56 protein-coding genes and 1 pseudogene (2 of these 57 running past the window's edge) are annotated in these 55,250 nt (G+C 67.6%); 30 read left to right on the forward strand and 27 right to left on the reverse strand.

Going from position 1 to position 55,250, the window contains the following annotated elements; translation table 11 throughout:
• Positions 1–24: the 5' end (the start) of a hypothetical protein gene (locus tag ACFVVI_RS26435; RefSeq protein ID WP_387447325.1), read on the reverse strand. The gene continues 372 nt to the left of window position 1, outside the view; 24 of the gene's 396 nt are visible here — the first part of the coding sequence; its start codon is at positions 22–24; its stop codon lies off the left edge, out of view.
• A gap of 375 nt (positions 25–399) precedes the next feature.
• Between ACFVVI_RS26435 and ACFVVI_RS26440 the strand changes: the two genes are divergently transcribed.
• Entirely contained in the window at positions 400–795 is a 396-nt protein-coding gene (locus ACFVVI_RS26440) for a hypothetical protein (protein WP_387447326.1), read from the forward strand.
• 34 nt (positions 796–829) lie between these two features.
• On the opposite strand, the gene ACFVVI_RS26445 is transcribed toward ACFVVI_RS26440, so the two are convergent.
• A complete protein-coding gene (locus ACFVVI_RS26445) occupies positions 830–1,513 on the reverse strand; it encodes an AAA family ATPase (protein ID WP_387447327.1) in 684 nt (227 codons plus the stop codon).
• A gap of 220 nt (positions 1,514–1,733) precedes the next feature.
• On the opposite strand from ACFVVI_RS26445, the pseudogene ACFVVI_RS26450 reads away from it, so the two are divergent.
• Both ACFVVI_RS26450 and ACFVVI_RS26455 read left to right on the forward strand, forming a co-directional pair.
• Positions 1,734–1,895, forward strand: a pseudogene (locus tag ACFVVI_RS26450) (VOC family protein); the annotation flags it as partial.
• A gap of 615 nt (positions 1,896–2,510) precedes the next feature.
• Positions 2,511–3,128 carry an alpha/beta hydrolase gene (locus tag ACFVVI_RS26455; RefSeq protein WP_387447328.1) on the forward strand — a complete coding sequence of 206 codons (618 nt, stop codon included), beginning with the start codon at positions 2,511–2,513 and terminating at the stop codon, positions 3,126–3,128.
• 331 nt (positions 3,129–3,459) lie between these two features.
• Here the strand turns inward: ACFVVI_RS26455 and ACFVVI_RS26460 are convergent, their stop codons facing one another.
• Complete coding sequence (locus ACFVVI_RS26460; protein ID WP_387447329.1) at positions 3,460–4,458, reverse strand: helix-turn-helix transcriptional regulator; 999 nt, start codon at positions 4,456–4,458, stop codon at positions 3,460–3,462.
• Between the two features lie 103 nt (positions 4,459–4,561).
• Between ACFVVI_RS26460 and ACFVVI_RS26465 the strand changes: the two genes are divergently transcribed.
• The 4 genes from ACFVVI_RS26465 to ACFVVI_RS26480 all read left to right on the forward strand — a co-directional run bounded on the left by ACFVVI_RS26465 (position 4,562) and on the right by ACFVVI_RS26480 (position 7,128).
• Positions 4,562–4,948 carry a VOC family protein gene (locus tag ACFVVI_RS26465; protein WP_387447330.1) on the forward strand — a complete coding sequence of 129 codons (387 nt, stop codon included), beginning with the start codon at positions 4,562–4,564 and terminating at the stop codon, positions 4,946–4,948.
• Between the two features lie 61 nt (positions 4,949–5,009).
• Entirely contained in the window at positions 5,010–5,615 is a 606-nt protein-coding gene (locus ACFVVI_RS26470; RefSeq protein ID WP_379313924.1) for a TetR/AcrR family transcriptional regulator, read from the forward strand.
• Positions 5,612–6,379, forward strand: a complete 768-nt coding sequence (locus ACFVVI_RS26475; protein WP_387447331.1) for a maleylpyruvate isomerase family mycothiol-dependent enzyme — start codon at positions 5,612–5,614, stop codon at positions 6,377–6,379. Before ACFVVI_RS26470 ends, ACFVVI_RS26475 begins: the two co-directional genes overlap by 4 nt.
• A 23-nt stretch (positions 6,380–6,402) precedes the next feature.
• Positions 6,403–7,128 carry an MBL fold metallo-hydrolase gene (locus ACFVVI_RS26480; protein WP_387447332.1) on the forward strand — a complete coding sequence of 242 codons (726 nt, stop codon included), beginning with the start codon at positions 6,403–6,405 and terminating at the stop codon, positions 7,126–7,128.
• A gap of 70 nt (positions 7,129–7,198) precedes the next feature.
• Here the strand turns inward: ACFVVI_RS26480 and ACFVVI_RS26485 are convergent, their stop codons facing one another.
• Together ACFVVI_RS26485 and ACFVVI_RS26490 are read right to left on the reverse strand one after the other, a co-directional pair.
• Entirely contained in the window at positions 7,199–8,350 is a 1,152-nt protein-coding gene (locus ACFVVI_RS26485; protein ID WP_387447333.1) for a hypothetical protein, read from the reverse strand.
• 11 nt (positions 8,351–8,361) lie between these two features.
• Complete coding sequence (locus ACFVVI_RS26490; RefSeq protein ID WP_378630996.1) at positions 8,362–9,288, reverse strand: metal-dependent hydrolase; 927 nt, start codon at positions 9,286–9,288, stop codon at positions 8,362–8,364.
• A gap of 118 nt (positions 9,289–9,406) precedes the next feature.
• Here ACFVVI_RS26490 and ACFVVI_RS26495 point away from each other — a divergent pair, with 118 nt between their 5' ends.
• Entirely contained in the window at positions 9,407–10,015 is a 609-nt protein-coding gene (locus ACFVVI_RS26495) for a TetR/AcrR family transcriptional regulator (protein ID WP_378989891.1), read from the forward strand.
• A gap of 48 nt (positions 10,016–10,063) precedes the next feature.
• Here ACFVVI_RS26495 and ACFVVI_RS26500 read toward each other — a convergent pair whose 3' ends face one another.
• The 5 genes from ACFVVI_RS26500 to ACFVVI_RS26520 all read right to left on the reverse strand — a co-directional run bounded on the left by ACFVVI_RS26500 (position 10,064) and on the right by ACFVVI_RS26520 (position 13,978).
• On the reverse strand, positions 10,064–10,633 hold the full coding sequence (locus ACFVVI_RS26500; RefSeq protein ID WP_378989892.1) for an ABC transporter permease: 570 nt from the start codon (positions 10,631–10,633) through the stop codon (positions 10,064–10,066).
• A gap of 25 nt (positions 10,634–10,658) precedes the next feature.
• Entirely contained in the window at positions 10,659–11,678 is a 1,020-nt protein-coding gene (locus tag ACFVVI_RS26505) for a medium chain dehydrogenase/reductase family protein (RefSeq protein ID WP_387447334.1), read from the reverse strand.
• Between the two features lie 87 nt (positions 11,679–11,765).
• The gene (locus tag ACFVVI_RS26510) at positions 11,766–12,335 is read right to left on the reverse strand and encodes a TetR/AcrR family transcriptional regulator (protein ID WP_378631002.1); all 570 of its coding nucleotides are present in this window, start codon (positions 12,333–12,335) and stop codon (positions 11,766–11,768) included.
• Between the two features lie 52 nt (positions 12,336–12,387).
• A complete protein-coding gene (locus ACFVVI_RS26515) occupies positions 12,388–13,194 on the reverse strand; it encodes an SDR family oxidoreductase (RefSeq protein WP_387447335.1) in 807 nt (268 codons plus the stop codon).
• Between the two features lie 4 nt (positions 13,195–13,198).
• On the reverse strand, positions 13,199–13,978 hold the full coding sequence (locus ACFVVI_RS26520) for a crotonase/enoyl-CoA hydratase family protein (protein ID WP_387447336.1): 780 nt from the start codon (positions 13,976–13,978) through the stop codon (positions 13,199–13,201).
• A 252-nt stretch (positions 13,979–14,230) separates the two neighbouring features.
• Between ACFVVI_RS26520 and ACFVVI_RS26525 the strand changes: the two genes are divergently transcribed.
• From ACFVVI_RS26525 to ACFVVI_RS26535, 3 genes are all read left to right on the forward strand, one after another.
• The gene (locus tag ACFVVI_RS26525) at positions 14,231–14,650 is read left to right on the forward strand and encodes a YciI family protein (RefSeq protein ID WP_378989897.1); all 420 of its coding nucleotides are present in this window, start codon (positions 14,231–14,233) and stop codon (positions 14,648–14,650) included.
• A 6-nt stretch (positions 14,651–14,656) separates the two neighbouring features.
• Positions 14,657–15,934 (forward strand): RNA polymerase sigma factor, encoded by a 1,278-nt coding sequence (locus ACFVVI_RS26530; RefSeq protein WP_387447337.1) that lies wholly within the window; start codon positions 14,657–14,659, stop codon positions 15,932–15,934.
• A gap of 207 nt (positions 15,935–16,141) precedes the next feature.
• Complete coding sequence (locus ACFVVI_RS26535) at positions 16,142–17,500, forward strand: MFS transporter (protein ID WP_378989900.1); 1,359 nt, start codon at positions 16,142–16,144, stop codon at positions 17,498–17,500.
• A gap of 55 nt (positions 17,501–17,555) precedes the next feature.
• Here ACFVVI_RS26535 and ACFVVI_RS26540 read toward each other — a convergent pair whose 3' ends face one another.
• The 6 genes from ACFVVI_RS26540 to ACFVVI_RS26565 all read right to left on the reverse strand — a co-directional run bounded on the left by ACFVVI_RS26540 (position 17,556) and on the right by ACFVVI_RS26565 (position 23,799).
• Complete coding sequence (locus tag ACFVVI_RS26540; protein WP_378989901.1) at positions 17,556–18,032, reverse strand: nucleoside deaminase; 477 nt, start codon at positions 18,030–18,032, stop codon at positions 17,556–17,558.
• A complete protein-coding gene (locus tag ACFVVI_RS26545) occupies positions 18,029–19,009 on the reverse strand; it encodes an ornithine cyclodeaminase family protein (RefSeq protein ID WP_387447338.1) in 981 nt (326 codons plus the stop codon). The genes ACFVVI_RS26540 and ACFVVI_RS26545 overlap by 4 nt, the downstream gene beginning before the upstream one ends.
• Before the next feature lie 28 nt (positions 19,010–19,037).
• Positions 19,038–19,964, reverse strand: coding sequence for an ABC transporter permease (locus tag ACFVVI_RS26550; protein WP_387447339.1), 927 nt, complete (start codon positions 19,962–19,964; stop codon positions 19,038–19,040).
• Positions 19,961–21,019 carry an ABC transporter permease gene (locus tag ACFVVI_RS26555; RefSeq protein WP_387447461.1) on the reverse strand — a complete coding sequence of 353 codons (1,059 nt, stop codon included), beginning with the start codon at positions 21,017–21,019 and terminating at the stop codon, positions 19,961–19,963. The genes ACFVVI_RS26550 and ACFVVI_RS26555 overlap by 4 nt, the downstream gene beginning before the upstream one ends.
• Before the next feature lie 155 nt (positions 21,020–21,174).
• On the reverse strand, positions 21,175–22,800 hold the full coding sequence (locus ACFVVI_RS26560) for an ABC transporter ATP-binding protein (RefSeq protein ID WP_387447340.1): 1,626 nt from the start codon (positions 22,798–22,800) through the stop codon (positions 21,175–21,177).
• Between the two features lie 6 nt (positions 22,801–22,806).
• A complete protein-coding gene (locus ACFVVI_RS26565) occupies positions 22,807–23,799 on the reverse strand; it encodes a BMP family protein (protein ID WP_387447341.1) in 993 nt (330 codons plus the stop codon).
• 134 nt (positions 23,800–23,933) lie between these two features.
• Here ACFVVI_RS26565 and ACFVVI_RS26570 point away from each other — a divergent pair, with 134 nt between their 5' ends.
• Complete coding sequence (locus ACFVVI_RS26570) at positions 23,934–24,680, forward strand: GntR family transcriptional regulator (RefSeq protein ID WP_387447342.1); 747 nt, start codon at positions 23,934–23,936, stop codon at positions 24,678–24,680.
• 17 nt (positions 24,681–24,697) lie between these two features.
• Here the strand turns inward: ACFVVI_RS26570 and ACFVVI_RS26575 are convergent, their stop codons facing one another.
• Entirely contained in the window at positions 24,698–25,528 is an 831-nt protein-coding gene (locus ACFVVI_RS26575) for a TetR/AcrR family transcriptional regulator (protein WP_387447343.1), read from the reverse strand.
• Between the two features lie 74 nt (positions 25,529–25,602).
• Here ACFVVI_RS26575 and ACFVVI_RS26580 point away from each other — a divergent pair, with 74 nt between their 5' ends.
• The gene (locus ACFVVI_RS26580; RefSeq protein WP_387447344.1) at positions 25,603–26,847 is read left to right on the forward strand and encodes an MFS transporter; all 1,245 of its coding nucleotides are present in this window, start codon (positions 25,603–25,605) and stop codon (positions 26,845–26,847) included.
• An 85-nt stretch (positions 26,848–26,932) separates the two neighbouring features.
• On the opposite strand, the gene ACFVVI_RS26585 is transcribed toward ACFVVI_RS26580, so the two are convergent.
• Positions 26,933–28,078 (reverse strand): LLM class flavin-dependent oxidoreductase, encoded by a 1,146-nt coding sequence (locus tag ACFVVI_RS26585; protein WP_387447345.1) that lies wholly within the window; start codon positions 28,076–28,078, stop codon positions 26,933–26,935.
• An 89-nt stretch (positions 28,079–28,167) separates the two neighbouring features.
• Positions 28,168–29,040, reverse strand: coding sequence for a LysR family transcriptional regulator (locus tag ACFVVI_RS26590; protein ID WP_378989911.1), 873 nt, complete (start codon positions 29,038–29,040; stop codon positions 28,168–28,170).
• Positions 29,041–29,111: 71 nt separating this feature from the next.
• Between ACFVVI_RS26590 and dapA the strand changes: the two genes are divergently transcribed.
• A complete protein-coding gene (gene dapA / locus ACFVVI_RS26595; RefSeq protein WP_378989913.1) occupies positions 29,112–30,002 on the forward strand; it encodes a 4-hydroxy-tetrahydrodipicolinate synthase in 891 nt (296 codons plus the stop codon).
• Between the two features lie 66 nt (positions 30,003–30,068).
• Positions 30,069–31,601: a DHA2 family efflux MFS transporter permease subunit gene (locus ACFVVI_RS26600; RefSeq protein ID WP_378989914.1), complete on the forward strand. Its 1,533-nt coding sequence runs from the start codon at positions 30,069–30,071 to the stop codon at positions 31,599–31,601.
• A gap of 62 nt (positions 31,602–31,663) precedes the next feature.
• Here ACFVVI_RS26600 and ACFVVI_RS26605 read toward each other — a convergent pair whose 3' ends face one another.
• The gene (locus ACFVVI_RS26605; RefSeq protein WP_378989917.1) at positions 31,664–32,095 is read right to left on the reverse strand and encodes an SRPBCC family protein; all 432 of its coding nucleotides are present in this window, start codon (positions 32,093–32,095) and stop codon (positions 31,664–31,666) included.
• 295 nt (positions 32,096–32,390) lie between these two features.
• Between ACFVVI_RS26605 and ACFVVI_RS26610 the strand changes: the two genes are divergently transcribed.
• The 5 genes from ACFVVI_RS26610 to ACFVVI_RS26630 are packed head-to-tail and all read left to right on the forward strand — an operon-like array spanning position 32,391 to position 36,287.
• Entirely contained in the window at positions 32,391–33,770 is a 1,380-nt protein-coding gene (locus ACFVVI_RS26610) for a sensor histidine kinase (RefSeq protein ID WP_378989919.1), read from the forward strand.
• Entirely contained in the window at positions 33,748–34,161 is a 414-nt protein-coding gene (locus tag ACFVVI_RS26615) for a roadblock/LC7 domain-containing protein (protein WP_378989920.1), read from the forward strand. The genes ACFVVI_RS26610 and ACFVVI_RS26615 overlap by 23 nt, the downstream gene beginning before the upstream one ends.
• Entirely contained in the window at positions 34,158–34,508 is a 351-nt protein-coding gene (locus tag ACFVVI_RS26620; RefSeq protein WP_056817094.1) for a DUF742 domain-containing protein, read from the forward strand. The genes ACFVVI_RS26615 and ACFVVI_RS26620 overlap by 4 nt, the downstream gene beginning before the upstream one ends.
• Positions 34,483–35,085: an ATP/GTP-binding protein gene (locus ACFVVI_RS26625; protein ID WP_266289261.1), complete on the forward strand. Its 603-nt coding sequence runs from the start codon at positions 34,483–34,485 to the stop codon at positions 35,083–35,085. Before ACFVVI_RS26620 ends, ACFVVI_RS26625 begins: the two co-directional genes overlap by 26 nt.
• Positions 35,082–36,287: a cytochrome P450 gene (locus ACFVVI_RS26630; RefSeq protein ID WP_387447346.1), complete on the forward strand. Its 1,206-nt coding sequence runs from the start codon at positions 35,082–35,084 to the stop codon at positions 36,285–36,287. Before ACFVVI_RS26625 ends, ACFVVI_RS26630 begins: the two co-directional genes overlap by 4 nt.
• Positions 36,288–36,333: 46 nt before the next feature.
• Here ACFVVI_RS26630 and ACFVVI_RS26635 read toward each other — a convergent pair whose 3' ends face one another.
• Positions 36,334–36,729 (reverse strand): nuclear transport factor 2 family protein, encoded by a 396-nt coding sequence (locus ACFVVI_RS26635; protein ID WP_378990020.1) that lies wholly within the window; start codon positions 36,727–36,729, stop codon positions 36,334–36,336.
• Positions 36,730–36,855: 126 nt separating this feature from the next.
• Between ACFVVI_RS26635 and ACFVVI_RS26640 the strand changes: the two genes are divergently transcribed.
• From ACFVVI_RS26640 to ACFVVI_RS26655, 4 genes are all read left to right on the forward strand, one after another.
• Complete coding sequence (locus ACFVVI_RS26640) at positions 36,856–37,467, forward strand: TetR/AcrR family transcriptional regulator (protein WP_378989922.1); 612 nt, start codon at positions 36,856–36,858, stop codon at positions 37,465–37,467.
• A gap of 30 nt (positions 37,468–37,497) precedes the next feature.
• Positions 37,498–38,376: a siderophore-interacting protein gene (locus ACFVVI_RS26645; RefSeq protein WP_378989923.1), complete on the forward strand. Its 879-nt coding sequence runs from the start codon at positions 37,498–37,500 to the stop codon at positions 38,374–38,376.
• A 97-nt stretch (positions 38,377–38,473) separates the two neighbouring features.
• The gene (locus tag ACFVVI_RS26650; protein ID WP_379219523.1) at positions 38,474–38,935 is read left to right on the forward strand and encodes a MarR family winged helix-turn-helix transcriptional regulator; all 462 of its coding nucleotides are present in this window, start codon (positions 38,474–38,476) and stop codon (positions 38,933–38,935) included.
• Complete coding sequence (locus ACFVVI_RS26655; RefSeq protein ID WP_378631042.1) at positions 38,932–39,309, forward strand: DUF5313 family protein; 378 nt, start codon at positions 38,932–38,934, stop codon at positions 39,307–39,309. Before ACFVVI_RS26650 ends, ACFVVI_RS26655 begins: the two co-directional genes overlap by 4 nt.
• Before the next feature lie 44 nt (positions 39,310–39,353).
• Here ACFVVI_RS26655 and ACFVVI_RS26660 read toward each other — a convergent pair whose 3' ends face one another.
• Positions 39,354–39,908 carry a TetR/AcrR family transcriptional regulator gene (locus ACFVVI_RS26660; RefSeq protein ID WP_387447347.1) on the reverse strand — a complete coding sequence of 185 codons (555 nt, stop codon included), beginning with the start codon at positions 39,906–39,908 and terminating at the stop codon, positions 39,354–39,356.
• 216 nt (positions 39,909–40,124) lie between these two features.
• On the opposite strand from ACFVVI_RS26660, the gene ACFVVI_RS26665 reads away from it, so the two are divergent.
• The 4 genes from ACFVVI_RS26665 (at position 40,125) to ACFVVI_RS26680 (ending at position 43,996) form a co-directional block, all read left to right on the forward strand.
• Positions 40,125–41,363, forward strand: a complete 1,239-nt coding sequence (locus tag ACFVVI_RS26665) for a cytochrome P450 (protein ID WP_387447348.1) — start codon at positions 40,125–40,127, stop codon at positions 41,361–41,363.
• A gap of 57 nt (positions 41,364–41,420) precedes the next feature.
• Positions 41,421–42,218, forward strand: coding sequence for an N-acetylmuramoyl-L-alanine amidase (locus tag ACFVVI_RS26670; protein ID WP_387447349.1), 798 nt, complete (start codon positions 41,421–41,423; stop codon positions 42,216–42,218).
• Between the two features lie 288 nt (positions 42,219–42,506).
• The gene (locus tag ACFVVI_RS26675; protein ID WP_387447350.1) at positions 42,507–43,475 is read left to right on the forward strand and encodes a carbohydrate-binding protein; all 969 of its coding nucleotides are present in this window, start codon (positions 42,507–42,509) and stop codon (positions 43,473–43,475) included.
• Between the two features lie 128 nt (positions 43,476–43,603).
• Positions 43,604–43,996, forward strand: coding sequence for a hypothetical protein (locus tag ACFVVI_RS26680; protein WP_378989929.1), 393 nt, complete (start codon positions 43,604–43,606; stop codon positions 43,994–43,996).
• A 56-nt stretch (positions 43,997–44,052) separates the two neighbouring features.
• Here ACFVVI_RS26680 and ACFVVI_RS26685 read toward each other — a convergent pair whose 3' ends face one another.
• Positions 44,053–46,650 (reverse strand): ATP-dependent Clp protease ATP-binding subunit, encoded by a 2,598-nt coding sequence (locus tag ACFVVI_RS26685; protein WP_387447351.1) that lies wholly within the window; start codon positions 46,648–46,650, stop codon positions 44,053–44,055.
• Between the two features lie 317 nt (positions 46,651–46,967).
• On the opposite strand from ACFVVI_RS26685, the gene ACFVVI_RS26690 reads away from it, so the two are divergent.
• Positions 46,968–49,031: an AMP-binding protein gene (locus ACFVVI_RS26690; protein WP_387447352.1), complete on the forward strand. Its 2,064-nt coding sequence runs from the start codon at positions 46,968–46,970 to the stop codon at positions 49,029–49,031.
• Here the strand turns inward: ACFVVI_RS26690 and ACFVVI_RS26695 are convergent.
• The 4 genes from ACFVVI_RS26695 to pruA form a co-directional block, all read right to left on the reverse strand.
• Complete coding sequence (locus ACFVVI_RS26695; RefSeq protein ID WP_387447353.1) at positions 49,014–49,637, reverse strand: TetR/AcrR family transcriptional regulator; 624 nt, start codon at positions 49,635–49,637, stop codon at positions 49,014–49,016. The genes ACFVVI_RS26690 and ACFVVI_RS26695 overlap by 18 nt on opposite strands.
• A 30-nt stretch (positions 49,638–49,667) precedes the next feature.
• Complete coding sequence (locus ACFVVI_RS26700) at positions 49,668–51,095, reverse strand: amino acid permease (RefSeq protein WP_387447354.1); 1,428 nt, start codon at positions 51,093–51,095, stop codon at positions 49,668–49,670.
• Positions 51,096–51,221: 126 nt separating this feature from the next.
• A complete protein-coding gene (locus ACFVVI_RS26705; RefSeq protein WP_387447355.1) occupies positions 51,222–52,187 on the reverse strand; it encodes a proline dehydrogenase family protein in 966 nt (321 codons plus the stop codon).
• Positions 52,187–53,833: an L-glutamate gamma-semialdehyde dehydrogenase gene (pruA, locus tag ACFVVI_RS26710; RefSeq protein WP_387447356.1), complete on the reverse strand. Its 1,647-nt coding sequence runs from the start codon at positions 53,831–53,833 to the stop codon at positions 52,187–52,189. Before pruA ends, ACFVVI_RS26705 begins: the two co-directional genes overlap by 1 nt.
• Before the next feature lie 133 nt (positions 53,834–53,966).
• Here pruA and ACFVVI_RS26715 point away from each other — a divergent pair, with 133 nt between their 5' ends.
• On the forward strand, positions 53,967–55,250 hold the 5' portion of the coding sequence (locus ACFVVI_RS26715; protein WP_379314786.1) for a PucR family transcriptional regulator. The gene runs 357 nt beyond the window's last position; 1,284 of the gene's 1,641 nt are visible here — the first part of the coding sequence; the start codon lies at positions 53,967–53,969; its stop codon lies off the right edge, out of view.

A 55,250-nucleotide genomic window follows, 5' to 3' on the forward strand; every position in this document is an offset into this window, starting at 1 on the left:
AGGGATGGTATCGATGCGGGGCATGATCTGGGGGACGTCGGTGGGTCCGGGTGGTCCTGGCCGATAGTCGAACCCGATCTCACTGATAGCTGTCAATCGGTTGCGCTGCAAGCGCTTCCGATCTCGGGTGATCGACCCAGCACCCGCACCGCGGCGCGCGTCGGGGGCCTGGGCCCTGCGGGGGATCACCGACTGAGGCGCACGACGCCCTTCCCAGTTGAAAGAATCACGGCGTCAATGTATCCAGCGCTCGCCCATCCTGCAAAGGTGGAGGCCCTCTGCGGCGCCGCCCAGTCGGACGCTCATCGGTAGGTGAGTGCGTTCATCGGCTGGGATCGCGGACGTCGGGGTCGCGCGGGTCGCGGCATGAGCGTGCTTCTGGCCGCTAGCATCACGAGCGTGGGCGACCAGGACCGGCCGAGCGAGCGGGTTGTCGAGCAGCGACTGCGAAACCGCGCGATAGAGACACTCGTCGAGGGGGACGAGGGTGTTCGTAGATGGGGGTACGGGGACTACGTCAACGAGTTCTTCGACACGATCGACGACGACGGAGCCTGGCGATGGCGCGAATGGTCGACGTTCACGCCAGCAGAGGTGACCGCGCTCGACAAGGTGCAGCGAGCACTCCTTGATGCCTGTGCTGCGACACCTCGGATTTCGTCCGATGAGGAGTTCATCGCTTCGGGGTGGCCTAGGCGTATCAAACCGCTCGCGGCTGCGGCACTCGAACTGATGCAGTCGAGAGGTCGTTTTCGAGAGGATCGCGAGGAAGATGCGCCTTCGCGTACGAGCTGAAACTCACACCACCGATCGCACGGGAATCGGCAGATCAGTATGTCAGTGCGTTCAGAACCGCACGGCCGCGCTGGTCAAGTGGGCAGGCCAGCTCGAGGATGGACACGTCTTCGAGTAACTGCATGTCGTCGACGTAAACCAGTTCCAGCAGAGCATCATTCACGCTGCGCCGGAGCCCGGTCAGTTCCGGTGTGGGTAGTACACGTTCGGTCTCAGCAGTGATGGGAACGATCACCAGCAGATCGAGGGAGGCCAGTGCGGTGCGTAGGGCGGTTTCGTCGATCCCGGCTTCCGCGTCGACGCCGATGGCTGCCAGATATGCGAGGAAGTCGAGGGGTGTCCTGTCGTATACCGCAGCGGGTGCGGGATCACCGAGTAGGCGCATCGCGTAGCGCAACTGTGCCCAATAGTCCGCGGCCACGGGCGGATACGCGAATTCGTATCCTTCCTCTTCGAGTAGTACGTACGGTTCCTGGATTGCTGTGTGCCCGCGCTCCAGTCGCGCACAGAGCTCTTCGACCAAGGTTGTCTTGCCGGTTCCATGCGGTCCGGAAACCCCGATGCGCAACTCTGCCCCTTCCAATGTCTGGTCACTAGTCTGCGTCCTGCAAGGAATCGTGCGGAAATCAGGTGTGGAGTCCAGGGTGTCAGGATGCCCAGGCTGGAGACCACCGCCCCCTCCTTCGAGGCGATCGCGCCGAAATTCGCCTGTCTGCAACCAGTTCCTGATGAGGACTGTTGCCCGACGGCACCTTGCCGACGGTGTTGATCAGTGCGTCCAGCCGGGCCGTCAGGTGTGGGGGTAGGACGCGGCGGAGTTTGGCCGTCGCGCTGTCGGCTGCGCGGGCGGCCGGTCGGCGCCGCGGCTGGGGAAGAGCCCGAGTAACACGGCCACCGCCTCGTCGTCGGTCAGTGGCATCCGTCAGCAGGAGCACACAGTGAAGCTCGTCTCGATCCGTGTGATCACTGACGACATCCAACGACTGGTCAGTTTCTATCAGCACGTGACCGGCGTCGAAGCCAACTGGGCTACACCGGATTTCGCCGAAATCGTGCTGTTTCGAGATCCCGACGGCAACCTGATCAACCTCTTCACCCCGGCGGCCCGGACACAGCAGGTCCGCCACCGAAACATCACGTCACGCCGCGGAGGAGTACGGACTTCAGCAGGTCGCCACCCATCGAGTTTCACGGATCGGTGCGCACAAGGTCGTAGACATAGGACCGTTCGCCCTTGCGGCTCACCCACACGCCCTCAGGAGGAACCTCGCCTTGCCCAGGTTCGTCGAACGGGCGACTCGATACCTCATCGGCCGCGTTGCACACCACCCAACCGAAGTCGGGGAGTCGGCGACACCAGATATCGAGGTCGGTCCGCTTATACGACGGGAACCCATGCGCGTCCCCCTCGCGGACGAACTCATATGTCAACCCATCCACGCGCCGCACGAACCTCACACCCGACATCGGACCATTCTCACCAAAGACCTCGACACGAACAACCAGGTCCCCGCTCAGGTTGACGAGAACCCAGGGACCGCATACGTGGTCAGCTCTGCTGATTGCTGAGCAATCCTCGAGCAGGTGAGCCTCTGTGTGTGAACGGCTGCCGGCCCCTGTGTGCGCACGCCACCCCGGAACAGGACATATGCCGGTCACACTGAGGGTGCGAGCGCGTGTTCCGCGGTGGCTTGAGCCCCGTAGGGTCTGTGTCGATGACGGCATCGACACACGCTCACTGCTTCCACACTGGCGCTGACGGCGAATCACCGCTCGTTCTGCTCCATGGCTCACACGGCAGCGAATCCGACCTCATTCCGGTAGCCGACGAAATTGCCCCAGAGGCATCAAAACTGAGTGTCCGTGGCACAGTCAGCATGGATGAGGGCTATGCCTTCTTCCATCGCTTGCCGGACCGTCGCGTAGACTCGCGCGACATCGTCACCAGGACGCGGATACTGGCAGGTTTCATCGCAACCGCCTGCGCTGACTACAATCTCACCAGACGCCCCGTCGCAATCGGTTTCTCCAACGGCGCCATCATGGGCGCGGCTCTACTCATGACCTATCCGGGATTGCTGGCGGGAGCGATCCTCTTCCGTCCCCTGGCCCCGTTCGCCCATGATCTAGCCGACCGCGTCGACAACACTCCAGTTCTGATAGTCGACGGCGCTCACGACAACCGCCGGTCACCCGGGGACGGCCTTCAGCTGGCTGAACAGCTGCGTCGTGCGGGAGCCCGGGTAACCCATCAGGTGCTATCGGTCGGCCATGCGATCACCGCCGAGGACAAAATCGTTGCGCGCGAGTGGCTTCTGGCGCAGAGGTATTGAGCGATGGTGCCCAACCGAGGTGCCACACATTGCCCGGGCGATCTCTGCGCGCCTACGGTCATGCTCCGAGCACGACTGGTCTGCGCACAAACTTCGAGTTTCTCGAGACAACCAGTTTCATGCTTGCAGAATTCAAGGGCGATTCTCTGGCGCGAAGTTCGACTGGGTGATAACCCAGCATGCCGAGTTCTCCGGTGCTGTCGACGACAGCGGGGCGGACTTCAATCCGATCGGCCTCCCTCACATCAAGTCTCAGAGGTGAGCGCTGCTGATCCTGCTCCGAGTTAGGGTTCGGCTTGGCGGTGCGATTGCCTACTGATCTCGGCGTTGCTCAGTCATCGGCATTACCGGACGGTGGGATTGCGCCGGATGTCGTGGCGGCGGTGAGGCGCTGGCCCAGGGCGCGCACGGCGTCGTTGAGGGCGTCGGGGTGCTCGATGACGAAAGGGCGGTTCAGGGCGGCGAGGACGGGGGGAATCCAGTCGAGGTGTTCGGCGCGGATGAGGACTCGGACCCAGGGGGTGGGATCGGTGGGTGGGGAGTCTATTTCGTGCAGCGTTGCGATGGTCGCGGGGAGTAGTGGGCGGATCTGGGTGGGTGTGCCTTGGACGCGGATCGATACCTCGTGCCGGTAGGGGGCAGTGGCGAGGGCAGACACGAGGTGGGTGGTCGGGTCGAATTCGGTCGGTGGAGTGAAGGTTTCGGGGAGGGTGGTTGTCTCAGTGATGCGGTCCAGTCGGAACTGGCGTAGGTCGTCGCTGTTGTTGTCCATCGCCGTCAGGTACCAGCGGCCGGAGTGGGCGACGAGGCCGTAGGGGTGCACGGTCCGCTGAGAGTGTTGTCCGTTCCGGTCGGTGTAACCGATGGCGACCAGTCGGTGTTCGCGGGTGGCCGCGGCGATGTCGAGGAGGACGGCGGTTTCGACCGGGACTTCGGGGCGGGCGTCGGCGGTGAATTCGGCGGTGTTCACCAGTGCGTCGAGACGAGCGCCCAGGCGTGCGGGCAGGACGCGGCGGAGTTTGGCGGTCGCGCTGTCGGCGGCGTGGACCGATGTCGTCGAATGGCTGGTGAGGAGTCCGAGCAGGACGGCTACCGCCTCGTCATCGGTCAGCATGAGTGGAGGCATCCGGTAGCCGGGAGCGAGTCGGTACCCGCCGTAGCGGCCGCGGACCGAGCGGACGGGGATATCCAGGTCGGTGAGATGGGTGACGTAACGCCTGACGGTGCGTTCGTCCACGCCCAGGCGCCCAGCGAGTTCGCCGACGGTATGGGTGCCGCCCGTCTGCAACAGCTCGAGCAGGGCCAGTACTCGGGCCGTGGGGCGCGTCATCCGGCAATTCTCCCATCAATACCGGGCGGAAACTGTCCGGTATCGCCTCTACCTTGGGATTCAGCGGTGGAACTTCCGCCCTTCCCGACAGCAGGAGTACGCAATGAACCTCGTCTCGATCCGCCTGATCACCGCCGACATCGAACAGCTGGTCGGCTTCTATCAGCGGGTGACCGGTGTCGAAGCCCGGTGGGCTACACCGGATTTCGCCGAGATCGTGACTCCGGCCGGCACACTCGCGATCGGAAGCGTGCGTACGGTCGCGTTGTTCGGGGCCGGCAGCGCGCGCCCTGCCGACAATCGCACCGCGATCATCGAGTTCATGGTCTCCGACGTCGACGCCGACTACCGCAGGTTGCGCGACTCCGTCGAGGACTTCGTCAACGAGCCGACGACGATGCCGTGGGGCAACCGGTCGCTCCTGCTCCGAGACCCCGACGGCAACCTGATCAACCTGTTCACCCCGATCACCGCGCGGGCCGCCGGGTAGGCGTGCAGCCCACCGTTGACCGCTTGCCTAACGGCGTTCATAGTAACTAACTATGGACGCTATGCCGAGGCGTGATCGGAAAGCGGAACGGCGTGAGGCGACGCGGCAGGAAATTGTCGAGGCCGCGTGGGAGATCGCACGGGAGCGGGGACTGGCGCAGCTGACACTGCGCGAGGTCGGTGAGCGGATCGGAATGCGGGCGCCGTCGCTGTACTCGCACTACGGATCGAAGAACGCGATCTACGATGCGATGTTCGAGCAGGCTTGGAGTGAGTGCGAGCGCGTCTCGATCGACGCGCTGCGTTCGGCCCCCGCGGATCCCCGCGGCCTCGTGCGCGTCCTGGCACTGGCGTACTTCGATTTCGCGGTTGCCGATCTCGCCCGCTATCAGCTGATGAACCAGCGCACGATCCCGGGATTCGAACCCTCACCCGAGGCGTACGTGTCGGCGGTCCGCGCGCTCGACGAGGTCATCGCGGTGCTCGCCACGATCGGCGTGACCGACCGCGATGACGTGGAGATCTGGATTGCGATCCTGTCCGGCCTGGTCGATCAGCAGCTCGCCAACGATCCGGGCGGGCACAGTCGGCGCAAGCTGTTGGACCGCGCCGTGGACATGTGGGCCGACAGTGTCGGCCTTCCGCCGACGAAGGAGCCGCAGAAATGACGGCTGTCGAGCAGACGGCGGTGACTGCGCGGCGCGCGATGCTCGCCCATGCCGACGCGATGCGGCTCGCCCGCGACGAGTACTCGCGCTTCGCCGACGCGGTCGCCGCGCTCGACGGTGACGACTGGACTGCACCGACCGAGTGTGCCGGGTGGACCGTGCACGACCTCGTCGCCCACGTGGTCGGTATGTCCACGATGGCATCGTCCCCGCTGGAGAATGCCCGCCAGACCCGGGCTGCCCGTAAGCGGTTGCGGCCCGGCCGGCAGCTCGTCGACGCCGTGACCGCGTATCAGGTCGAACGATTCGGACAGCAGACGACGGATCAGCTGGTCCGGTCGATGGCGGGCATCGCGCCCAAGGCCGCGGCAGCGCGCAGACGTACCCCGGGGTTGCTGCGCAATCGAACAATTCCCGAGCAGCAGCTGGTCAACGGCACCGCCGAACGGTGGACCATCGGGTACGCCATCGACACGATCCTGACCCGTGACCCGTGGATGCATCGGATCGACTTGGCCCGGGCCACCGGGCACGTTCTCGTGCTGACCGATGAGCACGACGGGGCGATCGTGGCCGACGTGGTGCAGGAATGGGCCGCCCGCCACAACAAACCCTTCGACCTGTGCCTGACAGGTGCCGCTGGAGGCCGATGGCATTGCGGCACAACGGATGAACGCCTCGACCTCGACGCGGTCGAATTCTGCCGGATCCTCTCCGGCCGCGCCGAAGGCGCTGGACTACTGACCACCCAAGTGCCGTTCTGACACTGCACCGAATCGAGCCGACCATGACCACCACCATCGAGGAAATCGCCGCCGACATCTACCGCATCTCGACGTTCGTGCCCGACATCGGCGAACAGGGGCTGACGTTCAACCAGTTCCTGCTCGCCGATGATCAGCCGCTGCTGTTCCATACCGGGCATCGCGCGATGTTCACCGACGTCGCGGCGGCGATAGCACGGGTCACACCGGTGAACCAGCTGCGGTGGATCACCTTCGGGCACGTCGAATCCGACGAATGCGGGTCGATGAACCAGTTCCTCGCCGCGGCCCCCGAATCGCAGGTCGCCCATGGTGCCGTCGGCTGCATGGTGTCGCTGGACCACATGGCCGACCGGCCACCGAGACCGCTTGCCGATGGCGAAACCATCGAACTCGGCCGGATGCGAGTGCGCCACATCGACACCCCACACACCCCGCACGGCTGGGAAGCGCGTGTGTTGTTCGAGGAAACCACACAGACTCTGCTGTGCGGGGACCTGTTCACCCACCTCGGTGCGGGCGCGGCCCTCACTACCGGCGACATCGTCGGCCCCGCCGTTCACGCCGAAGATCTGTTCGCCTACTCGTCGCTCGCACCGGCGACCCCGATGATCGTCGACCGACTCGCTGAGCTCGCACCGAAAACGCTGGCGCTGATGCACGGTTCGTCGTTCACCGGCGACGGCGGCGCCGCGCTGCGCGCATTGGCCGACAGCTACCGCCACCGCATCGGCGACGCCACGGCTTGATGGCTTGCCGCCGGCGATACGCCGAGCGGAGGGGAACGTTCTGCTGACCGCCTCGAGCGCGGCCGGCGGATCAGCCGGGCGCTTGCGATGCTGCCGCCACGGGTGCGTCCGGGGCGGGCCGTGCGCGCGGCACGGTGAAGGTCGCCAGGACCGAAGCGATCGCGACGGCGAAGCAGGCTGCTGTGTACCAGAGGTTTCCGATGGGGTCGCCGTTGGTTGTTTCGCCGTTGACGGCGGCGAAGAAGTCGGGGAGCGACGCGATCCAGAGAGCGGCGAAGACGACCAGGTAGAGGGTGGCGAACCGTTGGACGAAGGGGTCTTCGTACTGCGGGGGTGTGGCGGTTCCTCGGCGTAGTTCGGTCCACTGGCGGACCATGACGATCCCGGCGACCACTGCGAGGACGGTGAGTTCCAGTGCGTAGACGATGCCGCGCACGGTGGTGCCGCTCATGCCGATGACGGTGGCGGGCAGCGGGAGCAGGAACGTGCCGACCGAGGCCAGCAGGCCGATGACGATGGTGCGCCAGGTCAATTCGACGCCGGAGAAGTGGCGGCCGTCGTCGACGTGGCGGCCGACGAAATACTGCACGCAGAAGGCCAGCGACATCGGCCACAGGGCCGCGAACACGACGACGCTGCCCATCGGGACCGAATCGAACATCGGCTGGTTGATCGGGTTGTCGATCGACCATTCCCACCAGCGCAATTGGGGCCCGAGATGGTCGAAGATCTCGTAGAAGGCGTGGTGGACGAAGCCGACGCAGGTGGCGCCGATCAGGGTGCCGTAGCGGCTGAAGATGCCGAGCATCCGGACGATGCCGAACGCCATCGTCGCCATCAGCGGGTAGATCGCGATGATGTAGATGGGCAGTCGGCCCCAGAGGAAGTCCACGGTGAAGACGTTGTGCGCGAACATCGTGTCGACGTGTTCTTCGATGCCGAACGCCGCCGGGAAGTACAGCGGCGGTTCGATGACGAACAGGTAGGCGGTGGCACCGAACCACAGCACGAGATTGGTCGGGTCACCGTGGCGGCGCAGGCGCACGATCGCGTACCAGAGCGCGAGAATCGCGCCGACGACGATGGTGAGCTCGAGGACCGGCAGGGTCCAGTTCTCGAGGGCGAACGGGTTGCGGAACTCGACGAGTCCGCCCGCCTCCTCGCAGGAGAAGCCGAGTTCGTGAGCGAGTTCGGCGAAGGTGGGGGAGCAGTGTTCGGCCATCGGGCTACCTTCTACGAGCTGACGGAATCGGCTGTGTACCAACGGGTTACGTCGTAACCTTCGTCATAGCGGCGGAACCACTCGTCGGCGAGTGCGGGCAGCTTCTCGTGCGCGGGATTGTGCCCGGGCGTCTGACTGCGGATGATGCCGCCCAGCGCGACGAGTTGTTCGCGCAGACCGAGATCGTCGAACGCGCGCGGCATCGTGCCGTTGTCGGCCGGCTGGAGGAACGGCAGCCACCGGCGCAGGGTCTGCCCCCTGCGGTAGTTGGCGAACATCGACAGCGCGTCGACCTGGCGATCTTCCAGTGGCACATGCTCGTTGAAGCCCTCGCACGCCACCCGGATCACCTGCAGCACGTGCCGGAAGATCGAGGCCGCCACCCGCATCCGGTACAGCTCGCTGTCGACCACCGAATTGAAGATGATCAGCGCCGAACTGCGGTGCTCGACTTCCTCGACGAAATGCCAGATGAACAGTGAGGCGACGCGGTCGTCGCCGGGGGCGAACAGATTCTTGTCGTTGTCGAGCATCAGCTTGAACACCGGCGTGAACGTCGCCTCGAGGTCGGCGGTGTAGGCGAGGCGGTACTTCACCGAGGTCTCGGCGGTGAGCTTGTCGAACTCGCCGATCACCGCGTCGAGGGTCTGCTGCAAGCCGGGATAGCGGCGGATCAGCGCCTTGACATGCTGGCGATGCGCCGTCGAATGCTGCCCTTCCTGGCGCATGAAGGCGTCGGCCTCTGACGCCACCTCGGGGTCGGTGATCTGCGGTTTCGCCTGCGTGATCAGTTGCACGATCATTTTCTCGAAGCCGATGGCCAGGAACGAAACGGCATTGGCCATCGACGAGAACGCCGGGTTCTGCGGATTCCACAGAAACGGCACGTCGTAGTCGGAGAACGCGAAATCCATTTTGCGGACGTGAAGGTCGGTCACGGTGAGTTACCTCGTTGTTCGGCCACGGTTGATAGAGCAATCATACGCACGAGGCTTCGCGTGTATGATCACTTTTACGGAATTCGCCCTGACCTGGGGTTGTGCTAGCGTCCACCTGGTGGCGCGTAGACGTGGGTGGGGCGGCAGTCCGCCGGGTGACGATGCGGAGGCGACGCGCCGGATCATCGCTGCCGCAGTCGAACTCATCGGCCGGACCGGTGCGGAGATCAGCATCGCCGACGTGGCGGAGTCCCTCGGTGTCATCCGGCAGACGGTGTACCGGTATTTCCCCAGCGCCGACGCGCTCATGACCGCCTCGGCCATCGCCTCGGTCGACGATTTCCTCGATCGACTCACCCGTCAGGTCAGCGGCCTGGGTGACCCTGTCGAAGCGATGACAGAGGCCGTCGTCTTCACCCTCACCGATGTTCGGCGGACCCCCCACCTGGGGATTCTGCTGTCGAGCTCGTATTCCAACGCCCACCCGGAAGGCATGACCTCCGATGAGGCCCAGGCGTTCGGTATGACCATGATCCGCCGCTTCGACGTCGACTGGGCCGCTCACGGCTACGACGAGCCCGCGCTGCGCGAACTCGTCGAATACGTGTTGCGCACCATGCAGTCGTTCTTCCTGTCACCGGGCAACCCGGCACGCTCCGACGACGAACTGCGCCGGTACCTGCGGCGATGGATGGGATCGGCGATCGGCGCGCAGCAGAAGGGCTGAACGCCGAACGCGCCCGTCCGGAATTCCGGACGGGCACGAAACGCATGCTCAGCTCGCGGCGGCGATCCTGCGGGGCTCCAGCGCGGCGGCGAGCAGATAGCTGCCGCCGCCGGCCAGTGCCAGCGCCCAGTACAGGTACGCGCCGTCGAGAAACAGTGCGGCCGTAGAGCTCACGGCCAGCCAGGCGCCGAGCGTGTATTGCAGGACGTCGCGGTAGGCGACACCGCCGGCGAGGTAGAGCAGTCCGACGATCAGCCCGGACCCGGTCGGCCAGAGAGTCGCTGCGGTGTCGGGGCTCAGCGTCGAACCGAGCGCCGTGATCAGGAAGAACAGCGCGGCGAAACCGATCAGCCACGATGCGCCGAGCAGATTGCCCACGACCGCTTCCTGTCCCGTCGCGCCGCGCTGGGCTCGCAGGGAGACGACGGTGGTCACGATCATGGCCGCCAGCAGGCCGACGCCCAGCAGCGCGGTCGGCACGAATCCGGGGAGGTCGAGCAGGGGGTTCGGGCCATGGCTGAGGGCGAAGGTGCCGTGGCCGACCAACCAGGCGAGGCCGAAGCTCAGGTAGATGGGGCGGTTGTCGAGGACGGTGCGAACGGGCTGGGAAACGTACATGACTGATCTCCAGGGTGTGAGCGGGTCAGGCGCTGACGAGGACGACTTTGCCGGTGACGGTGCCGGATTCGGCGAGCTCCAGAGCTCGGGCGGCATCGGTGAGAGTGATACGGGCCGCGACCTGGGCGGTGACGGTGCCCGCGGCGGCGAGGGAGAAGACCTGGGACAGATCTTCGGCGATTCGAGCACGGAAGCGGGTGATGTTGCGCTTGCCTGCCCACAGGTTGTAGAAGTGCGCACGTCGCTTGTTGGGCAGCATGTTCCACCACAGCAGGCGGGCGAACAGTTTCAGCACCGGCAACCGGGAGTCGCCCTCGTCGTTCTTGGTGGCCGCCGTTCCGTAGGAAACGAGGGTGCCGCCGTCGGCAAGCAAGTCGAACGAATCGCTGATGCCGGGCCCGCCGACGTGATCGAACACCGCGTCGACACCGTGCGGTGCGATGGCCCGAACCTGGTGTGGCACATCGGTGCGGTAGTCGATCCAGGTGGCACCCAGCGCGGTGACCGCGTCGGCATGGCGAGCGGACGCGGTGCCGATCACGTGAATGCCCGCGGCGCGGGCCAATTGGACCAGGGTCGAGCCGACGCCACCGTTGGCGCCGTGGACCAGTATCGTCGCGCCCGGCTGAACAGCGGCGACGCGGTGCAGCATCTGCCAGGCGGTGATGCCGTTCACGACAAAGGTTTCCGCGTCGGCGGCGTCCAGGGTGTCCGGCACGGGGATCAGATCGGCGGTGTCGAGGTCGACGTGGCTGCTCCAGCCGCCGGTCTTGGTCAACGCGGCCACCCGCTTGCCCACCAGTGTCGCGTCGTCGGCCTCGACCACCGTGCCGACCAGGTCGTAGCCGGGCACGAAAGGAAACGGTGGCTGGTCGTAGTACTTACCGCGGCGCATCTGCTGCTCGGCGAAGGACACCCCGGAGGCATCGACTCGAACCAGTGCGCGACCCGGTGCGGGTGCGGGGAGTTCGCGTCGGGTGACGAGCAGGCCGCTGGGGTCGACGCGACCGGGCAGGACGATTTCGGTGGCGGTGGTGGTGTTCATCAGGAGCTACCTTCCGTGGTGTGTGACTGGTCAATCACTCTTGCTGCAAAAGAAAGCTCCACCCTGAAAAGGCTGGAGCGAGGGGGGTCAGTGGGCTTTCGGGTGGCGCATTCCCGTCGTCAGGGCGGTGGCCCAGGCGCTGTCGTTGCCGTCGAGCCCGAGGGTGGTGACGAGGTGGCAGAGCTGTCCGTAGGCGATGAAGTACTGGATCTGCTCGGGGGTGCCGCCGGAGCGGCGCTGCACGAAGGTGGTCACCTTGGCCAGACCCCGGCGCAACGCGTCGGCGATTTCGGGGATGTCGGTGGCGGACTGGGCGTGCACCTGCAACATGAGCAGGCTCTTGTCGGCGATGAGTTCGGCGTAGGCGCCGCCCATGTCGTGCAGGATGGCGGCCGGGTCCGTCGCGGTGGAATTGGCCGCGCCCGTGGACATCGCGCGTTCGACGAGCTCGAAGCAGTGATCGAGCGCGGCGACGAACAGGGCGACCTTGCCGGGGAAGAGTTTGAAGACGTAGGCGGGGGAGATGTCGGCGCGCGCGGCGACGGTGTTGATCGGGGTGCCGTGGTAGCCGGTCTTGGCGAACTCGATGATCGCCGCGTCGACGACCGCGTCACGCCGGACGTCCGAGGTGGAGAGGGTGGCGCCGCGCTTGGTCATGTGAGTGACTGTACACTCACTCTTTCGTGGGCGTCAACGGGTGACCGGAGATTCAGTGCAGATCGGCGAGGGCGGTGTCCACGTCCGGGCCGGTCAGGCTGTGCCGAATACTGCGCATGACCAGCCGTAATGGTCGTGGGCAGTCCTGGACGGCGGAGAAGCGATCGGTGGCCACGACACGCGCCGGTGCGCCGAGACGGTCGCGGACCCGGGTCATGAGGTCGTAGCGGCTCAGGGTTTCCGCGCCCGCGAGATGCACGGCGCCCGCCTCGTCGGCGAGCTGCTCGAGTGCGGGTGCCAGGCTGGGTAAGTACAGTGGATTGCAGACGATATCGGTGCGCGCGGGGATCTCGGGTGCGGCGAAGCGGGCCAGGAACTTGTTCGACAGTGGGCTGCGCCCGTAGACGAGGGGCAGGCGCACGACCAAGTGCCGGTCGCGTTCGAGGACCAGATCCTCGGCGGCCACCTTGGTCTCGCCGTAGACGTTGATCGGTGCGCGCGTGGCGCTTTCGTCGTAGTACTCGGCGGCGCCGTCGAAGACATTGTCGGTCGACAGGTAGACGAGCTTCGCGCCCGTGTCGCCGATGGCGTCGAGCAGCGGGACCATCGGCGCCACGTTCGCGGCACGGGCCGCGGCGGGATCACGCTGCGCGGCACCGAGATCCACGACACCGGCGGTGTGGACGACCACGTCGAAACCTTGTGCGACGAGGGCGCGCACCGCGCCGGTGTCGGCGAGATCCACCGGGGTGAGCCCGTGCCCGCCCCGGCTGGTCCCGACGACCTCGTGGTTCGCGGCGAACTGCGCGTGCAGCGCGCTGCCGACGAAACCGGAGGCGCCGAGGATCAGGATCCGCACCGTGTCAGCGCGCCTGCCAGTTCGGCTTGCGCTTCTGCGCGAATGCGATGGCGCCCTCACGCATGTCCTCGGTGACCGCGACTGTCATGATCTCGCGGTTGGACTGGTCCCAGGCGTCGTCGTCGGCGAGCTTGCCGTCGATCATGCCCAGCGCCACCCGCTTGCTGGCCTGCACGGCCAACGGCGCGTTCTCGGCGATCCGACCGGCCAGCGCGAGCGCCGCGTCGAGAACCTCGGCGGCGGGCACGACACGGTTGATCAGGCCCAATTCCAGCGCACGGGCGGCGGTGATCGGTTCACCGGTGAGGATCATCTCCATCGCGACCTTGCGGGGGAGCTGCTCGGGCAGACGGAACGCGCCGCCTGCCGCGGCGAACAGGCCGCGGGCGACCTCGGGCAGGCCGAAGGTGGCGGTCTCGGCGGCGACCGCGAGATCGCTGGCCAGGACGAGCTCGGTGCCGCCGCCGAGTGCGAAACCGTTCACCGCGGCGATGGTCGGCTTGCTGATCGGATGCCGGACGTACCCGGCCAGGTTCCAATCCTCATGTCCCGGGGCGAGAATCGACTCACCGCGGCTGAGCGCCTTCAGGTCCGCGCCCGCACAGAACGCCCGCTCGCCCGCGCCGGTGAGGACCACCGCGCGGATCTGCGGGTCGGCCTCGGCTCGCTCGAGCGCCTCGCCGACCCCCGTGCTCACTTCGGCGTTGACCGAGTTCATGGCCTCGGTCCGATTCAGCACGATGACGAGCACATGCTCGCGTTGCTCGACGAGAACTGCGCTCACGAGTGACTCCTTCGCTAGGTGGCTGTCAGCATGACAAACCTCTTCGATCTGTATCACGCCGGACGATCTTGAATACCCGAATCGGGGATTCGTGTCCGTCGTCGTCGCGCGCGCCCGGCACTCGTCGTAGGCTGCCGAACACTCGCGAAAAGAATTTTCGGCCGGGTGTCGATCCGCAGCGGTGCCCGTTCGACCTAGGGATGAACGCAGGGCCCGGCAGGCGGGTCCACACCGATCCGAGGAGACGAAACCATGAAGTTCATGCTGATCATGCGCGCCACCGACGAAGCCTGGGCCGCGGCGGCCGATATCGACTTCAACGAGATGCTCGAGACCATGGGCAAGTTCAACGACGAGTTGATCAGCGCCGGAGTGCTGGTCGCCGCCGAGGGGCTCGACGACGCGGCGCAGGGCGTGGTCGTCGACTACTCGTCGGAGACCCCGGTGGTCACCGACGGGCCCTACGGGGAGACGAAGGAACTGTTCGGCGGGTTCTACATTCTCAATGTGGCCTCCAAAGAGGAGGCGATCGAGTGGGCCAAGCGCATGCCGGTCGTCGTGCCGGGCACCAAGACCGAGATCCGGCGAGTCCCGAGCATCGATGAATTCCCGCAGGACAATGTCTGGGTCGCGAGGGAGCGCGCGTGGCGTGAGGCCAGCGGCCAGCTCTGAATCACGATGAGCGACCACACCGGCCGCGAGGCCGTGGCCGCCGTCTGGCGGATCGAATCGGCCCGGATCGTCGGCGCCCTCGCGCGCTACACCCGCGACTTCGCGATGGCCGAGGATCTCGCCCAGGAGGCGTTCGCGGAGGCACTGGTGACCTGGCCGCGCGAAGGCGTGCCACGTCAGCCGGCCGGGTGGTTGCTCACCGTCGGCAGACGCCGGGCCATCGACGCGTTCCGGCGCCGGGCCGCCCTCGACGACCGCTACGTCGCCCTCGCCGCCGACCTCGGCGAGGGCGACGCGCTCACCGGCGGGGACCCTGTGCGTGCCGGGCAGGACGTGCTGTGGGATCCCGATCAAATCGGCGACGATGTGCTCGCGCTGATGTTCATCTCGTGTCACCCGGTGCTCTCGCGGGAGGCGCGGTTGGCCTTGACGTTGCGTGTCGTCGGCGGTCTGACCAGCGACGAGATCGCCAAGGCGTGCCTGGTCCCGACCGCGACAGTGCAGGCCAGGATCACCAGGGCGAAGAAGACTCTCGGCGCCGCCGAAGTCCCCTTCGAGGTGCCGCCGGTCGCCGAGCGCCGGGCCCGGCTGGGTTCGGTGCTCGGGGTCATCTATCTGATCTTCACCGAGGGGTCGTCTGCCAGCACCGGCGACGACCTCATCCGCTTCGACCTCGCGGGGGAAGCGCAGCGGCTGGCCCGCGTGCTGTCGCGGCTGATGCCCCACGAACCCGAGGTCTACGGACTGCTGGCGCTGCTCGAACTGACCGCGGCGCGATTTCCTGCCCGCACCGGTCCCGACGGTGAGCCGGTCCTGCTCGAACAGCAGGACCGCCGCCGCTGGGATCGCTCGGCGATCCGGCGCGGTCGTGCGGCGCTGGTGAAAGCCGGTGCGGTCGGGCGTGGACTGGGCGCCTACGGGCTTCAGGCCGCGATCGCCGAATGTCACGCCGTCGCACCGTCGGTCGAGCGGACCGACTGGGAACGGGTGGTCGTGTTGTACGAAGCACTGGGCAGACTCGCACCGTCGCCGGTGGTGGACCTGAACCGGGCGGTCGCGGTATCGATGGCCGACGGGCCCGCAGCGGCCCTGCCGATCGTCGACGAGATCACCGCATCCGGCGCCCTGTCCACCTCGCACCTGCTGCCCAGCGTGCGCGGTGAACTGCTCACCCGGCTCGGCCGCACCACCGAAGCTCGTGCGGAGCTCGCCGAAGCCATCCGCCGGTGTGGCAACGAACGTGAGAAGAACGTCCTCGCAAAAAAGCTCGCCGGACTCGCCTGATCGTCGAGCGCCGGCGCCGCCCGCCGCAGCGGGGCTCGGCCTGCACTCGCGGGTCGGCCAGGTCGCCGAACGGCGGCAGAAATACACCGGGTCGCAGGACCATATTCGCAGTATAGAGGCCATAAAGGCCGGTCTTCGCGCGCTCGTAACGTTTGCTCGCAAAGAGGTCGGGTATTCGTGAAAGGCGACGACGAGAGGGTGTTGTGGATGTCAAGGGAATCGAAAACGGTGCTGCACCGGGCAATCGGTGCGTCGGCGATCGGTAATGCGGTCGAATGGTTCGACTATGGTGTCTACGCCTATCTGGCGACGTATATCGCGAGGTCGTTGTTCCCCGGTGACGGTGAGTCCGGGATGGTCTACACGCTGCTCGGTTTCGCCGTATCGTTCCTGATCCGGCCGGTCGGCGGCATGATCTGGGGTCCGCTCGGCGACCGCATCGGGCGCAAGCGCGTGCTCGCCACCACGATTATTCTGATGGCCGGATCAACCCTCGCCGTCGGCCTTATCCCGAGCTTCGACATGATCGGCATCGGCGCCCCGATTCTGCTGTACGCGCTGCGCATGATCCAGGGACTTTCCGCCGGTGGTGAATATGGTGGCGCCGCGACATTCATGGCCGAATACGCACCCGATCGCAAGCGTGGATTCTATGGAAGTTTCCTCGAGGTGGGCACGCTCGCCGGCTTCACGCTCGGCAACCTGGTCGCCCTGCTGCTGGTGAATGTCCTCGACGACGCGTCGATGAATTCGTGGGGCTGGCGCATCCCGTTCATGATCGCCGGTCCGCTGGGCCTGATCGGCATGTACCTGCGTAGCCGGGTGGAGGACACCCCGGTGTTCCGCGAGGTCGACAGCAAGGACGAGACCGAGGAAGTCTCCGGCGTCTACCGCGATCTGGTGACGAAGTACCTGCGCCCGGTGCTGACCCTGTTCGGCCTGGTGATCGCGCTGAATGTCGTGAACTATTCGTTGATCAGCTACACCCCGACCTACCTCGGCTCCGCGCTGGGTATGGACAAATCCGATGCGTTGCTCGTGCCGCTGATCGGCCAGATCGCGATGCTGTGCACCCTGCCGTTCCTGGGTGCCCTCTCCGACCGGATCGGGCGCAAACCCATGTGGATGTTCTCGTGTGCGGCGATGATGGTCGCGGTGATCCCGGTCTACCATCTGATCGGTTCCTCGCTCACCGGCGCGATTGTCGGCTTCGCGATTCTGGGCATGCTCTACGCGCCGCAGCTGGCGACGATCTCGGCCACGTTCCCCGCGATGTTCCCCACCATCGTGCGGTTCGCCGGTGTGGCGATCGGCTACAACGTGGCCACATCGATTTTCGGTGGCACCGCCCCGGTGATCAACGAGTCGATCATCAGCGCGACCGGCAACAACATGGTTCCGGCCTACTACATGCTCGCTGCGTGCGCGGTCGGCCTGATCGCGTCCTTCTTCCTCATCGAGACCAAGGGTGTCTCGCTGCGCGGCACACAGGTGCCGGGTACGCCCGAGGCGATCGAGGAACAGCGTGAACTGGGCGAGCCCGCCGAGGTCGTCGCGGTGAAATAGATCGTGCACCGAGGGCGCGGCGTCGATCCGGCGCCGCGCCCTCGGTGTCTTCGGGCTAGTTCTGCGCGGCCGCGCGGAACACGGCGAGAGCTTCCTCGCCCAGGTGTGGTCCGCTGACCTCGACCGGCACGTTCGAACTCGCGACGACCTCGGCGCAGGTGAGTCCGAAACTGGTACCCGGGGGCATGATCGGCCCGAATTCGGCTGCGGCCGCGGCGAAGACGATGCGGCCGACTCCGGCCCACACCATCGCGGCGGCGCACATCGGGCACGGTTCGCCGCTGGCGTAGACGGTGGCGCCCCGCAGTTTCGCCGCGTGGCCCGCGGCGGTCGCGAGGGTGATCGCGACCAGTTCGGCGTGGGTGGTGACGTCGCCGGTGGTGTTCACCGCGTTCACACCCTCGGCCAGGACCGCGCCGTCGTGGCCGAGAGCGACCGCGCCGAAGGGGCGATCGCCGAGCGCGGTGGCGTGCCCGGCGAGGTCGATGGCGCGACGCAGATGGGTGATGTCGATATCGGTCAGCTCGCTCATGAGGTGAGATCCACTTCCGTTCCGATGCCGTTGGCGCGGGCCTTGTCGATGAGCAGGCGGGCGGCGGCCAGATCCTGCAGGCCGATGCCCACCGAATTGAACAGGGTGATGTCGCGGTCGTCGTGACGGCCGGCTGCCCGGCCCGCGATCACCTCGCCCAGCTCGGTGCCCACCGCGTCCTGCGTGATCGCGCCTTCGGCGATGGCCATCAGCGTGTCGCCGGATTTGGTGAGCGTGGTGCCGATCGAGTCTACGACGACCCTGGACCGGCGCATGGCCTCGCCGTCCACCTCCCGGTGATCCGCCCTCGGCGGTGCGCCCACCGCGTTGACGTGCAGACCGTCGCCGAACCAGGCGCCGTGGACGATCGGCTCGCGGGACGGCGTGAGGGTGCACAACACGTCGGCGGCGCGGGTGACCGACTCCGGGCTGTCGAGGGCACGCACCTCGAGACCGAGATCGGCTATCGCACTGCGGAATCGGTCGACCGTAGCTGCGGTGCGAGACCAGACCAGCACGGTCTCGAGCTCGCGCACGGTCGCAATCGCGCGCGTGTGCTCCACGGCCAGATTGCCCGCGCCGATCACACCGAGTACCGAACTCGATGGTCGGGAAAGATATTTCGTCGCCACCGCGCTGGCGGCGGCGGTCCGCACGGCGGTGACGAGGCGTCCGTCGATCAGTGCCTCGCACGAACCGTCGGCCGCCGAGGTCACCACGATCACCGACCGCTGCACCGGCAACCCGCGCCCGCGATTGGCGGGCAGGTCGGCGAGCAGTTTGACCGCGGCGGCACCGGCGGATTCGGCGGCGGCGACCATGGGCACGAAGGCCGCGCCGCCCAGTGTCATCGCCGGTGGAGCGGGGACGAACGCGGTGCCCAGCGCCAGATCGGCGTGCGCGCGCTCGACGGCGGCGAGCACCTCACCGCGGTCGAGGACGGCGGTCACATCGGAGTGCGACAGGATCAGAGTCAACGGTGGCTCCTGCGAAAGTAGGGGCGGGTCAGGAAGTTCGGGCGAAGGAAACGGTGAGGTCGCGCGGCGAGCGGCTGTTGCCGACCAAGCCGCTGACGGCCACGATCGCGATCAGATAGGGCAGCATCACCAGCAACGCGAACGGCACATCGACGCCGAGGGCGGGCAGTGCGAACTGCAGGGCCTGGGCGAGACCGAAGAACACCGATGCCCAGATCACCCCGAGCGCACGCCAGCGGCCTGCGATCACCGCGACCACGGCGAGATAGCCGATGCCGCCGGTCATGTTGTCGCTGAACGAATGCACCTCCGACAGCGCCAATTGCGCGCCGCCGAGGCCGGCAGCGAACGCGGCGAGCAGCACACAGCCGTACCGGGCGGCCTTCACCGGCAGACCTGTGCGGTCGGCGGCGACGGCGTCTTCACCGATCGCGTCGATCACCAGACCCAGCTTGGTGCGTCGGGAGAACACGACCGCCAGGACGGCGACGACCGCGATGCACAGATAGCCGAGCGCGGTCTGCCCGAACAGGGCGGGACCGATAACCGGGATATGGTGCAGCACCGGTATCGGCAGCGCGTCGAAACCGGGAACGCTGTGGCCCTTGCCGTCGTCGAGCAGCAGGCGCGCACCGTAGGTGGTGGTGCCGAGTGCCAACGCGTTGCCGGCGATGCCGACGACGATCTGGTCGGCGCGCAAGCCGATACTCCAGATCGCTTGCAGCGCACCGAAGATCAGGGCAGCGAGCACGGCGGTGGCCGCGCCGAGTACCGGCGAACCGGTGGTGACGGCACCGAGGACGCCGGCGAACGCGCCGGTCAGCATCATCGCCTCGAGGCTCAGATTGAGCACACCCGCGCGTTCGCTGACCAGCTCACCGCTCGCGGCGACGAGGATGGGCAGGGTGAAACCGATTCCGCTGGTCGCGATATCGGTGACGGTATCGAGGCTCATCGCGGCGCTCCTGCCGGATCGGCGGTGTCCACGGACGGCACCGGTTGTGGTGCGGGTTCGGTCTTGCGTCTACGAGAGGTCCAGATGGCGGCGCCCGCGATGAACACGATCATCAGCGACTCCACGACCGCGATGGTCGACGCGGGCACATTCGCGGCCAGCTGCAGGTTGATCCCGCCGGAGACGAGGAACCCGAGCAGCAGCGACACCGCGACCACGGCGGCCAGTGAGCCACGTGCCAGCAGGCCGACGACCAGACCGGAGAATCCGTATCCGGAGGAGAACCCTTCGGCGAGGACGAACGGCGCCGTCGCCACCAGCAGCCCGCCCGCGACGCCGGAGAACGCGCCCGCCGCCGAGAGGCTCAGGAAACGCAGCCGACGCACCGGCAGCCCGAGCCGCGCGGCCGCGTCGGGATTGAGCCCGACCGCCCGCAATCGGGTACCGAGTGCGGTGCGACGCACCAGGATCGCGGTGCCGAACGCGGCCACCACGGCGATCCACAGGGCAATGGTCGCGGGCGAGCGTTCGATGCCCAGCAGCGGCAGATGCGCGGCCGCGGTGAGCTGTTCGGACTGCGGCAGCGTCTCCGAGGACGTCACCGGCTGGCGCAGCAGCGCGGGCTCGTGCACGACGAGCAGCACCAGCGCCAACCCGACGAAGTTGAGCAGCAGCGTGGTGATGATCTCGCTGGTGCCGCGCGCGACCCGCAGGTACGCCGCGATGGCGGCCCACAACCAGCCCGCGGCTGCCGCCCCGATCAGCACCGCGGGCAGGGTGATCACGGCGGGCGCACCGGTGAGCGTGGTGCCGATCGCGGTGGCGGCGATGCCACCGGCGCAGATCTGGCCCTCGCCACCGACATTGACCAGTCCGGCGCGGTGGGCGATGGTGAAGCCGACGGCCACCAGCATCAGCGTGGCCGCGACATTGAGCGAGGCGCCGATCGCGTAGTCGCTGCCGAACATGCCCTCCCACAGTGCGGTCATCGTGGCGCCCGGTGCCGCGCCGGCGACGGCGGCCAGGATCAGCCCGATCATCCCGGCCGCGAGCATCGCCGCGACGGCGACGACGATCGGGTGGTGTGCCCACTGGCGCAAGCCTGCCGGGTGCTGCTTCGAGGAAGGCTTGCCGAACCCGCGCAGCCCGCCCAGCGACGTTCGCCGAGGTGGGGGCGCGGTGGCCGCGGTCGTGGTCCGACTCGGTGCGCTCATGCCGCGACTCCCATCATCAATTCGCTGATCTGTTGTGCCGCTGCGGGATCGGCGGTCTCGATCGGTCCGGCGAGTGTGCCGCGATACGCGACGAACACCCGGTCGCACAGCGCGAGCAACTCGGGTACCTCGCTCGACACCACCAGCACCCCACAGCCGTCGGCGGCCGCATGGCGCAGCTGGGTCAGCACGAAATCGACTGCGCCGATGTCCAATCCGCGCGTCGGCTGGGCGGCGACCAGGCAGCGCAGGTTCGCGGCGGACAGTTCGCGGGCCAGCACCACCTTCTGCTGATTGCCACCCGAGAGCGAACCCATCGGCACCCACGGCCCGGCAGCGCGCACGTCGAAGCGGTCGAGTTCGGCCTGGGCGGCGCGTCCCATGGCCTGCTTGTCGAGCAGTCCGAAGCGCCGGAAGCGGCCGAGTCGGCCGAGGAAGAGGTTCTCCGCCAGGGTCATCTCGGCGACCATCGCGTCGCGGTGGCGGTCCTCGGGCACGACGCCGAGTCCGAGCCCGGTCCGGGTGGCGGGGTTGGCGGTCGTGATATCGGTGTCGGCGAGCGTGACCGTGCCGGCGCTCACCGGGGTAGCCCCGGCGAGGACCGCGACGAGCTCGCTCTGCCCGTTGCCCTCGACGCCCGCGATTCCGACGATCTCGCCGGGCCGCACGACCAGACGCGCATCGTCGAGCGCCGCGCTTCCGTCGGCGCGATGCACGGTCACTCGATCGATGGTGAGAACCGGTGCGGGGGAATCGGATTCGGCAGACGACTCGAAACCGGCGCTAGACGGGGTCGATTCGGTGGCAGGGCCGACCGGGAGAGCCGTTGCGGGTGAATCTGCTGTCGTCGCCGAATCGGCGGGATCCAGGCCGATGGTCGCGGCGACGGTCGGGTCGAGGTCGGCGGCGGTACGCCCCACCATCGCGGTGAGCAACTGGGCGATGGTGGTGTTCGACATCCGCCCGCCACCGGCGACCGTGCCGCGGCGCAGCACGGTCGCGGCATCGGCGACCCTGGCCACCTCGCCGAGTTTGTGCGTCACCAGGACTACCGCTTTGCCGTCGGCGGCGATGGCGCGGCAGGTGTCGATCAGCGCGTCGATCTCGGCCGGATCGAGCACTCCCGTCGGTTCGTCGAGCAGGATCAGCGCCGGATCACGCAGCAACGCCTTGACGATCTCGACCTTCTGCCTCGCGCCGACCGGCATGGTCGCGACTTGCTGGTCGAGGTCGACGCGCAGGCGGTAACGCTGTGCGATCTCGTCGAGCCGGTCGGTCAGCTCCTTGCGGCGGGACCGGAGTCCGTGCTGGGTGAGCAGCAGGTTCTCCGCGACGGTCATGGTGGTGACCAGACTGAAGTGCTGGTGCACCATGGCGACACCGGAAGCCATCGCGGCGGCGGGGGAGTCGGGCCGGAAGTCCTTGCCGCCCAGCTGCATACGTCCGGTGTCCGGGTGGTAGCCGCCGAAGACGAGATTGCACAGCGTGGACTTGCCCGCGCCGTTCTCGCCGAGAACGCAATGGACAGTGCCGGATTCGACGGTGACGTCCACGTCGTGCAGCGCCTGCACGTCACCGAAGCGCTTACCGACCCCGTGCAGGGTCAATGCGGGAGTGCTCATCGTGGATCAGTACGGCTTGACCGCGCCGGTGGACAGGGCCGTTTTCGCCTTCGCGAGTGCGTCGGCGACCCCGGAGTCCTTGCTGCACAACACGAAATCGGTGCCGTCGTTGGGCGAGGTCAGCCCGAAGCGCACGTTCTCGGCCTTCCACGAGTCGTCCAGAACGGCCTTCACCGCGAACTCGACCTCGGCGCCGATATCGGTGTGTACGTAGCCCAGGTACGCGGGGTTGGTGCAGTCGCCGGGGATCGGACCGCCGACCATCGTGGCGTTGGACTGGCTGGCGGCCTGCTCCATGCCCGCCTTGCCCAAGTTCACGATCTGGCCGAGTGTGCCCGCGCCGGCGCCGTAGTCGGCCAGTGCGGCCTGTTTGGCCTTGGCGGGGTCGTTGAAGTCGCCGACGTACTGCGGGGTGAGCACCTTCGCGTCGGGCTTGGTGAACCGCGCACCGTTGCCGAAGGCGTTGGCGGCGTTGACGATCGCGGGCAGTTCGACGCCGCCGACGAAGGCCACCGTGCCCGACTTGGACCCCGCCGCCGATACCGCGCCGCTGAGGAATTCGGCCTCGGCCTGCTGCGGGTCGTAGTAGGCGAGGTTGGCGAGTGGCTTGGCGTCGGCCGGTCCGCCGATCTCGACGAACTTCACGTTCGGGAACTGCGGCGCCACCTTGCGCACGTCGGCGTCGGTCTGGCCGCCGAGGGAGATCACCAGGTCGTTGGCCGAGGCGAAGCGGACCAGGGCCTGCTGGTAGTCGCTGGCGGCGACCTGTTCGACCTTGCTGAGTTCCACCTTGTCGCCGAGCGCGTCGGCGACGCGCTGGTAGCCGAGATATCCGGACTGCATGAAGCCGGTGTCCGACAGTGAGCCGGGGAAGAACACGCCGACCTTCAGCTTGCCGCCCGACGCCGTGGAATCGGCGGAGCCACAGGCCGACAGGAGGGCAGCGGCGGCGAGCGCGGCCGAGCCGAAGGCGATCGCGCGCCGAGTGGACTTGTGCACGGGGTACTCCTTGATCGAACGAACCGCTCACTTAGCGGTATACCGTTAAGTGTCAGCCTGGGGCTCGGAGATGACGGGCGGATTACCGAAAAGTAAGAAACGGTCGCATGCCGCGAGCGGACTACCGTGGTGGCGTGCAGGAGCAGAAGGATGGTGCGGTGGCAGACGAACCGGCGAAGAAGTCGCTGCGGGATCAGGCCTACGAGGAGTTACGTGACCGGATCATCGATCTGCGCTTGAGCCCTGGTCAGCGGCTCGTGGAACGCGACCTCGCCACCGAGCTGGCCATCTCGCGGATCCCGCTGCGCGAGGCGCTGCAGATGCTCGAACGCGAGGGTCTGGTCGTGATCGTGCCGAGGCAGGGCGCGATCGTCGCCCCGTTCACGGTGACCGACGTGCGTGACCTGTTCGATGTTCGCGAAAGCCTCGAAGTCCTCGCGGCGCGCCTGGCCGCCGAACGCGCCGAGCCGGCCGACCTCACTGCCCTGCGTGCGCAGCTCACCGCGGCCCGCCAGGCCACTGCCCGTGGCGACCAAGCCGCGATCGCCGCCGCGAACGCGGGGTTTCACGCCGTCATTGTCGAAGTGTCCGGCAACCCACTGTTGCAGTCGTTGTTGCGCCCCTTGGAATCCCGAGTCCGCTGGCTGTTCCACCTGACCAAGGAACGTGACCCGGGCACCCAATGCGACGAACACGAAGCCCTCTACGCCGCGATCGCCGCGCACGACTGCGACGCGGCCGCCGAAATCGCCTACCGCCACGTAGCTTCCGGCCGTGAGCCCAGCCTGGCCCTGTCCGCCCAATGGTCCATGCCCGACATCGACCCCGTCTCGGCCACCCGCACCCGCCAACGCGGCTCCCACCGCGAGAAGACCGCGTAGATCGCGGCGTTTGGGGTCTAGTCGGTCAGGAGCTTGAGGACGAGGGGGCGGGACATGGTTCCGGCGACTCGGCGGGCGAGCTGATTCGCCCCCGCCCCAGCGGCGTGGGCGGTGCGCAGGGCGGTTGCGAGTTCGGCGCGGGCGGCATCGGCAGCGGCTTGGGCTTCGCGAAGGCGGCGGGCGGCGTCGTCTACCGGGGTGGTCAATGCATTGACCGGTTCGGGGAGGGTGGCGTCCGGCTGCGGCGCGACGGGTTGGGGTGTGGTCGCGAGGTTTCGCAGTGCGGCCCGAGCGAATTCCTTCACGAACTCGCGGGTGGCGTCGGTGTCGGAGGCGGCGTCGCCGAGCAACAGGCGCGTGGTCTGGGGGACGGCGTGGGTCCAGTTGGCGAGGCCGCAGAGGGCGAGTAGGAGGCGGCCTGCCTGCTTCTCGTCGACACCGAATTGTTCTTGGGCACGGTCGAATTTCTGTCCGTAGTGGTCAGCGCGCCAACCGTCGACATCGTGGGCGTCGGCGCCGCGGTGCAAGCCCTCCCAGAGCAGCAGGCGCAGCAGCTGCGGATGGTCGCGGTGGTAGTCGAAGAGCTTGCCGACGTAGTCGCCCGGCTCGGTCTCGGCGAGTGGCTGCACGACCTCCATGAATTCGCGCATGGTGTCGACGATGATGACGTCGAACAGCCTGTCCTTGCTGCCGAACAGGCCGTAGATGCGTTCCTTGTTGACGCCGGCGGCCTCGGCGATGCGATCGACGCGGGCTCCGGCCAGACCGTACTGCGCGAATTCGGCTCGCGCCGCACGCAATAGGGCCTGTCTGGTCGCGTCGCTGCGTTTGATGGTGCTCGCCGTCATGGGACTGACTTTACCAGTTCTTTAAACCAACTATTTGGTTGACTCTGTCCCTGTGCGAGCCTACTGTCGTCGACATGGCATCACCGACAGTCCAGCTTCCGGTCGGAAGTCCGGCCCCTGCCCGCGTTCGCGACACGTCGCCCCGTACGCACACCGGGTGCACCCTCCCTGTTTTCGTGCTGTCGGCCCTGGTGGCCACCGGCCAGATGTACACGCCGATTCCCCTGTTCGAAGCCATGAAAGCAGAGTGGAGTGTGGGTTCGGGGGCGATGACATGGGTCATCAGCGCCTTCGCCTTCGGCTACGCGGGCGGCTTCGTGCTGTTCGGCCCGCTGTCGGATCGATACGGCCATCGCCGGGTCCTGGTCACCGGCATGCTCGTGGCCGCGGTGGTCACCCTGTTGACCGGTCTGGCGTTCAGTGCGCCCGTGGCCATCGCGCTCCGGATCGTGCAGGGCCTCGTCGTCGGCTCCATTCCGCCCGCGATCATGGCCTACGTCGGCACGCGCATCGCGCCGGGGCACCGGGCCGTGGTCACCATGTCGGTGGCCACCTCCTTCCTGGCCGCCACCGTCATCGCCCAGATCGTCTCGCAGGCCGTGGTCGCGTCGTTCCCGTGGCGCGCCGTATTCCTCGGCTCCGCGGTCGTTTTCGCGGCCTTGGCCTTCGCGCTGCGGGCCGTCATGCTCGATGACGCCCCCACCGGCCGTGACCTCCCGCTGCGCCACAGCTACGCCGCCATTCCCGCGGTGCTGCGCATCACGCCGCTGCTCCCGATGCTCGTGGCGGGCGCCCTGAGCATGGCCGTCATGGTCGGCATCTACACCGGGATCGAGCTCACCGGCCTGGTCACCGGTTCCGGCGAACTGCTGACCCTGCGGGCGGGCGCCCTGCCGGTGATGATGGCGCTGCCACTGCTCGCCATTCCGCTGGCGCGCCTGTCCAAGCCCACCCAGATGGTCCTCGGCGTGCTGATCGCGGCCATCGCGATGGTCGCCGCAACCTTCGAAGGCTCGCACCTGGCGGTCCTCACTGTGCTGCTGGCGGTCCTGGTCGGTGGCCTCGGCGTCATCGCCCCCGCGGTGTTGCAGAGCGCGGGTGAACTCGGCGGCGATGCCCGCGCGGCAGCCTCTTCGGTCGCCATGTTCAGCTTCTACGTCGGCGCGACCCTGGGCCCGATCGTCGCGGCAGCGACTGCGCCACACGGCTTTTCGACCCTGGCATGGACCCTGGCTCTGCTCCTGGTCCTTGCCCTGTGCCTGACTCTGCTCGGCGCTCGCCTGCAGCGCTCCGCGCGTCTCGCGACCGTGACGGGTTGACCGTCGAGTAGATCAGGCAAGCCCTCATGCCGCCGCCATCGCCGCCGACGCGGCCACCGAAATCGCCTACCGCCACGGCGGTTCGTCACAGTCGGCGGATTCCGCGTGCGACCTTGGCGAACGATGACCCGGTCAGGAGTCCCGTCCGCAGTTTCGGGTGACACGCGCCGAGGTCAACCAATACGGCGTAGGTCAATCCGTGGTCGCGCCGTTCGGCGATCTGGTCGAGCACCTCTGCCGGTGTGCCGACCTGAAAGACATCTCGGATCAACGACAGCGGTGCGCGTCGACCGTATTCCAGCGCAGTGGCCTCGTCGATGGTCTGCGGCAGGATGTCCTGGGCGCCGGAGAACGTGGGGCCCAACGGATGCTCGACGCCATGGCGTGCCCAGGCCTGCGCGGACGCGGCGAGCATGTAGGCGCGGATCACCGCCGAATCGAGGATCTCCTCGACAATCGTCTGCGACTTCGCGGTGATGATCCATTGCCACCCGGCCGCTTGGACCGCAGACGGGTCGCGTCCGGCATCCGAGGCCGCGGTCCTGATCGTGTCGAGCTTGTCGCGGTATTCGGCCGGGCTGCCCGGAAAGGCGGGCAGCCACGCGTCGGCGAATCGACCGGCCACCCTGAGCATGCGCGGTCCGTGCGCTCCCATCCAGAGCTCCGGTCGGGTACCGCGGTGCGGCGGCAGCGCGAAGACCGCGTCGCGGAGAGGGAAGAATTCGGAATCCCGGGAGATCGGCTCACCGTGGGACTCCCACAATGCCCGAATCGTCGCGACAGCCTCCTCGAAGCGCGCGACCGGGCGTTGCCAATCGACACCGTAGGGCTCGTTGTTCTCGCGTTCTCCCGGACCGATCCCGAGAATCGTTCGCCCGCCGCTGAGTAGATGCAAGGTCGCGGCGGCCTGTGCGGTCACCGCCGGATGCCTGCGACCGGCGTCGGTGACTCCCACCCCGAGCCGGAGCCGACTCCACCGATTCCGCGCCGCCGCGCGCCCGAGCAGGGTCCACGGTTCGTAGTACGCGTCCGCGACGGGAACGACCCGTGCGCCGCCCGCATGGCTCGGCTTCCACACCGACGAGGGAAACAACCCGATCAAGTGGTCGACGACCCACAGGGAGTCGGCACCGGTCGTCGCGGCGACGAACTTCGCCGTGCGGTGGGTGAGATCCGGCGCACCGCGGGAATGAAGACCCGGATCGACTATTCCGGTCCTGACTCGTGCCATGGGCTACTCCCACTACTCGATGTCATCACTGCGGTCTCCCCTGTCGACCGGCTCGATTATCCCACCGATCGGCGGTAAGCCGGAGGTGCCTAGCCCGCGGCGTGCAGGGCGAGCCGGGCGGCGTGGATCGCCGGATGCAGGCCGGTGCCGTTGCGGTATACGAGCTGGGTGTGGCGGCGGATCGGCAGGGGAGTGAGGGTGATGTGTTCGGGGGGTGCGTAGAGGGCGAGGGCGGGGACTATGGCGGTGCCCGCGCCTGCGGCGACGAGGGTCAGGACGGTGTCGAAGTCGTCGGCGTGGTGGCGGATGTGGGGGGTGAATCCTGTTGCCTGACAGGCTCGGATCGTCAGGGTATGGCACAGCGTGCCGGGGGTGCCCGCGATCCAGGGGGATCGGCGGTGTGCGGCCAGCGAGTCCTCGGTGGGCACGGGGCCCAGTGTGGCCAGGTAGACGGTTTCGGTGTGGAGGGGCTCGGTTTGCAAGGAGGGGTCCGTGTCGGCGGGGACCAGGTCGTAGTCGTGGGTGAGCGCGATATCCAGGGTCCCCGCGCGCAGGGCGTTCGGGATGTCGGCGGGGTCGATTTCGGTGACGGTGAGTTCCAGGCGCGGGTGGTCGGTGCTCAAGGTGACGAGGGCGGGCGACAGCAGGGTGCGCGCCGCGGTCGGAAAGGTGCCGATGCGCAGGGTGCCGGCCAGCTCGTCCCTGGTACAGGACAATTCGGCGTCGGCGTGTTCGAGGGCGGCCAGGATCGTTTCGGTGTGCCCGACGAGGAGCTGCGCGGCGGGGGTGAGAGCGACGCGGCGGCCCGAGCGTTCCAGTAGTGGGACGCCCGCTTCGCGTTCGAGCGCGGTGAGCTGCTGGGATACCGCCGAAGGCGTATAGCTGAGCGCCTCGGCGACCGCGGCGATGGTGCCGCGATGGGCGAGTTCGCGGAGCAGGCGAAGTTTGCGGACATCGAGCATCAGTTCAGCTTACGGTCATCATTATGAATGTGAACTGGACCTGATGGTGGATCTGGCTCGACGATAGAGTCATGACATCGCTACACGGCCTCTTCGTCCCTTTGATCACGCCGTTCACCGCCGACGGGGCCGTCGAGCCCGCGGCGCTGGAACGACACGCGCACGCTGTCCTCGACGCGGGGGCGACCGGACTCGTCGCGCTCGGCACCACGGCGGAGCCGTCCGCGCTCACTGCCGCCGAGCGTGCGCGAGTCCTGGATATCTGCGCGAGCGTCTGCGCCGACCGCGGCGCACCGCTGATCGCCTGCGCGGGCGGCAACGCCACCGCGGAATCGGTGCGAGCGATCGCCGAACTCGCGCGGCCCGTCGCGGCCGTGCTGGCGGTGGTGCCCTACTACGTGCGACCGAGCGAAGAAGGCGTGATCGCGCACTTCACGCAGTTGGCAGCGATCAGCCCGGCCCCTCTGCTCGTCTATGACGTGCCGCACCGCACCGGACGCCCGCTCAGCGGCAGCACGTTGATTCGTCTCGCGAATACCCCGAACATCGCCGGCTTCAAGCACGCCGTGGGCGGAATCGACGCGGCCAGTGTCGAATTGATGGCCGCCCATACCCCGGCGACAGTGCTCAGCGGCGACGACCGTTTCGCCTCCGCGCTGCTGGCTCTCGGCGCGCACGGCGCGATCCTGGCCGCGGCCAATATCGCGCCCCGTGAATACGCCGATCTCATCGAGGCATGGCACGCCGGTGACGTCGTCCGGGCCCGCGCGATCGGTGACCGTCTCGACGCGCTCGGCGCGGCCCTGTTCGCCGAGCCCAACCCGACGGTCATCAAGGCGGTGCTCGCCGAGCGCGGTCAGATCTCCAGCGCGGCCGTTCGGCTGCCGATGCTGCCGGCATCGAGTGCCGCGACGAGGGCGGCGCTCATGGCGAGCGAGGCGGCGACGATCACGCGGGTGTGACATCGACCAGATCACGAACAGAAAATTTCACTGGTCATCGGCAGCGAAAGGTGCTTGGGTTAACCGGTGACGAAACCTCCGGATATCGGCGCCGCCGCGCCCGATCACACTCCTGACAAGCTGGATGCCGCCGTGTTGAAGGTGGCGGGCGTCGTCGTCTTGGGCGCGGTGATGTCGATTCTCGACATCACGGTGGTCACCGTGGCGATCCCGACGTTCATGCAGGACTTCAACGCCTCCGTCGAGGTCGTCGCCTGGACCATGACCGGTTACACCTTGGCGCTGGCCTCGGTCATCCCGATGACCGGCTGGGCCGCCGATCGCTTCGGCACCAAACGCCTCTATATGGCGGCGCTGACCTTCTTCATCATCGGGTCGGTGCTGTGTTCGATGGCGTGGAGTATCGAGTCGCTGGTGGCCTTCCGTGTCATCCAGGGCATCGGCGGCGGCATGCTCATGCCCCTCGGTATGACGATCATGACCCACGCCGCGGGCCCGCAGCGGATCGGGCGGGTGATGGCGGTACTCGGCGTGCCCATGTTGCTCGGCCCGATCTGTGGCCCCATTCTCGGTGGCTGGCTCATCGACTCCTTCAGCTGGCACTGGATCTTCCTGATCAACCTGCCGCTGGGCATCGTCGCGCTGATCCTGGCCTGGATCGTGTTCGCTCCCGACAAGCCCAAACCCTCGGAATCGTTCGACTTCCTCGGCATGCTGCTGGCCTCGCCGGGTCTGGCGCTGTTCCTGTTCGGTGTCTCCTCCATTCCGGAGAAGGGCACCGTGATGGCCTCGCGCGTGCTGATTCCGGCGATCATCGGCGCGGCGCTGCTGGTGGCGTTCGTGTTCCACGCGCTGCGCACCGAGCATCCGCTGATCGACCTGCGGCTGTTCTCCAACCCGTCGCTGCGGTACTCCGTGCTCACCATGTCGCTGTTCGCGACGGCGTTCTTCGGCGCAGGCTTCCTGCTGCCGAACTACCTGCAGCAGGTACGCGGGGAGACGGCGTTCGACTCCGGTCTGCTCATGGCCCCACAGGGTATCGGCGCCATGCTGACGATGCCGATCGCGGGATTCCTGGTCGACAAGATCGGCCCCGGCAAGATCGTCATGTTCGGCATCACCTTCATCACCCTCGGCTTGGCCGGGTTCACCCAGCTGGGCGCCGACACCTCCTACCTGCTGATCGGTGGCGCGCTGTTCGTGATGGGTCTGGGCATGGGCTGCACCATGATGCCGGTGATGACCGCCGCGATCCAGACGCTCTCGCACGCACAGGTCGCGCGTGGTTCGACATTGATGAACATCATCAACCAGACCGCGGCGTCGATCGGCACGGCGACGATGTCGGTCGTGCTGGCCGCCCAGCTCAACGATCACCCGGAGGCGAAGGTCGCGATCGGCGCCAACGCCCGGCCCGATCTCGCCGCGCAGGTTCCCCCGTCGGTCATCGAGCAGGGACTCGACCTGGCGGCGACAGCGTTCAGCAACACGTACTGGGTCACCGTGGTACTCGCTCTGCTGACCCTGATCCCGGCGTTCTTCCTGCCGCGAACCAAGCCGAAGGCGCCGATCGACGCCGAAGCTGTGGCGCTGGCCTGATCGGTCATACGCGGAAAGCCCGGACGGAACTCTCTGTTCCGTCCGGGCTTTCGCGTCGGGGTTCAGCCGTAGAGCTTGACGAACATCTCCAGTGAGCGCTCGATATCGCCGCGCAGGGCCTTCGCGACGGCGGACCCGATCGGGCCGAACAGCGGCGCACCGCCCAGGTCGATGTCGACACTTACCTTCGACCCGCTACCGCTCGGCTCGACGAGCATGCCGAGGCCGAACTTGGTGCCGCCGATACCCGTGCCGGTGAGGGCGAGCTTGCGCGGCGGTTCGGCGGTGCGCACGGTCCAGGTGACTTTGTTGCGGAAGCCCTTCACACGGGCGATGCCGGCGACAACGGTGCCCGGTGTCAGCTCCTCGGGCAGTGTTCCGCGCCAAGCCTCGTGAATGGTCAGCCAATCGCCGAGGTGCGGAAGGTCGGACGCGTGCGCCCAGGCCTGGTCCGGTGGGACGGGGACATCGACGGAAAGCTTCAGTTTCGCCACGCCCGGATAATATCCGGTACCCGGGGTTCCGCGAGCATCGGCTCTAGGCATAGCGAACCAGAATAGATCAACTGTCCAGTAGCGTGCAATGTTTCGAGCGGGAAACATGATGTCGGACAGGAAGATCCGTGTCGCGATCGTTACGTGTGCTGCTAATGTGTGCGGGTCGCTGGAATCGGGGCGTGTGAATCGGGTATCCGAAATCACCCCGCGGTGGACAGTGAATGCCTCGGCGGGCCGGCCGGCGAGGGCCACCGGCAACAGCGCCGTGTGGTCGAGGACGACGAAAGATCTGATGAACTCAGGAATTGCGGTGCTGTTGCTCGTCATCGGTGCGCCGCTGTTACTGCTCGCGATCGCGGTCAGTGTCATGGCCATGCGGAACGAGCGCCGACAGCGGCAGCGAGCCGACGCCGCCATCCGGGAACGCCTCGCCTGCGAGAACGCCCTCATGCAGCTGGCGCAGGGCACACTGCCCGCGATCACTGCCGCGGTGCGCCGCCACGAGATCCCCTCGGTCGCGGTGGATCTGCCGGTGGAACTGGGCGATTCGCAGTTCGGCCAGGCGCTGCAGTGGATTGCCACGGGTCATGCCGAGGACCTGCGCGTGGTCACCGAGGAAACCAGGGCGATGGTCGAGCGCTATGGCGAACAGCGTCGTCTCGGTGAGATACAGGACGCCCGGGACCAGACCCGCGGTGAGCTCTCGGCATCCTCGCGGGCGGCCACGAGCGCCGCGGTGCGCTCCTTCGGCACCTCGGTGGTGAGCCTGGGCACCGACCTCGGACAGGTCGTCAGTGCCGCACTACGCGAACATCGTGACGACGCCATCTACGAAACGCTCACCCGGATCGACCACACTGTGCAGCAGATGATCCGGCAGGCGCAGTCCTATGTGATCGTCTCCGGCGGCCTGCCCGGCCGCCGGTGGCCACAGCAGTCGCTCACCGATGTGGCGGGCGGCGCGACCGGGCGGGTCAGGGAATTCCTGCGGGTGCGGGCGGCGCAATCGGACCGGATCGTGATCAGTCGCGCGGTCGAACCGCTCGTGCACACCATGGCGACCCTGCTCGACAACGCGCTGCGCTACTCACCGCCGTCGTCGTTCGTCGAGATCGGTTTCCAGGAAGGCCATCACGGCGTCACCGTGATCATCGACGACGCGGGTATGCGGATGAGTCCCGAGCAGCTCGAGGACGCGCGCCTGGTGCTCAGCGGCGAACGCCCGGTCGACATCCACGATCTCGGCCCCGCGCCGAAGGTCGGCTTCCCCGGTATCGCGGCGCTGGCCCGGCGCTACGGATTCTCCGTGCACGTCGACGGGCCCAATATCTTCGGTGGCATGCGGGCCATGGTGTATGTACCGTCGGCGCTGCTGGTGAGCGGCGACGCCCCGCGGCTGCCCGAGCCCGAACTCGCCGCGCCCGCACACATTCCCGTGCCGGTCGCCGAGATCGAATCGCCCGGCGCCGACGTTCACGAGATCACCAGCGGCGGGCTGCCCAAGCGCCGCCGCAGACCGGTTGCCCCGGATTCGGCGGGGGTAACGACAGAGTCGGGGCACGCGCGCCCCGACCTCGCCGCTGCCTGGCGCAGCGGATCCCGCAGCGGTCGTGCCGCTGCGGCCGAGCGAACCACGGAAGGAACAGCCGATGAGCACACCGGTAGCCGATAGCACCAACCGATTGGCGTGGCTGCTCGAGGATCTCGAGATCCCCGGCGTCCGCTTCGCGGTCCTGCTGTCCGAGGACGGACTGCGCATCGCCCACTCCCGTGGCGTGAGCAAGGACGACGCCGAACGGTTCGCCGCGGCGGCCTCGGGCCTGCGCTCGCTCGGTAAGGCGCTCGGCGAGTTCTGCGGCGGCCCGTCGAACGCGGTGCGCCAGAACATGACCGAGTACGACGAGGGCATGATCATGATCACCGCCGCCGGTGTGGGCGCGCTGCTCGGTGTCGCCACCACCGCCGATGTCGATGTCGCGCTGGTGGCGCATCGGATGAACGAACTGGCCTCGCGCGTGGGTCACGAGATCGGCAGCGCGCCCCGCCTAGGCGGGAGGAATTGAGCCGCGGCAGGCGCGATCCCGATCTGGTGCGGTCCTACGTGCGCACCGGCGGGCGGGTGCGTGCCGCCCATGACCTGGACCTGGTGACCCTGGTTCGTGCCGTCGAGGACGCGCGTCCCGATCACCGCCCCGACGAACGTCGCCTGCTGGCTCTCACCAGCCGCCGCGGCGCTCTGTCGATCGCCGAGCTGTCGGCCTATCTCGACCTGCCCGCCTCCGTCGTGAAGATCATCGTTTCCGATCTGCTCGACAGCGGTCACCTGCACTGCCCCACCCCGGCACAGGTGAAGCCGGAACTCGCATTGATCAAGGAGGTGCTGCATGGCCTCCGCGCCATCGCGGGATGAGGTCGACTACGTCGCGGAAACCGTGACACGGTCGGTGAAGATCCTGGTCGCAGGCAATTTCGGTGTCGGCAAGACCACCTTCGTGTGCGGGGTGTCCGAGATCAGGCCACTGCGCACGGAAGAGACGATCACCGAGGCCAGTATCGGTGTCGACGACATGGCGGGTCTGGGCAGCAAGGTGTCGACCACTGTCGCACTGGATTTCGGCCGCATCACCCTGAATCCCCAACTGGCGCTGTACCTGTTCGGTACGCCGGGCCAGGAACGATTCGCCCCGCTGTGGGAGGAACTGGCTCGTGGTGCTCTCGGCGCGCTGGTGCTCGTCGACACCCGCCGTATCGAGAAGGCCGATGACGTGCTCTCGGCGCTGGAACAGCGTGGCGTGCCGTACGCGGTGGCGGTGAACGAATTCGAAGGATTCCGGCGCTACCCGCTCGAGGAGGTGCGCGAGGCGCTCGACCTCGCGCCCGAGACTCCGGTGATCGCGCTCGACGCACGTCGCCGTGATCAGGGCCTGCGCGCACTGATCACGCTGGCCGAATACCTCTTTCGCAGACAGGAAGCAACAGCGTCATGACGGTCGATATCGCCGCCGACGAACGGGTGGCGATGTGGGCACCCGAATTCGCCGCCGACCCACAGGCGGCGTACCAGCGGATGCGGCGGCGGTTCGGCTCGGTGGTGCCGGTGGAGTTGTCGCCGGGCATCCGGGCCACGCTGGTGATCGGCTATCACACCGCCGTGCGCGTCCTCAACGATCCGGAGCACTTCCCGGCCGACCCCCGCATGTGGCAGCGCGACATCCCGCTGGACTGCCCGGTGCTGCCGATGCTGCAGTTCCGCCCAGCCGCGCTGCGCACCACCGGTGCCGAGCACACCCGATACCGGCAGGCCAATGTCGCCGGGATCGCCGGGGTGGATCTGTACGCGATGCACAGCACCGTCGAACAGTTCGCCATCCCGCTGATCAACAGCTTCTGCGCGACCGGGTCCGCGGACTTGCTGAGCCAGTACGCGTTTCCGCTGGTGTTCCAGGCGCTGAACTCGATGCTCGGGTGCACGCCCGAGATCGGGCAGCAGGTCGCCACCGGGATGGCGCAGATCTTCGAAGGTGACGACGCCGAGGCGGGCAACAACCTGCTCGCCTCCGCACTGGCCGATCTGGTGGGGTTGCGCCAGCGCGAACCCGGTGACGACGTCGCCACCCGCCTGCTCCAGCACCCGGCGGCGCTGACCGACGAGGAAATGGTGCACCAGCTGCTGGTGCTCTACGGCGCGGGCATCGAGCCGATGCTGAACCTGGTGGTCAACACCTTGCGGCTGATGCTCACCGACGACCGGTTCGCCGGAGATGTGCTCGGCGGCAGCCTGTCCACGCGCGACGCGCTCGACGAAGTGCTGTTCACCGACCCGCCGCTGGCCAACTTCTGCATGACCTACCCGCGTCAGCCGATCCTGGTCGAGGACACCTGGCTGCCCGCACACGAACCGGTCGTCATCAGCATGTCGGCCTGCAACAACGATCCGGCCATCGCCGGGCGCGATGTCGTCGACAATCGGGCGCACCTGGCCTGGAGCGCGGGGCCGCACGGCTGTCCGGCCAAACCGGTGGCGTACCTGATCGTGCAGGACGCGATCGACCAATTGCTCGACGCGCTCCCGGAATTGAGCCTCGCCGTGCCGGTCGAGGATCTGGTGTGGCGGCCCGGCCCGTTCCATCGGTCGCTCGCGGCGCTGCCCGTGAGTTTCCCGAAGACACCGCCGTTGCCGATGCCCTGAGATCAGACCGCGCGCAACGCTGGTCCGCCACACCGCTCCACGAGTTTCAGGCGATCTCGGAGGGCGCGGTCAGCGCGGCCTGCATGGCCACGCCGTCGACGTAGGTGTGCTTCGCCTTGACGGCGCCGTCCTCGACGGTGACCATGTCCGCGATATCCACATCGACGGCGCCGCCGGTGACGGAGGTGCCCGACAGCTTCCATCGCACCACCCAGAAGTCGTCGCCGACGCGCAGGTCGACCTGGGTGAAAGTCAGATCGGGGACGAGGGCGAAGGTCTCTGCGGCGGCGGTTCGGATTTCCGCGCGCCCGTGCGCGGGTGCGCCCCCGGAGTGCAGGTGGAAGACCGAATCGGGCGTGTGTAGCGCGGCGATCCGGTCGGGGTCGCGCTCGGCCCAGCAGGCGTGATAGCGCTCGAACAGATCCTTGGTGGCATCGGACATAGTCCCCAAGCCCTTCGAATATACAAACAGGATGACTGTATGTTCCCGAATCCGGTGTGGCCGGTCAAGGGCGAACGGCCTCGGATCTGCCGCGACCCTCGTCCTGCCCTAGACTTCGACGTCGCCATGAATCCTGATCGCCGGACCCAAGCCGAACGCTCGGCCGCCACGCGTGCCGCGGTGATCCGTGCCGGGCGAGAGCTGTTCGGGCAGTTCGGGTACGGGGCGGTGAGCACGATCGCGGTCGCCGAGGCGGCCGGGGTCAGTCGCGGCGCGCTCTATCACCAGTTCGGCGAGAAGCGGGATCTGTTCGAGGCGGTGTTCGAGGATCTCGAGCGCAGCTTGGTGGAGGTGATCGCCGCCGCCGTGGCCCAGGCGCGTGCCGAGGATCCGATCGCGAGCCTGATCGTGGGCTGCCTGGCGTGGTTGCAGGCCTCGACCGCGACCGAGGTGCGCCGGATCGCGCTGCTCGACGCGCCCGCGGTGCTCGGGTGGGCCCGGTGGCGCGAGATCGAGTTGCGGCACACCATCGGCCTGGTGGAGAACGCGATGGCCGGTGCCATGGCCGCGGGCCGGATCAGGAAGCAGCCGGTGCGGCCGCTGGCGCTGGTGGTGGTCGGTGCGCTGGACGAGGCGGCGCAGTACCTGGCGCATTCGGCGGACGCGGGGGATATCGTCGCTGTCCGCGCGGTGATCGAGCAGCTCATTTCCGGCCTCGCCGTCGATCAGGGCGGGTAGTTCGCAGGCGCAGTAGGTTAGGCTTGCCTAATGACGACTGGGACTGTGAATCGACCGGCCATGGTCTACGCGCCGCTGACGGTTCGTCGCGCGGTACGGCTGACGCCGCGGATGGTGCGGGTGACCCTCGGGTGTCCGGACCCGGCCGCCCTCATCGACGCCGGGCCCGACCAGTACACGAAGCTCTTCTTCCCGCTCCCGGGCAGGCCGCGTCCCGTCGTGCCGCCGCCACTGGACGACTCGGGCAGTGTGATGAGTTGGTACCAGCGCTATCTCGCGATGCCCGACGAGATCCGCCCGCCGATGCGGACCTACACGGTCCGGGCGCAGCGGCCCGAACTCGGCGAGCTCGACATCGATTTCGCCCTGCACGCCGAGCACGCGGGTCCCGCCTCGGACTGGGCGTCGACCGCGGTGCCGGGCGACGAGATCGGCCTGCTCTGCCCGCCGCACGCGCTCTACACCCCGCCCGCCGACCCCGAGTGGCAGCTGCTCGTCGGTGACGAGACCGCGGTTCCGGCGATCGGCGCGATCATCGAACGCCTCGCCGTGGGAGCGCGAGCGCGAGCGTTCATCGAGGTCGAAGGCCCGGCTGACGAGCAGGGCTTCGAGACCCGCGGCGACGTACTGATCGAGTGGGTGCATCGCGGTGATCGCCCGCACGGCGACGCGGTGGTCGCCGCGGTCCGTGCGGCCGAGCTCCCCGCGGGCGTGCCCTACGCGTGGATCTCCGGTGAGGCCGAGTTGGTGAAGCTCACCCGGCGCAATCTGGTCCGCGACCGTGGTGTCGACAAGCGCGCGATCACCTTCACCGGCTACTGGCGTCAGGGGCGTAGTGAGGAGGACAACGGCCGCGAGAAGGTGCGCCGTGCTGCCGCCGGTGAGCCACTGGTCCTCGACGAGGACTGACGCGCATCGTCCCGCCGCCCATCTGTGATGCCACTAATAGTTATTGCACTAACTATTAGTGGCGTAATAGTGTGTGGGCTGAGAAAGGTGGTGGACGATGCAGGAGCTCGACGACCCGCTGCGGCTCGACCGGCAGGTGTGCTTCGCCCTGGCGGTGGCCAATCGATCCGTGCTGGCGGTCTACCGGCCGCTGCTCGAACCGCTCGGCCTGACGCATCCGCAATATCTGGTGATGCTGGCCCTCTGGGGTGAGGCGCCGATGTCGGTGAAGGCCGTCGCCGAGGCGATCCAGCTCGACTCCGCGACCTTGTCACCGCTGCTCAAGCGACTCGAATCCGCCGGTCTCATCACCCGCCGCCGCGATCCGCACGACGAGCGCACGCTGCACATCGACCTCACCGAGGCGGGCCGTGACCTGCGTGAACAAGCCGAGCAGATCCCGCCCGCCGTCGTGGCACGCCTCGGCGTGAGCCTGGCGGACCTGGAAGAACTGCGCGATGTCCTCGGCCGGGTGAACGCGGCCGCGCGACGCGCATCCGATGTGAGGGAGCAGCAGTGAGCAACTCGACCCCGAATCTCTGGCAGCGCGTTCGCTACATCACCGGCGGAACCCTGCCGCCCTCGATGTCGGACTGGGTGCTCGCCGACCTCACCGGCCCCGGCGCGACCCGCCGATACCTGATGCGCTTCCTGCTGCCGGTGCTGCCGGTGCTGTGCCTGTTCTTGCTGGTGCCGGGCCCGCTGTGGATAGGGCTGTCGATGATGGCGCTGCTGTACCTGCCGCTGGTCTACTTCACTGTGGCGTTGGTCTACGTGTACCGGCGGCACCGCCTGGTCAGCCATGGCTTCGATCCCGAGTTGGCCAACGAGGCCGAACGCCGCCGGACCGAGGCCGAGCGCGTTGCCTACGAGAGTCGCCACCACCGCGGCTGAGCTGAGCCGCGACGGATCGAGGACGCGCGGACCGAACGGGGGAGTCAGCCCGCACGCAGGGTGGGCCCGACGAATCGTTCGACCAGGTGACGTTCCGCCGTGGCGTCGGGCAGCGGCCAGGTGAGCAGCGACAACACGACGCGCACGACCCAGCCCGCGGCCTCGTCGTCGGGGGCGATCCGGGTCAGCGCGGTCGCGATGTGACCGAGTTCCGGTGCGCCGGCGAGGAATTCGTCGGTGTCGGGGGAGCGGTGGCGGATCAGCCACTGGCGCAGCACCGGGTCGGCGCGGATCGCGGCGACGGCGGCCAGGATCGCCTCGACGGGTCGTCGGCGGGGCGGGACCGAGTCGACGGCCGCCTCCACGCGTGCGACGACGGAGCCTGCGGCCCGGACCATCACGGCGCGTATCAGTCGTGGTTTGCCGCCGACACAGCGATACAGCGTCGCGCGCGAGCACCCCGCGGCCGCGGCGATGTCGTCGGCGGTGACGTTGTCTATGCCGCGTTCGAGGAACAGCGCGAGGGCGGCGCGTTCGATGCGGTCGACCGCGATGGTGCGTCGGTCACCGCCGGCCAGCCAGTCGACTTGGTCGCTCACCGGAGAACCTCCACACGTGTCTGTCTCAGAGTGAGACGTTCGATGGAATCTGTCTAGCCGAATCCGGCCAGGCTGAGGGGTGTTTTCGACGAAGTACGCGGCGGATTGTGAGGCAACACGGTCGCCGGGCTGTCTCATCTCGAGACAGTCGTTGACCGCATGCCTCTGCGCGGTACACGGTGAGCGCCGACAGCCCGACCAGGAAAGGCGGCAGCCGTGACCACGGACCTCGAAGCGATCGACCTGTTCGATGCGACGGTGCTCGACGACCCCTACCGGATGTATCGCGCCCTGCGCGAACAAGCGCCGGTCTACCGGGTACCCGGCACCGATTTCTTCCTCGTCGCCTCGTGGGCCGAGGTCGCCGAGGCGACCCGGCGCCCCGCGGAGTTCTCCTCGCATCTGACCGGCGTGCTCGTCGCCCAGCCGGGCGCGGCGCCGATGACCTTCGACCTCGACGCGACCGGGCAAGCGGTCCACGTGCTCGCCACCGCCGACAGCGACGTCCATGCCGTCCATCGCGGCATCGTCGGACCGGCTCTGGCCAAACGGGTGCGCACGCTCGGCCCGTTCGTCACCGCACTGACCGAACGGCTGTGGGCGGAAGAACTCGACGGCGATCGGATCGACTGGGCCACCGGGGTCGCCGATCGTTTGCCGCTGGCGCTGATCGCCGAACTCGTCGGTCTGCCGGGGACCGATGTCGCGAAACTGCTCTCGCTGGCCTACGACTCCACCGAGATGCTGGGCGGTATCGTCGCCGAGGGCCGGATGACCGAGCTGATCACCTCCGCGGCCGAGCTCGCCCAGTACGCGTACCTCGCGATCGGCAACGCGAAAGACCGAGTGGCCGATCGAGATTCGCCGCGAACCCTGCTCGAGGTGCTCGTCGCCGCGATGGATGCGGGCACGATCGACGAGCAGCAGGCGGTACTGATCCTGGTGCAGCTGATCGGTGCGGGAGGGGAGTCGACCGCGGGTCTGATCGCCTCGGCGGCGCGACTGCTCGCCGCCGACCTCACTCTGCAGACCCGTCTGCGTGAACGCCCCGAGCTCGTCCCCGCGTTCCTCGACGAGGCACTGCGCCTGGAGTCACCCTTTCGTGGCCACCACCGCCACGTCATGGTCGATACTCGGCTCGGCGGTGTCGACCTGCCCGCGGGCAGTCACCTGCTGTTGCTGTGGGGTGCCGCCAATCGCGATCCCGCCGTCTACCCGGATCCCGATATCGTCGATCTGGACCGGCGGCGCGGCCGTGCCCACGCGGCGTTCGGCGCGGGTGCCCATTTCTGCATCGGGTCCGCCTTGGCTCGGCTGGAAGCGACCGCCGCGATCACCCTGCTGCTCGAACGCACCGAACGGTTCGAGCTGATCGAGCAGGAGCCGCCACGCTGGGTGCCCAGCCTGTTCGCCCGTCGCCACGCGACTCTTCCGCTGCGCATCACCCAGCGCTGAACACGGGTTCGGCGGGGACGAGGCCGGGTCGTCGGCACGGTGTGGCACGGTGTCGGGGTGCGTCCCCGTCTGTTCCTGCCCGCCTGCCTGCTCGCGGCGACAGCGCTGTTCGCCGGCTGCGCGTCCACCACCACGGACGCGAACCCGGCGACGTCGACCGCGACGGCCGTTTCCTCGGAGAGTGCCGTGCCGCCGACTTCGCCCGCCGTGAACCACACGGTTGTCCTCGATCCCGGTCACAACGGTGGCAATGCCACCCATCTCACGCAGATCAACGCACCGGTGCCCGATGGGCGCGGCGGCACGAAGGCCTGCAACACCACCGGGACCTCGGCCGCCAGTGGCTACACCGAGCACGAGTTCACCTGGGACGTCACCCTGCGAGTGCGCGACCTGCTCGCCGCCCGCGGTGTTCGGGTGATCCTCACGCGCGCCGACGACACCGGTGTCGGACCGTGTGTCGATGAGCGCGCCTCGATCGCGAACGAGTCGGGCGCCGACGCGGTGGTCTCGATCCATGCCGACGGCAATACCGGTGCGGCCGCGCACGGATTTCACATCGCCTACGCCGAACCTGCGCTGAATCCGGTGCAGGCCGAGGCGGGGACGCGACTGGCGAGGGCGTTGCGTGATGCGATGATCGCCGGTGGCGCGGTGCCCTCGACCTATGTGGGATCGGCGGGACTGGATCCACGGGCGGATCTGGCCGGGCTCAACCTGGCCGAGCGACCGAGCGCACTGGTCGAATGCGGGAACATGCGCTCGGCGACCGACGCCGCGCTCATCGAGACCCCCGAGGGCCGGGCCCGCTACGCCGAACTCGTCACCGCCGGAATCCTCGCGTTCCTCGGCTGATTCGGGCGCCCGTCCGCCTATTTCGGAGGAGTCGCGCAAAGTTCGCCAGGCTCCCTGCTGTGGGTGCTCGCCCTCGAACAGTAAGACAGCTTGTTGTCGACATGGCTACCTATCTACAACCGATGGCAAATCTGTACACCCCGCACAGCAGCGAGATTAACCAGCCATTTGCTTCGGATGGATACCGGTTGGTTCCATACGCGGATATTCGCTGTATTCGCACAGTTGGGAAATGATCCGCGAATACCGGTAGGTAGCAGTATTTTTCGCTACCGGGACGGTTGACGGATGATCTTCGTCACCCTAATCTTCGGAATCACAGTTCGATATCGAAGTGTTCAGTGTCATCGCTCGAAATGTTTCCCGGACGGCAAGCCGGCCCCTGCCGTCCTCCGCGTGCGTTTCCAAGGAGTACTGATAGTGAGAAGTCGAATCCTGTTCTTCGCCGGAGCAATGGCATTGGCGCCCATCGCCACCGCGGTGGTGCCCGCCGGGAGTGCCACCGCGCACGGTTGGATCACCGGACCCGCGAGCAGGCAGGAGCAATGCGCCCGTGGCCTCGTGCCCTGCGGCGCGGTGAAATACGAACCGCAGAGCGTGGAGGGACCGAAGGGGCTAACCACCTGTAGTGCGAACAAATACCCTGAGCTCGACGACGACAGCCTCGGCTGGGTGCCGCAGAAAGTCTCCGGCAGTGCGAGTTTCACATGGAAGAATACCGCGAATCATCGCACGCTGAATTGGGAATACTTCATCGGCAACACCAGAATTGCTGTGTTCGACGGCCGGAACGAACAGCCGTCCATGGAGGTGACTCATACCGTCGATGTGTCGAGTTATTCCGGCCGTCAGAAATTGCGCGCGGTCTGGAATATCGGTGATACCGCAGCGGCCTTCTACAGTTGCGTCGATCTCGAGGTGAGCGGCGGGGCCGGCACACGGCCGCCGACGACCACCCCGAAACCCACCACTTCCCCGCCTTCCACCAGCACCCCGGCCCCGACCACCACACCGCCCCCGACGACCACGAAACCCCCGGCCACAACCACGAAACCGCCGGTGACGACCACTCCCGAGCACGAGCATCCGACAACCACGGCCGCCCCCGGCGGATCGCCCTGGCGTCAGGGCGCCACCTATGGCATCGGCGACAAAGTCACCTACCAGGGCGCCACCTATAGCTGCAGGCAGGCGCACACCGTGCACGACCCGAATTGGACGCCACCGAACACTCCCGCACTCTGGTCGCGGCTGTAGCCGGCGCGACGAGGTCGGCGAAGCGGTTCGTGTGTTCTCCCACCATCGGTCCCGCGATGGGGTGAGGATGGGGACCGACTCGCCGACCTCGCGTTCGGTCGGCCCCGCAGCACAAGGACGTGAGAAATATGAGTGACAGGAAATTCGCCATCACCGTTGCTGCCCTCGGGACGGCGATGCTGGCCACGACCCTCGGTGCACCCACCGCCTCGGCCGGAGTTTCGCAATTGACGGTGAAACCCAACCTCAGCGTCGGCTCGGCAACCGACTACGGCACCGGATGCACCCACCAATTGCTGGCCAGGCTCAGCGTCGGCATCATTCCTGTCGCCTTCTACGACAACGGCGCGTTGCTGGCCGTGGTCGCGCCGACCGACGGCGTCGCCATGTTCAACTGGGTGCCGTCCTACACCGGCGCCCACACGATGACCGCCGTCCAGGACGGCATCGCCAGCAGCGCGAATGTGACGGTCGGCCGGGGCTTCCGCTTCGGGGAATCCTGCGTGGTCACCGGCGGCTGACCCCATGACAACACTGTGGCCCGGTTCGTACGAACCGGGCCACAGTCGTCGTTTCGCTACTTCGACGCGAGCTTCTTGTCGTCACCCTTCTTGCTCGCGGCCTTCTTGGCGGGTTTCTTCGCCGGCTTCTTCGCCGCGGACGCGGGTGCGGAACCATTGGTGTCGGGCTTACCGCCCGGGTTCATCGCCGTGACGACCAGATCGTCGTCGGCGGTGTCGACCTTCACCGTGCCGCCGGGATCGAGCCCGCCGTCGAGGAGCAGCCGCGAGACCCGGTTGTCGAGCTCTTTCTGCACCGTGCGGCGCAACGGTCGCGCACCGAATTCGGGCTGGAAACCGCGCTCGCTCAACCAGTCCACCGCGGACTGACTGATCTCGAGTTCGATATCCTGGGCGGCGAGCATGCGCCGGGTGCGATCCAGGATCAGTTCGACGATCTGTTCCAGCTGCTCCTTGTCCAGGCGATGGAACACGATCTGCTCGTCGATCCGGTTGAGGAACTCGGGTCGGAAGTGCTGGCGCAGTAGCTCTTCGAGCTGCGGCACGATGGAGTCGAGGTCGCCGGGTGGCGCCTCGAGGATCAGGTGCGACCCGATGTTGGACGTCATGATCACGATCGTGTTCTTGAAATCGACTGTGCGGCCCTTGGAATCGGTGACGCGCCCGTCGTCGAGCAATTGCAGCAGCACATTGAACACATCGGGGTGGGCCTTCTCGACCTCGTCGAACAGGATCACCGAATACGGCTGACGCCGCACCTTGTCGGTGAGCTGGGCGGCATCGTCGTAGCCGACGTATCCGGGCGGGGCGCCGACCAGTCGCGAGACCGTGTGCTTCTCCTGGAACTCGCTCATGTCGAATCGGATCAGGCGATCCTCGTCGCCGAAGACCGCTTCCGCGAGGGCCTTGGCGAGCTCGGTCTTGCCGACACCGGTGGGGCCGAGGAACAGGAACGACCCGATCGGCCGGTTCGGGTCCTTGAGTCCGGCCCTCGCTCGGCGCACCGCCTCGGCGATCGCCACGATGGCCTCGTTCTGCCCGATCACCCGCTTGTGCAGGACGTCTTCGAGCTGGAGCAGGCGCTGCTTCTCCTCGGCGGTCAGATCGGCCACCGGAATGCCGGTGCGCTGGGAGATCACCTCGGCGATGTCGACGACATCGACAATCGGCTCCGACGACGTCGCACCGGACTCCTCCAGCTCCTCCTCGGCGGCGGCGATGTCGGCCTTGAGAGCCGTGGCCTTCTCGTAGTCCTCGTTGTCGACCGCGGCGTCCTTCTCCCGGTACAGCCGCGCGATCGCCTCGTCCCTGGCCTTCACCGCCGGGTCAGGGGTGCCCGAACGGAGCCGGACCCGGGCGCCCGCCTGGTCGATCAGATCGATCGCCTTGTCGGGCATGAACCGGTCGGTGATGTAGCGATCCGACAGCTGTGCGGCCGCGACCAGCGACTCGTCGGAGTAGCGCACCTGATGGTGCTCCTCGTACACATCGGCCAGGCCGCGCAGGATCTCGATGGTGTCCTCCACCGAGGGCTCCGAGACCATCACCGGCTGGAACCGGCGTTCCAGCGCGGCGTCCTTCTCGATGTATTTGCGGTACTCATCGATGGTGGTCGCGCCGACGACGTGCAGATCGCCGCGGGCCAGCGCGGGCTTGAGCAGGTTGCCCGCGTCCATCGAGCCCTCACCACCGCCGCCGGCGCCGACGATGGTGTGCAGCTCGTCGATGAAGATGATCAGCTCGTCCTTGTGCGCGCGGACCTCGTCGAGGATCTTGGTCAGCCGCTCCTCGAATTCGCCGCGGTACTTGCTCCCGGCCACGAGCGAGCCGACATCGAGCGCGATGACGCGGCGGTCGGCGAGGGTGACCGGCACGTCTCCGTTGACGATGCGCTGGGCCAGCCCCTCCACGATCGCGGTCTTACCGACCCCGGGATCACCGATCAGCACCGGGTTGTTCTTGCGCCGCCGCGACAGGATCTCGATGGTCTGCTCGATCTCCTCCGCGCGGCCGACAACCGGGTCGATCAGGCCCTCGCGGGCTTCGGCGGTGAGATCACGGCCGTACTCGTCCAGCGTGGGCGTGTCGGATTCCGGCTGCTGCCGCTTCGACGGCGCGGTCGCCATCGGGGTTCCCGGCGCGGGGACGCCGCCGCTCTGGGTGGCCGCGATCCCGGCGACCAGCGCCTGCGCGGCGACGCTGTCGGGGAGTGCGGCGATGCCGAGCAGGATGTGCTCCGGGCCGATGTAGCTGCTGCCGGCCTGGGCTGCCTGGCGCTGGGCGGCGCGCAGCGCGACCTTGGTGGCAGGGCTGAGCGTGATGTCGGCGAGGTCGTCTTCGCTGGGCCTGCCGGTGTCGAGGTAGTCCTCCATCTGCTCGGCGACCTGGTCGGGATCCAGGCTGAGCTCGGCGACGATGCTGCGCCCGGGTTCTGCTTCGGTGGCCGCGTACAGCAGGTGTTCGGGAGTGATTTCGGGGTTGCCCCATTCCTGGGCCGCCTCGCGAGCGGTACCGACCAGCAACTTCGCGTTGTCGGTCATCAACTTGCCCAGATCGATGCGTTGTACCGGTGGCTTCGAGGACATTCCGGAACCGAAGAATCGCTGGAAGATGTCGTCGAAAGGGTCCCGAGAACTCGGCCAATTTGCTGTCATGCCCACACCTCTTCGCTCGTCGCGCCGTGTGTCACGGCGACTCATGCAGATCGGGTCGGTACTGCCAGCAATACTTCGGCATCCTCGAAGGGTGTGCAAGGGATTGGACAGTTTCACATCGGCGATGTCGGCAGGTGTGGCGCACAAACCAAAATCCGGCCGAAACGCTCCCGAACCACCGGTTTTGTCTGATTCTTGATGACAGGGCGCCGCAGCCGGGTAGCGTGGCGACCCGCGAGGTGGTATCGGCCGCAGCGCCCATTTTTGCCCGCCGACCAGCTGGGTCGAACAGGCCGACGGGAAGTAGAGCACGGAGTTTGGTCAACGACGTCATCGATGTCAGCGCGGAGTTCACGATCGCGCGTCAAGCGTTGTGGGATGTACTGCTCGATCCCCAGAGCTACCCACGCATGTTCACCGGAATCGGCAGTTGCGAACCGGTGGAACGTCCCGACGGCGCGGTCCACTGGCAGGTGCGGGTCGGGTCGGCGAGCGGCGGTATCCGCACGCACGAGTTCATTCTCGTGATCGGCCGCTGGTACGAGAGTTTCGAACTGCGCAGCCCGGTCCTCGGCAGTTTCGCCGCGATCCGCTTGCGTGGCGATCAGCAGCGCACGCGCCTCGATATCACCCTGTTCGCGACCGCGCGGATCCATCCCTTGCTCGAGCAGGGCGGCAACTCGCTGGTCACCGACTGGGTGAAGGCGGGGCTGCGCCGAACCGCCGACTCGATCGCGGGCACCCGTTCCTCGGTGGTGGTCAACGCCGAACGCTCGATGGTGCGCCGCAATGCCAGCGTGGCCCGCAGCATCGCGGCCACCGGCCTGATGCGGCCCGAGCCGATGTCGATCGTGAGACAGCTTCGCTCCCTGTCGAAATGGGGCTTCAACCTGGCCGGCGGGTACGCGGCGGGCGCGGCGTACGAACCCGATCGGCTCGCGCTGATCGATGCGGGCGGTCATCGCACTTTCGCCGAGGTCGACGCCAGATCCACCGCGCTGGCCGCCGCGATGCACTCGATCGGTCTGCGCAAGGGCGACGCCATCGGCCTGCTGGCGCGCAATCACGCGGGCATGGTCGAAACCATGGTCGCCGCGGGCAAACTCGGCGTCGACGTGGCGCTGCTCAACGCGGGATTGTCGGGGCGGCGGATCGAGGAGATCGTGCAGCGGCACCGGCTGAGCGCCGTCTTCGTCGACGGTGCGCTGGAAACGCTGATCCGCTACCTGCACAGCGAGGTACCGCGCTACACCACCGACGACTGTCCGCCCGACCCCGACCGCACCACGATCGACGACCTGATCACCCAGGCGCACACCGACTTCCCGGTGCCTGCCCATCCCGGCAGGCTGATCGTGCTCACCTCCGGCACCAGCGGTTCGCCCAAGGGCGCGCGCCGCCCGCACGCCAAGGGGTTCGGCACCATCGCCGCGCTGCTCTCGCGGATCCCGCTGCGGGTGGAGGAGGTCATGCTCATTCCCGCGCCGCTGTTCCACACCTGGGGTCTGGCCGGGTTGCAGCTGAGCACCGCGTTGCGCGCCACCGTGGTGTTGTCGGACGGTTTCGATGCGATAAATTGCCTGCGCGCGGTCGCCGAACACCGGATCACCACGTTGATCGTGGTTCCGACGATGGTGGAACGCCTGCTCGAGGTTCCCGACGAGGTCCGTGCGGGCTTGGACCTGTCGAGCCTGCGATTCGTGGTCAGCTGTGGTGCGCCGCTGGCCGGCGCCACCGTGTTGCGATTCCTGGACAGCTACGGCGACGTGCTCTACAACGTGTACGGCTCGACCGAGGTCTCGTGGGCCAGCGTCGCCACCCCCGACGACCTGCGGGTTTCGCCCACGACGGCGGGTCGTCCGCCGCTGGGTACCCGGGTCGCGGTGCTCGGTCCCGACCTGCGGCCGGTACCGGTCGGCTCCACCGGCCACATCTTCGTCGCCAACCACATGCTCTTCGACGGTTACGTGAACTCCGCGCCGCCGGAGGAGGCAGACGGCATGCTCGACACCGGCGACCTCGGCTATCTCGACGCCGCGGGACGGCTGTTCGTGGCGGGCCGCGACGACGAGATGATCATCTCCGGTGGCGAGAACGTCTTCCCGCGACCGGTCGAGGAGGCACTCGCCCACCTGCCGCAGATCAGCGAAGTCGCCGTGGTCGGCGTCCCCGACCGGGAGTTCGGTCAGCGGCTGGCCGCGTTCGTGGTGAAACGCGAAGGGGCGGGACTGGATTCGGACATGGTGCGGACCTACATCCGTAACCGGCTGAGTCGATTCTCGGTCCCGCGTGACGTCACGTTCCTGAGCGCGCTGCCACGCGGGGAGACCGGCAAGATCCTCAAGCGGGTGCTCGTACCCGGGTCAGCGCTGAGCGAGTAGCAAGCCCACCGCACGCTCGATCGTCGCTGATGCCTGCTCGCCCGACAGTCCGCGCCGGTCCTGCAGGTGGTGGCGCGTCGGCCAGGCCAGGGCGCCGTCGACCAGATCGAGCAGTTCGTCGTCGAGTTCGCCGTCGGAGCGCGACAGTTCGGGTGCGAACAGCGCGGCCAGTACGGCGCGGATGCGTTCGTCGGTGCGCCGCATCCGTGCGTCGATCGCGTCGATCGATCGAGATTCCTGCAGACCGGGCAGCCGGGGCACGCGCTGCAGGTCGAAGATCGCGGCGCTCTGCGCGACCGCGACTGTGATCCGCTCGGCCAGGGCAGGCGAGGGGTCCGCGACGACCAGGCACCCCTCGACCATCTCGGACTGGCGCTCCGTCGCGGCCACCAGCAACGCTTCGCGGTCGGGAAAGTGCACGAAGACACTGCGTTCGGAGGTGCCCGCTCTGGCGGCGATCTCGCGCGCGGTCGGTGCGAAATCGCCCGCGGTCACCGCGGCGAGCAGTCCGTCGATGATCGCTTCGCGCGTTTTCGCGGGATCGCGCCGCCGCCGCGGCGCGCGCGCCTGCCCCGCGCCCGCCGCGGCGTCCTGCTCCGATCTCATCGACCCATCACAGCACAGTTCGCTGTCGGCCTACTTGCTCGGCTCCGGCGCGGTCCGGTTCATCACCGAGTGCTTGCGCGAATAGGCGAAGTACACGATCAGCCCGACGACCAGCCAGCCGAGGAAGCGCACCCAGGTCTCCCACGGCAGCGACCAGATCAGGTAGGCCGAGAAGCCGATCCCGACCAGCGGGATCACCGGCATCAGCGGCAGCCGGAACGAACGCGGAGCGTCGGGCCTGGTGCGCCGCAACACGATCACCGAGACGCACACCACGATGAAGGCCATCAGAATGCCGATATTGGTGAGCTCGGCGACGGTGTTGATCGGCAACACGCCGGCCAGGATCGCCGCGCCGAAGCCGACGATCCAGGTGACCCTGGTCGGGACCTTGCGGGTGGGGTGGGTCTTGGCGAACCAGATCGGCAACAGCCCGTCGCGGCTCATCGCGAACCACACCCGGGTGACGCCGAGCATGAAGGTGAGCACCACGGTGATGATGCCGACGATCGCGCCGACCGCGGTGATGTTGGCGACGCCCGGCATCCCGACCGATTCGAACGCGGTGGAGAAACCGCTGGTCGGGCTGATCTCGGTGTACTTCTGCATACCGGTGAGCACGAGCGTGGCCAGCACGTAGAGCACCATCGCGATCGCCAGGGAGTAGATGATCGCCTTGGGCAGGTGCTTGCGCCCGTCGATGGATTCCTCGGCGGCGGTGCTCATCGCGTCATAGCCGAACACGGCGAAGAACACCGTCGCCGCACCCGTCCACACCGCGCCGGTGCCGAACGGGAAGTACGGCTCGTAGTTGGCGCTGTCGATATGGAACACCCCGAGCACCACGATGAGCACGACCAGGGCGACCTTGATGCCGACCGCGACCGTCTCGAACCGGCCCACACTGCCGATGCCGCGCGAGAGCACCCACGCGGTGCCGAGACAGAACAGCACCGCGAACAGGTCGATCACCCGGCCGTCCCCGGTATCGGGCGCGCCGAGCATCCACTCCGGCAGGGTCAGCCCGATCTGATCGAGCAGGAACCCGAAATAGCCCGACACACCGATCGCGACCACCGCCGCCACCGCGATGTACTCGAGCAGCAGATCCCAGCCGATGAACCAGCCGGCGAGCTCACCGAGGGAAACGTAGCCGTAGGTGTAGGCCGAGCCCGCTTTCGGGACCATGCCCGCGAATTCGGCGTAGCACAGCGCTGCCGCGGCGCTGGCGACACCGGCGATCAGGAACGAGATCAGAACTGCCGGACCGGTGACCGAGTGCGCGACCGAGCCCGCCAGCGTGAAGATGCCCGCGCCGATGATGCCGCCGACGCCGATCGCGGTGAGCTGCCAGAGCCCGAGTGATTTGGCCAGGCGCTCGTCACTGGGGATCTCGTCGTCGACCTCGATCAATGGTTTGCGGCGCAACATCTGGGTGCGCAGCTCTGCGAAAGACATTCGCGTTTCCTTCCATCGGCGCACACCGCCGCGTCACGGTGGGCTCATCCGAGTACACCGCCACGCGCAACCACGGGCGTCGAGAGTGAATAATGTTCAGCGGCGATGATCGTTCGACCGAGCCGGTCATCTTCCGCGCGTGCCGACCAACGCGCGCAGGAAGAACCCGAGGTTGGCGGGCCTTTCGGCCAGCCTGCGCATGAAGTACCCGTACCACTGGTCACCGTAGGGGACGTATACGCGAACATGGTTGCCCGCGGCGGCGAGTCGCTGCTGTTCCTCGGCGCGAATGCCGTACAGCATCTGGTATTCGTACTCCTCGGTCTTGCGCTGTGCCGACTGCACACCCACCCCGGCCGCGGTGATCACGGCCGGGTCGTGCGAGGCGATCATCGGATAGCCCGCGCCCGCGGTGAGCACGCCGAGGCACCGCATGTACGACGCGTCGACCTCGGCCTTGTCGCGGAAGGCGACCGATTCGGGTTCGTCATAGGCGCCCTTGCACAGCCTGATTCGCGAGCCCGGGCCCGCCATCGCGCGGCAGTCGTCCTCGGTGCGGCGCAGATACGCCTGCAGCACCGTGCCCAGCCACGGGTAGTCGGCGCGGAGTTCGCGCACGATCGACAGCGTCGAATCGGTGGTGGTGTGGTCTTCGGCATCGACGGTGACCCAGATTCCCGCGGCCTCGGCGGCGGCGCAGATCTGGCGGGCGTGCTCGCGGGCGATGGCGTGACCGCCGCTCGGCACGGCCTGCCCGAGCGCGGACAGCTTCACCGAAACCTCCAGTGGCCGAACAGCTCCCGTGGCCACCTCGGACTGGGGGAGTGCGCCGAGCGCGGCGATCAAGGTCCGGTACTGCGCGACGGTCGCCTCGGCGCCCGCCAGGTCGGTGGTGTCCTCGCCCAGGTAGTCGATGCTGACGAAACGTCCTGAGCGCAACAGTGATTCGGTGGCCCGCACCGCCTCCTCGGTGCTGGTGCCCGCGACGAAGCGGGCCACCACCGCCCGGCTGATCGGCAGTCGGGTGATGGTGCGCTCCAGTCGGGGTGAACGTGCGGCGGCGAGCATGGTCGAACGCAGCAGAGCAGACATCAGCCCACCTCCGGTGCCTGGTGGGGGTAGCGATGCTCGGTGGGCGCAACGAAGGTTTCCTTGATCGTGCGCGCGGAGGTCCAGCGCAGCAGGTTCTGCGGGGAACCGGCCTTGTCGTTGGTGCCGGACGCGCGTCCACCGCCGAAGGGCTGCTGGCCCACGACCGCCCCGGACGGTTTGTCGTTGATGTAGAAGTTGCCCGCGGCGAAGGTGAGCCGGTCGGTCGCCGCGGTGATCGCGGTGCGGTCCTGTGCGATGACCGAGCCGGTGAGCCCGTAGGGGCTGCCGCTGTCGACGAGGTCCATCGCGTCGGCGAAGGCCGTCGGGGTGCTGTCGTCGTAGACGTGCACCGCCAGGATCGGGCCGAAGTACTCGGTGCCGAAGACCTCGTCGGTGGGATCGTCACCGACCACGATGGTCGGGTCGACGAACCAGCCGACACTGTCATCGCTGTGTCCGCCCGCCACCACGGTCAGGCCCGGTGTGGCCTTGGCGCGCTCGAGCGCGGCGGTGTTGCGGTCGAAGGCGTGTCGATCGATCAGCGCCCCACCGAAATTGGTGAAATCAGTGACATCGCCGTAGCGCAGGTTCGATGTCCGTTCGATCAGGTCTTCCGACATCGTCGCCCATACCGAACGCGGGATGAAGGCTCGCGAAGCGGCCGAGCACTTCTGGCCCTGATAGTCGAACGCGCCGCGCAGCAGCGCGGTGGTGAGTACCGCCGGATCGGCCGACGGGTGCGCGAGCACGAAATCCTTGCCGCCGGTCTCCCCGACCAGCCGTGGATAGGTGCGGTAGCCGTCCAAACGCTGTGCCACCTCGCGCCACAGGTGCTGGAAGGTGGCCGTCGACCCGGTGAAGTGCACGCCTGCCAGTCGTGAGTCGGCCAGCACGACATCGGAGATCACCGGACCCGCCCCGTTGACCAGGTTGATCACTCCGGGCGGCAGTCCGGCCGCCTCGAGCAGCCGCATCGTCAGATAGGCCGCCACGGACTGGCTCCTGGCCGGCTTCCACACCACGGTGTTGCCCATCAGGGCGGGCGCGGTGGGGAGATTGCCCGCGATCGCGCTGAAGTTGAACGGTGTCACCGCGTAGACGAACCCCTCGAGCGAGCGGTACTGCATCCGATTCCACACCCCGGGTGCGGAGATCGGCTGCCCGGCCAGGATCTCGCGGGCGAACGAGACATTGAACCGCCAGAAGTCGATCAGCTCGCACGGTGCGTCGATCTCGGCCTGGTAGGCGGACTTGGACTGCCCGAGCATCGTCGCGGCCGCGATCTTCTCCCGCCACGGCCCGGAGAGCAGGTCGGCCGCACGCAGGAAGATCGCGGCTCGATCGTCGAACGGCATCGCCTGCCAGGCGGGCGCCGCGGCACAGGCGGCCTCGACCGCGGCGGCGGTTTCGGCGGTGCTCGCGTCGCGCAGGGTGCCCAGGACGGCGGCGTGACGATGCGGTTGGACCACGTCGTAGGAAGGGCCGTCGCCGGGCAGATGGCGACCGCCGATCACGTGGCTGATCTCGGTGGGGGAGGCGGACAACTCGGCGAGCGCGGTCTGGAGGCGGCGGCGTTCCGGGCTGCCCGGAGCGAAGGTGCCGACAGGTTCGTTGACCGGTGGTGGGGTGGTCGCGATGGCGTCCATGAGTGCGGCTCCTGCGTCGTGGGGGGAGAGCGGGATGTGACGTAGTCAACACCGATCGGCAGCAGTCATAATCATCTGATCGGATGAATATCCGAGCCCGTCTTTGTCCGATCGACCAAACCGGAGGTACCCGATGACTGACGGGTCCACCACGCTGCGCGGGCTGCTCGCCGCGCTCGACCATGCCGTCGCGACCCTCGTCGACGCGCCTGCGGGCGAGGAGGTCGCGGTGCGAACGGTCGCGTTGGCCGAGCCTGCTGACCTGCCCGAACACCTCGACGCCGAGGGCGCCCTGCCCGAGGTGTACTTGCTGGTCGGCGTCGACGCCGACGCGACCGAGCGGTGGTTGCGCGAAGTCGGCGACCGTGACCCCGCGCAGCGGCCGCGCGTGCTCATGACCAAGAGCGCCAACGACTCACCCGCGGTGCGCGCCGCCGCCCACACCGCGGGCGTCGCGCTGGTGCACGTGCACCGGCAGGCGCGCTGGGACCAGGTGTTCTCCCTGATCCGGCGGATGCTTGCCCGTTCGCCCGGTCAGCGCGCCGCATCCGACGAGCACGACCTGCTCGCCCCCGACACCGACCTGTTCGGGCTGGCTCAGGTGCTGGCCAGGGAAACCGGCGGCATGGTCTCGATCGAAGACCCCCAATCGCACGTCCTGGCCTACTCGGCCTCGGACGCCTCGGCCGATCAGCTGCGCATCCAGTCCATCCTCGGACGGGAGGGCCCGAGCGACTACCTGCGGATCCTGCGGGAATGGGGCGTGTTCGACCGGGTGCGGCGTGGTGACGAGGTCGTCGATGTGCCCGAACATCCCGAGCTCGACATCCGCCGCAGACTCGTCGTCGGCATCCGGCGAGGCGCCGACGGCGCGCAAGCCAGAATGCTCGGGACCATCTGGTTGCAGCAGGGTGCGGGGCCGCTGCGACCCGACGCGGCGCAGGTGTTGCGCGGCGCGTCGGCGGTGGCGGCCCGGATCATCGCGCGACGACTGGACGCGCCGTCGACCGAGGCGCTGCTCGTGCGCCGGTTGTTCGGCGCGCACGGTGACGGCGTCGACGTGCCCTCGGTGGCCGCCGCATTGAACCTGCCGGCGACCGGTCCCGCCGCGGTGATCGGCTTCGCGCCGATCGGCCCGGCCGCGGGACTGGCCGCGTCGAGCGGTTTGATCCGGTTGCACGCCAGCGCTTTCCGCGACGATTCGGTGACCGAGTCGATCGGCGAGCGCGTCTATGTGCTGTTGCCCGCCTACCATTCCGAGCGCGGCGTCGGTTCGTGGGTGCGCAAGCTGGTGACCCAGCTCGAGCAGACGCGCGAACTGATCGTGCGGGCCGCGATCGCCGCACCGGTCGCCGGGCTCACCGCGGTCGCGAGTGCGCGCGCCGAGGTCGACCGGGTGCTGGACAGCCCGGTCGCC

The sequence above is a fragment of the Nocardia sp. NPDC058114 genome (assembly GCF_042884695.1).
In the GTDB taxonomy this organism is placed as follows: Bacteria; Actinomycetota; Actinomycetes; order Mycobacteriales; family Mycobacteriaceae; genus Nocardia.

What these genes read in the sequence shown, in the direction of transcription:
- ACFVVI_RS26455 (WP_387447328.1), top strand. Translation starts at nt 2,511, where the DNA reads ATGACGGCATCGACACACGCTCACTGCTTCCACACTGGCGCTGACGGC.
- ACFVVI_RS26460 (WP_387447329.1), bottom strand. Translation starts at nt 4,458, where the DNA reads ATGACGCGCCCCACGGCCCGAGTACTGGCCCTGCTCGAGCTGTTGCAG.
- ACFVVI_RS26465 (WP_387447330.1), top strand. Translation starts at nt 4,562, where the DNA reads ATGAACCTCGTCTCGATCCGCCTGATCACCGCCGACATCGAACAGCTG.
- ACFVVI_RS26470 (WP_379313924.1), top strand. Translation starts at nt 5,010, where the DNA reads ATGCCGAGGCGTGATCGGAAAGCGGAACGGCGTGAGGCGACGCGGCAG.
- ACFVVI_RS26475 (WP_387447331.1), top strand. Translation starts at nt 5,612, where the DNA reads ATGACGGCTGTCGAGCAGACGGCGGTGACTGCGCGGCGCGCGATGCTC.
- ACFVVI_RS26480 (WP_387447332.1), top strand. Translation starts at nt 6,403, where the DNA reads ATGACCACCACCATCGAGGAAATCGCCGCCGACATCTACCGCATCTCG.
- ACFVVI_RS26485 (WP_387447333.1), bottom strand. Translation starts at nt 8,350, where the DNA reads ATGGCCGAACACTGCTCCCCCACCTTCGCCGAACTCGCTCACGAACTC.
- ACFVVI_RS26500 (WP_378989892.1), bottom strand. Translation starts at nt 10,633, where the DNA reads ATGTACGTTTCCCAGCCCGTTCGCACCGTCCTCGACAACCGCCCCATC.
- ACFVVI_RS26505 (WP_387447334.1), bottom strand. Translation starts at nt 11,678, where the DNA reads ATGAACACCACCACCGCCACCGAAATCGTCCTGCCCGGTCGCGTCGAC.
- ACFVVI_RS26510 (WP_378631002.1), bottom strand. Translation starts at nt 12,335, where the DNA reads ATGACCAAGCGCGGCGCCACCCTCTCCACCTCGGACGTCCGGCGTGAC.
- ACFVVI_RS26525 (WP_378989897.1), top strand. Translation starts at nt 14,231, where the DNA reads ATGAAGTTCATGCTGATCATGCGCGCCACCGACGAAGCCTGGGCCGCG.
- ACFVVI_RS26530 (WP_387447337.1), top strand. Translation starts at nt 14,657, where the DNA reads ATGAGCGACCACACCGGCCGCGAGGCCGTGGCCGCCGTCTGGCGGATC.
- ACFVVI_RS26535 (WP_378989900.1), top strand. Translation starts at nt 16,142, where the DNA reads ATGTCAAGGGAATCGAAAACGGTGCTGCACCGGGCAATCGGTGCGTCG.
- ACFVVI_RS26540 (WP_378989901.1), bottom strand. Translation starts at nt 18,032, where the DNA reads ATGAGCGAGCTGACCGATATCGACATCACCCATCTGCGTCGCGCCATC.
- ACFVVI_RS26550 (WP_387447339.1), bottom strand. Translation starts at nt 19,964, where the DNA reads ATGAGCCTCGATACCGTCACCGATATCGCGACCAGCGGAATCGGTTTC.
- ACFVVI_RS26555 (WP_387447461.1), bottom strand. Translation starts at nt 21,019, where the DNA reads ATGCTCGCGGCCGGGATGATCGGGCTGATCCTGGCCGCCGTCGCCGGC.
- ACFVVI_RS26560 (WP_387447340.1), bottom strand. Translation starts at nt 22,800, where the DNA reads ATGAGCACTCCCGCATTGACCCTGCACGGGGTCGGTAAGCGCTTCGGT.
- ACFVVI_RS26575 (WP_387447343.1), bottom strand. Translation starts at nt 25,528, where the DNA reads ATGACGGCGAGCACCATCAAACGCAGCGACGCGACCAGACAGGCCCTA.
- ACFVVI_RS26580 (WP_387447344.1), top strand. Translation starts at nt 25,603, where the DNA reads ATGGCATCACCGACAGTCCAGCTTCCGGTCGGAAGTCCGGCCCCTGCC.
- ACFVVI_RS26585 (WP_387447345.1), bottom strand. Translation starts at nt 28,078, where the DNA reads ATGGCACGAGTCAGGACCGGAATAGTCGATCCGGGTCTTCATTCCCGC.
- ACFVVI_RS26590 (WP_378989911.1), bottom strand. Translation starts at nt 29,040, where the DNA reads ATGCTCGATGTCCGCAAACTTCGCCTGCTCCGCGAACTCGCCCATCGC.
- dapA (WP_378989913.1), top strand. Translation starts at nt 29,112, where the DNA reads ATGACATCGCTACACGGCCTCTTCGTCCCTTTGATCACGCCGTTCACC.
- ACFVVI_RS26610 (WP_378989919.1), top strand. Translation starts at nt 32,391, where the DNA reads ATGAACTCAGGAATTGCGGTGCTGTTGCTCGTCATCGGTGCGCCGCTG.
- ACFVVI_RS26615 (WP_378989920.1), top strand. Translation starts at nt 33,748, where the DNA reads ATGAGCACACCGGTAGCCGATAGCACCAACCGATTGGCGTGGCTGCTC.
- ACFVVI_RS26625 (WP_266289261.1), top strand. Translation starts at nt 34,483, where the DNA reads ATGGCCTCCGCGCCATCGCGGGATGAGGTCGACTACGTCGCGGAAACC.
- ACFVVI_RS26630 (WP_387447346.1), top strand. Translation starts at nt 35,082, where the DNA reads ATGACGGTCGATATCGCCGCCGACGAACGGGTGGCGATGTGGGCACCC.
- ACFVVI_RS26635 (WP_378990020.1), bottom strand. Translation starts at nt 36,729, where the DNA reads ATGTCCGATGCCACCAAGGATCTGTTCGAGCGCTATCACGCCTGCTGG.
- ACFVVI_RS26640 (WP_378989922.1), top strand. Translation starts at nt 36,856, where the DNA reads ATGAATCCTGATCGCCGGACCCAAGCCGAACGCTCGGCCGCCACGCGT.
- ACFVVI_RS26645 (WP_378989923.1), top strand. Translation starts at nt 37,498, where the DNA reads ATGACGACTGGGACTGTGAATCGACCGGCCATGGTCTACGCGCCGCTG.
- ACFVVI_RS26650 (WP_379219523.1), top strand. Translation starts at nt 38,474, where the DNA reads ATGCAGGAGCTCGACGACCCGCTGCGGCTCGACCGGCAGGTGTGCTTC.
- ACFVVI_RS26675 (WP_387447350.1), top strand. Translation starts at nt 42,507, where the DNA reads ATGATCTTCGTCACCCTAATCTTCGGAATCACAGTTCGATATCGAAGT.
- ACFVVI_RS26680 (WP_378989929.1), top strand. Translation starts at nt 43,604, where the DNA reads ATGAGTGACAGGAAATTCGCCATCACCGTTGCTGCCCTCGGGACGGCG.
- ACFVVI_RS26685 (WP_387447351.1), bottom strand. Translation starts at nt 46,650, where the DNA reads ATGACAGCAAATTGGCCGAGTTCTCGGGACCCTTTCGACGACATCTTC.
- ACFVVI_RS26695 (WP_387447353.1), bottom strand. Translation starts at nt 49,637, where the DNA reads ATGAGATCGGAGCAGGACGCCGCGGCGGGCGCGGGGCAGGCGCGCGCG.
- ACFVVI_RS26700 (WP_387447354.1), bottom strand. Translation starts at nt 51,095, where the DNA reads ATGTCTTTCGCAGAGCTGCGCACCCAGATGTTGCGCCGCAAACCATTG.
- ACFVVI_RS26705 (WP_387447355.1), bottom strand. Translation starts at nt 52,187, where the DNA reads ATGTCTGCTCTGCTGCGTTCGACCATGCTCGCCGCCGCACGTTCACCC.
- pruA (WP_387447356.1), bottom strand. Translation starts at nt 53,833, where the DNA reads ATGGACGCCATCGCGACCACCCCACCACCGGTCAACGAACCTGTCGGC.